Source organism: Polaromonas sp. LjRoot131, assembly GCF_964252805.1.
In the GTDB taxonomy this organism is placed as follows: Bacteria; Pseudomonadota; Gammaproteobacteria; order Burkholderiales; family Burkholderiaceae_C; genus Polaromonas.
On record NZ_CAXUPF020000007.1, the window covers coordinates 1 to 55,475 of the forward strand.

A 55,475-nucleotide genomic window follows, 5' to 3' on the forward strand; every position below is an offset into this window, starting at 1 on the left:
AACGCTGACGACCGCGGGGGTGCTCGGGTTGTCCAGCACGGTGGCGGTGCTGCTGGGCCGTCCGAGTGCGTCATAGGTCTGGACACGTTTGTAGCCATTGTCGGCCTTGGCTTCGCAGAGCTTGCCGACACCTTTGCCGCAGGCGCTGCCGTCAAACTTTTTGTCATAGCTCCACTGGCTGACCAGGTCGGGTTCGGTGCGCTGGATCACGCGGCCCAAGGTGTCATAGGCCATGGTGACGGCCTGGCCCAGGCTGTCGCGTTGCCAGACGAGTTCACCAAAGGCGTTGTAGCGGTACTCCCAGGCACCCATAGCGGGGTCGGCCATGCTGATCTTCTGGCCGCGTTGGTTGTAGGCCATGGTGGTGATGGAGCCGGCGGCGTTGGTTTTCAGCAGCTGGCCAAGCGCGTCGTAGCTGTAGATGACCGTGTTGCCCTGGGTGTCGGCCACCTGGGCGACCTGGCCCTGGGCATTCTTGGTGCTGGTTTTGGTCTGGCCCTTGCTGTTGGTCGTGACCGTGGTCAGGCCGCTGTAGCTAAAGGTGGTGACGGCAATGCCGCCTGTGGCATCGGAGTCGGGCGACTCTTCACGCGTGACGCGGCCCAGGACATCGTAGGTATAGCGGGCCCAGTAGGCGGTTCCGCCTACCAGCTTGTAGACATTGGATTTTCGCGAAACACGGCCCAGGGCATCGTATTCGGTGTCCTGCACCAGGACAGGCGCAGCACCTGCGCCGTCAAAGCCTGCCGTCTGGCTGCGCACGACGCGACCCAGGGTGTCGTAGTAGCTGCGCTTCTCGGGGGTGCTGGCGACCGCATTGGCCGCGTAGCTTTGTTCGATGGCGACCCACTTGGTCACCGCGCCGCCTATCGGGGCTGGGCAGTTGGTGCCGGCTTCCGTGCAGAGTTTGTAGGCCCAACTGGTGTAGGTGCCGTCGGAACGGGTTTCCTTGCTCTTTCGGCCAAAGCCGTCGTATTCCCATTGGGTGGCCAGGCTGTTGGGGCCCACCAGACTCGTAGGCGCACCGAAGCGGGGGTCATACTGCTTGGTTTCGCTTTGGCCCAGGACATTGCTGGTGCTCAAAGGAAAGCGGCCGTCGCTGCCGTAGCTGCTGCTGGCGCTGCGGGGCGTCGCTGCGCTGGCAATCGTATAGCCGGTGGCGCCGGCGCAGGCCGCGGTGGTGACCGAGGTCTTGTTGCCGTAGGCGTCGTAGCTATAGCTGGTCTGCAAGCAGTCGTTGGGGCGATCCGGTTCGACCACCTCCTTGACCAGCAGGCCGCTGGCATCATATTCAAAACTGCTGCTGCGCGTCTGGGTGTCGGCCTGGACCTGGCTGCCCCACAGGCCCAACAGGGCCAGCAGCCACAGGGCTGCAACACGCTTGGTGCTGTGCTGTTTCATCTTTGCTCCCTGCCCTCTGTTTTTTTTGAGTGGATCGGAATTTGCCGTGGATTATTCCGGCCGTGGCAGGGCAGTTCTGGCGCCTTTGTCCGCAGCCGGACATTGATTGCTGGAAAGTGCAAACAATCTTTGCGTTGAGACCCACAACGCCTGCTGGCGTCCCGCGCGCCGGACGCGGGGTGCAGGTGCTGAGGCGTGCTGGAGGGGCAACAGCGGCCTTAAAGTCATGGCCGGCTGAATCGCTAAAAGTAGCGCCAGTCAGGCGCTTGCGTGTAACAGGCACCAAACCAGAGCGACACACGTGTTTACCCCTAGGTTTCCAGGGGCCTACCGTCAAAATGTTGTCAGCTTGCCTTCTATAGTTCTTTATAGAATTTCCTGGCTACAAAGACTCATCCGGACTCACCGCAAAAGCGGGGACTCCGGATGAATTTTTATGCGGATTCCCTTTACCCCGGAGACAACAATGCGCGCATTACTGAAGTTTTCCAATGCGGTGGACTGGCTCAACACACAGATCGGCAAGCATGTCATCTGGTTGATACTGGCGTCCACCGTGATCAGCGGCATCAATGCCATCGTCCGCAAGGTGTTCAACGTGAGTTCCAACGCCTACCTTGAAGTCCAGTGGTACCTGTTTGCCGCGTCCTTCCTGATCGCGGCCGGCTACACCCTGCTGCAGGGCGAGCACGTCAAGATCGACGTGGTCTCCAGCCGGCTGTCCAAGCGCGGGCAGATCTGGGTGGACATCATCGGCTTCACCATTTTCCTGACGCCGGTGTGCGTCGCCCTGCTCTACTACGGCATCCCGTTTTTCCTGCGCGGCCTGCAGTCCGGTGAAGTCTCCGGCAACGCCGGCGGCCTAATCCGCTGGCCTGTCTACGCCATGATCCCGCTCGGCTTCACGCTGCTGCTGCTGCAGGGCTGGTCGGAGCTGATCAAGCGCATTGCATTCCTCAAGGGCCTGATCGAGGACCCGACCGTCAAGAAGGTGGAAAAAACCGCCGAAGAAGAATTGGCCGAAGCCATCCGCAGGCTCGCGGAAACAAAAACCAACGCCGGCTGACCGGGAGACACTTTCATGGAATTTTTTATTCAAAATCTCGCCCCGATCATGTTCCTGGGGCTGATCGTTTTCCTGCTGATGGGTTTTCCGGTGGCGTTCAGCCTGGGCGCCTGCGGACTGTTTTTCGGCTTTGTCGGCGTGGAGCTCGGCGTGCTGCCGGAAGCGCTGTTGCAGGCGCTTCCGCTGCGGGTTTTCGGCATCATGCAGAACGACACGTTGCTGGCGATTCCCTTCTTTACCTTGATGGGATTGATTCTTGAACGCAGCGGCATGGCGGAGGATTTGCTGGACACCATCGGCCAGCTGTTCGGCCCGGTCCGCGGCGGCCTGGCGCTTGCCGTGATCTTCGTGGGCGCCCTGCTGGCCGCGACGACGGGTGTCGTGGCGGCGTCCGTCATCTCCATGGGCCTGATCTCGCTGCCCATCATGCTGCGCTACGGCTACGACAGGCGCATCGCCGCCGGCGTCATCGCCGCCTCGGGCACGCTGGCGCAGATCATTCCGCCGTCGCTGGTGCTCATCGTGCTGGCCGACCAGATGGGCCGCAGCGTGGGTGAAATGTACAAAGGGGCTTTCATCCCCGGTTTCGCGCTGACGGGCATGTATGTGCTGTACGTCGTGGGCCTGGCGATCTTCAAACCGCACTGGGTGCCCGCACTGCCGGCCGAAGCCCGGACCATACGCGAAGACAACGGCAAGAACGGCCTGCCTTCATTGCTGGTCCTGACCGTTGTTTCGACCGCCATCGCATTTTATTTCGGCGAACACTACGCGGCCGTGCAAAGCTGGGTGACGGGTGTGCCGGTCACCACGGTGGCAACGGACGAGACCATCGTCGTGTCCATGTGCGCGGGTGTCATGCTGGCGTTCGTCATCGCCGTGATCAACAAGGTCACGGGCCTGAAACTGCTCTCCCGCATGGCCGAGCGCGTCACCTTCGTCCTGATCCCTCCCCTGCTGCTGATCTTCCTGGTGCTGGGCACGATTTTCCTGGGCATCGCCACCCCGACGGAAGGCGGCGCCATGGGCGCGCTGGGCGCCTTCGTGATGGCCATGGTGCGGCGCCGGCTCAGCTTCTCGCTGCTCAAGCAGGCCCTGGCGACCACGACCAAGCTGTCCTGCTTCGTGGTGTTCATCCTGATCGGCTCCACGATGTTCAGCCTGACCTTCCAGGGCGTAGATGGCCCCAAATGGGTCGAGCACCTGCTCACCGGCCTGCCGGGCGGCCAGACCGGCTTCCTGATCGTGGTCAACCTGCTGATCTTCTTTCTGGCTTTCTTCCTGGACTTCTTCGAGTTGTCCTTCATCGTGGTGCCCTTGCTGGCACCGGTCGCGGAAAAGCTGGGCATCGACCTGATCTGGTTCGGCGTGCTGCTGGCCGTGAACATGCAGACCTCGTTCATGCATCCGCCGTTCGGGTTTGCCCTTTTCTACCTGCGCAGCGTGGCACCCATCAAGGCCTATACCGACAGAATCAGCAAAAAGCTGATCGAGCCGGTGACGACCATGCAAATCTACTGGGGCGCGGTGCCCTTCGTGCTGATCCAGGTCATCATGGTCGGGCTGATCATTGCCTTCCCCGGCATCGTCTCCAGCGGCCTGGACAAAAAGCAGGTCTATGACCTGGACAAGGTGCGCATCGAGATGGAAAACAACATGCCCGCCGTGGAGCCGGCACCGGATCCATTCGCGCCCGCGCCCGAGCCCGGAGCCTCTGACGCCACAAGCGGCATGCCCGTGCCGGAGGCCGCGCCATCCGCCGAGGTCGACCCCATGAAGGCGCTTGAAGAAGCCGCGAAAAAGAAATAGGCGGATTTCCGCTTCTCCAAGCCCCGTCGGTACGGGGCTTTTTTTTGCCCTTTGCATGGACCGGAGGCATGCCGGGCAGGCAGGGAAACCAGGCCAGGCAAAAGCCGGACGCAAAAAAGCCCCGCTTCGCGGGGCTTTTGGGTGGAATGGATCCGATCCTTACATCTTGCGGCTTTGCATGAAGGTATCGAAGCGTGATTCGGCAAAACGGAACCAGAGGATCTGGTCGCGCTGGAACGCACGGTAGTCGCCGTAGATCTTTTTCCAGTCCGGGTTCTTGGCGGCGATCTCTTCGTACAGGTCCATGGAAGCCTTGAAAGAGGCTTCAAGCACCGCGGTGGGGAAAGGCAGCACTTTGGTGCCGGCGGCCACCAGTTGCTTCAGCGCACCGGGATTGCGGGCGTCGTATTTGGCCTGCATGTCGATGTGCGCGTGCGAGGCGGCGGTCTCGACGATGGCCTTGTATTCCGCGGGCAGAGCTTCGAGCGCCTTGTTGTTGATGAAAAAATCAACTTCAGGACCGCCTTCCCACCAGCCGGGGTAATAGTAGAACGGCGCCACCTTGGCGAAACCGAGCTTCTGGTCGTCATAAGGGCCGACCCACTCGGCGGCATCCAGCGTGCCCTTTTCGAGGGCCTGGTAGATTTCGCCGCCGGGCAGGTTTTGTGGAACCACGCCCAGCTTCTCGACCACCTTGCCGGCGAAGCCGCCGATACGGAACTTCAGGCCCTTCAGGTCGGCCACGGTCTTGATTTCCTTGCGGAACCAGCCGCCCATCTGGGTGCCGGTGTTGCCGCCTGGGAGGCTGACCATGTTGTATTTGGCGTAAAACTCGTTCATGAGCTTGCGGCCGTTGCCCTCGTACATCCAGGCGGACATCTGGCGGGAGTTCATGCCGAAGGGAATGGCCGCGCCGATGGCGAAGGCCTCGTTCTTGCCGAAATAGTAATAAGGCACGGTGTGGCACATTTCGACCGTTCCCTGCTGGACGCCGTCGACCACACCGAATGCCGGCATCAATTCACCGGCCGCATGCACGCTGATCTGGAACTTGCCGCCGGTCATCTCGCCGACCTTCTTGGCGAACACTTCGGCGCCGCCGTAAATGGTGTCCAGCGGCTTGGGGAAGCTGGAAGCCAGCCGCCAGCGGATGGTGGCCTGCGCGTGAACTGCGGGGGCGATGCCGGCAGCGAGAACGCCGGCAATGCCGGCGTTTTTGATAAGGGAGCGACGATCCAAAATACTATCTCCTGAAGGGTTGTCGAATGTGCGGGCCCCTCATTCAGGACCCGCCGGACCGCTCAAGCCGGCACGGCCCGTACAGGCGGCGTGCTCAAGCGAAGTCAACCTCGGATTCTGTCAGCTTTCCCTCTCAAAATCACCCCGTTCTTACCCCTAGGTTTCCTGAAATAAAAAAGCCGCCTGTGAGAGGCGGCTTGCAGATTCCTGACGGGGCGCCAAGGCCCCGGGGAATTTACAGTTTCTGGGCTTGCATGAAGCGATCGAAGGTGGCCTCTGTGAAGCGGAACCAGAGGTTCTGCTCGGCGCGGAACTTGGAATAATCGGCGTAGATTTTTTTCCAGTTTTCATTCTTGGCGCTGAGCTCGTCGTACAAGGCCATGGACTCCTTGAAGGCGGCGTTCATCACGTCGGTGGGGAAAGGCCTCAGTTTGGTGCCCGCGCCCACCAGCTGCTTGAGGGCGCCGGGGTTCTTCGCGTCGTACTTGGCCTGCATCTCGCCGTGGGCCTGGGCCGCGGCGGCCTCGACGATGGCCTTGTTCTCGGGCGTGAGCGCATCGAAGGCCTTGTTGTTGATGAAGAAGTCCAGCTGCGGGCCGCCTTCCCACCAGCCGGGGTAGTAGTAGAAAGGCGCGACCTTGTTGAAGCCCAGCTTCAGGTCGTCATAGGGACCCACCCATTCGGCGGCATCGATGGTGCCTTTTTCCAGCGCCTGGTAAATCTCGCCGCCGGGGATGTTCTGCGGCACGCCGCCTATGCGCTCGAGCACCTTGCCGCCGAATCCGCCGATGCGCATCTTCAGGCCCTTGATGTCCTTGAGCGACTTGATTTCCTTGCGGTACCAGCCGCCCATCTGCGAGCCGGTGTTGCCGCCGGGAAAATTGACGATGTTGTATTTGCCGTAGAACTCGCGCATCAGCTTCAGGCCGTTGCCTTCGTACATCCAGGCGCTCATCTGCCGGCTGTTCAGGCCGAAGGGAATAGCGCAACCCAAGGCAAAGGTTTCGTCCTTGCCGAAGAAATAATAAGGCGCGGTATGGCAAGCCTCGACGGTGCCCTGCTGCACGCCGTCGACCACGCCGAAGGCGGGCATCAGTTCGCCGGCCGAATGGACGGAGATTTCGAACTTGCCGCCCGACATGGCCTTGACGGCCTTGGCGAACACCTCGGCGGCGCCGAAGATGGTGTCGAGCGATTTGGGAAAGCTGGAGGCCAGGCGCCATCGGACGGCCGCCTGGGCATGAACGGCAGGCGCCACGCCGGCGGCCAGTACGCCGGCGATGCCGGCATTCTTGATAAGTGAGCGACGATCCATAAAACTCTCTCCTGAAGTTATTGAAGTTTTCCGTTGGGGGTCCGCGGCGGGGCCGGGTACTGCAATAGTTGCAATGACCCGGACACGCCGGCGGAGCATGGACACTTTGTCACTCTTTTCCATAAAACCACCCCGTTCTTACCCGTAGAGAGCAACAGATTTCGCCAAAAAAAAAGCCGCCCGGCAGGGGCGGCTTTTTTCCGGCAAGCGCCGCGTACAGGCGTGCTCAGTCCGGGGGGCCCAGGCGCTTGCCTGGGCGGGGTGCCGGCTTACAGCTTCTGGCTTTGCATGAAGCGGTCGAAGGTGGCTTCGGTGAAACGGAACCACAGGTTCTGGTCGCCGCGGAATTTCGAATAATCCGCATAGACCTTACGCCAGTTCTCGTTCTTCGCCGACAGCTCCTCGTAGAGCTTCATGGATTCCTTGAAAGCCGCATTCATGACGTCCGCGGGGAAGGGGCGCAGCTTGGCGCCGGCGCCCACCAGTTGCTTCAGGGCCGTGGGGTTCTTGGCGTCGTACTTCGCCTGCATGTCGACGTGGGCAGCCGCGCTGGCGGCTTCCACGATGGCCTTGTATTCAGGCGACAGCGCGTCGTAGGCCTTCTGGTTGATGTAGAGGTCCAGCTGCAGGCCGCCCTCCCACCAGCCGGGGTAGTAGTAGTTGGGCGCCACTTTGTTAAAGCCCAGCTTCTGGTCGTCGTAGGGGCCTATCCATTCGGCCGCGTCGATGGTGCCTTTTTCCAGCGCCTGGTAGATTTCGCCGCCGGGGATGTTTTGCGGCACGCCGCCCAGGCGTTCGATGACCTTGCCGGCAAAACCGCCGACGCGGAATTTGAGGCCCTTCATGTCGGCGATGGACTTGATTTCCTTGCGGAACCAGCCGCCCATCTGCGCGCCGGTGTTGCCGCAGGGGAAGCTGATCATGTTGTATTTGGCATAGAACTCGCGCATCAGCTTCAGGCCGTTGCCCTCGAAGGTCCAGGCGCTCATCTGGCGGCTGTTCAGGCCGAAGGGAATCGCACCGCCGATGGCGAAGGTCTCGTCCTTGCCGAAGAAGTAATACGGTGCCGTGTGCGCCGCCTCAATGGTGCCCTGTTGCACGCCGTCAACCACACTGAATGCGGGCATCAACTCCCCGGCCGGATGGACCGAGATTTCAAACTTGCCGCCCGAAATAGCCCTGACATGTTTGGCAAAGGCCTCGGCACCCCCGTAGATCGTGTCCAGCGACTTGGGGAAGCTGGACGCCAGGCGCCAGCGAACGGCGGCCTGTGCATGAACGGCAGGCGCAATGCCTGCAGCCAGAACGCCGGCAACGCCCGCGTGCTTGATGAGTGAACGACGATCCATCAGCTTGACTCCGAAAGTGTGAAAAATGAAAATCCGTGACCGGGCGCATGCACCCGAGCGACTGCTTTTGCAGGTCCTGGGGAATTCTAGAAATGAGGGAGGTGCGGACCGGGCGGGTAAACCCTTGAAGAGCTGACAGCAAGCTGAACATGGCCCCCACGCTCCCCCACTTCGTGTGGGTCGCTGCCCCCCGAGGGGGCCACCCGCCTGCGGCCCGGCAAAGCCGGTTCCGCGGCTCATGCTGGATTGAAGAGACGCGGCGAAGTCTGTGCTTAGGCGACGGACTTGAGCGTTGGTTTGGCGGGCTTGCCGGTTGCCAGCAGCGTGGCGAAGCGCGCCGTGATGGCGGCTTCGATGCCTGCGGCATCCAGCCCTTGCAGTGCCAGGAGTTTGGCCGGGTCACCGTGTTCGATGAACTCGTCTTTGAGGCCCAGGTGCAGCACTTGTTTGGCGACGCCGGCGGCTTGCAGGGCTTCGCTGACGGCGCTGCCGGCGCCGCCCATGATGGCGCCCTCTTCGACGGTGACCAGGGCTTCGTGGCTGGCGGCTATCTTGAGCAGCAGTTCGGTGTCGAGCGGTTTGGCCCAGCGCATGTTGACCACCGTGGCACCGAGTTTTTCGGCGGCTTGCAGGGCCGGGTAGAGCAGCGTGCCGAAAGCCAGGATGGCGACGCCCGTGCCTTCGCGGCGGACTTCAGCCTTGCCGAAGGGCAGTGCCTCGAGCCCGGCTTCGGGCTCCACGCCGGCGCCGGCGCCGCGCGGGTAGCGCACGGCCACCGGATGGTTTTGCTCGAAGGCGGACGACAGCAGCTTGCGGCATTCGCGTTCATCGGCGGGGCAAGCCACGCTCATGTTGGGGATGCAGCGCAGGTAGGGGATGTCGTAAGCGCCCGCATGCGTGGCGCCGTCGGCGCCGACCAGGCCGGCGCGGTCGAGTGCGAACACCACGGGCAGGTTTTGCAGGGCCACGTCGTGCACCAGCTGGTCGTAGCCGCGTTGCAGGAAGGTCGAATAGATCGCGACCACGGGCTTGAGCCCTTCGCAGGCCATGCCGGCGGCAAAGGTCACCGCGTGCTGTTCAGCGATGCCGACGTCGTGGTAGCGCCCGGGAAAGCGTTTGTGGAACTCGACCATGCCGGAGCCTTCGCGCATGGCCGGCGTGATGCCGACCAGGCGGGCGTCGTGTTCGGCCATGTCGCACAGCCACTGGCCGAAGACCTGGGTGAAGGTCTGCTTGGCCGGCGCGCTGGATTTTTGCAGGCCCATGGCGGGGTCGAACTTGCCGGGGCCGTGGTAGGCGATGGGGTCGGCTTCGGCGAGCTTGTAGCCCTGGCCTTTTTTGGTGACCACGTGCAGGAATTGCGGGCCGCCCTGGGTGTCCATCAGGTGCTTGATGTTTTCCAGCGTGGGAACCAGCGACTCGAGGTCGTGGCCGTCGATGGGGCCGATGTAGTTGAAGCCGAAGTTCTCAAACAGCGTGGCCGGCACCACCATGCCCTTGGCATGCGACTCCAGGCGCTTGGCCAGCTCGAGCAGTGGCGGCGCCACGCGCAGCACCTGCTTGCCCATGTGCCTGGCCGATGCGTAAAAGCGCCCGCTCATGAGCTGGGCCAGGTAGCGATTCAGCGCACCCACGGGCGGGCTGATGCTCATGTCGTTGTCGTTGAGCACCACCAGCAGCTTGCAGTGGTCGTGCACCCCTGCATTGTTCAGGGCCTCGAAGGCCATGCCGGCGCTCATGGCGCCGTCGCCGATGATGGCCACCGCATGGCGGTCTTCGCCCTTTTGCTGGGCGGCCAGCGCCATGCCCAGCGCGGCGGAGATCGAGGTCGAGGAATGCGCGGTGCCGAAGGTGTCGTACTCGCTTTCGTCGCGGCGCGGGAAACCCGACAGCCCGCCGAACTGGCGCAGGCTGCCCATGCGCTCGCGCCGGCCGGTCAGGATTTTGTGCGGGTAGGTCTGGTGGCCCACGTCCCAGACCAGGCGGTCTTCGGGCGTGTTGAAAACGTAGTGCAAAGCCACCGTGAGCTCCACGGTGCCGAGGTTGGAACTCAGGTGCCCGCCGGTCTGGGAGACGCTGTCGAGCACGAAGGCGCGCAGTTCGTCGGCCAGGGGTTTCAGGCCGCTGCGCGGCAGCTTGCGCAGGTCGGCGGGGCTTTGGATGGTGTCGAGCAATGGGTACATCGTGTGTCGTTGTTATGGCGAGGCCGGATCCTCTGTCCCTGTCTGTCGTTCTGTCTGTCGTTCAGTCCTGGTCAATGGTGGCGGTTGACCAGCATGTCGGCCAACGCGCGCAAGGCTTCGGTGCGCGCCAGCCCGCTGGCGTCGAGGCCTGCCAGCGCCTTGGCCAGCAACTGCTGCGCATAGGCTTTGGAGGCCTCCAGCCCCATCAGCGAAACAAAGGTGGGTTTGTCCTGGGCGGCGTCCTTGCCGGCGGTCTTGCCCAGCGTGGCGGAGTCGGCGGTGACGTCAAGGATGTCGTCGACCACCTGGAAAGCCAGGCCGACCGCCGCGCCGTAGTCGCGCAGGGCTTGCTGGGCGGCGGGTGTCGCGGCGCCGCAGGCCGCGCCCATCATGACGCTGGCCTCCAGCAGCGCGCCGGTTTTGAGGCGGTGCATTTCGTGCAGCTGCTGCGAGTTCAAGGGCATGCCCACGCTGGCCAGGTCAATCGCCTGGCCGCCGGCCATGCCCTGGAAGCCGGCCGCCTGGGCCAGCATGCGGCACAGCCGCGCCTGCGTGGCGGCGTCGACGGCGCCGCCTTCGGGCGTGAGAAATTCAAAGGCCAGGGCCTGCAGCGCATCGCCGGCCAGCAGCGCCTGGGCCTGGCCGAACTTGACGTGCACTGTCGGCTTGCCGCGGCGCAGCACGTCGTTGTCCATGCAGGGCATGTCGTCGTGCACCAGCGAATAGGCGTGGATCAGCTCGACCGCGCAGGCGGCGCGCAAGGCGGCTTCGGCATTGCCGCCGACGGCTTCGCAGGCGGCCATGACCAGCAGCGGGCGCAGGCGCTTGCCGCCGTCGAGCACGGCATAACGCATGGCGTCGCCCAGGCCCGCGGGCGCGGGGGAATCGGTGGGGCAGGCCACCCAGCGGGACAGGGCTTGTTCGACGGTGGCAAGCTGTCTTGCGCTCCAGTCGCTCAAGGTGAACAGGGGCAGTTTTTCAGGGGCGTTCAATCGGGGTCTCTGGTTGTGTCTGGGTCATCGGGTGTCTGGCAGGCGGCTCGCGCCCCCTACTCCTGCACCCAGGGCTTGAGTTCCGTGCCTTCCAGCACCTTGATCTGGGTTTCCACGGCCTCGAGCTTGTCGCGGCAAAACTTGAGCAGCTGCGCGCCGCGCTGGTAGCCGGTCAGCAACTGGTCCAGCGGCAGCTGGCCGGACTCCAGGCTGTCCACCAGCTCCTCGAGCTCCTGCAGGGCGGCCTCATAGCTGGCGGGCAGCGCCGGGACGGCGGGCGTGGGAGAAGCGGAGGATGAAGCGCTTTTGGCCATGTTTCTTTGGATGAAGGCCTGATTTTAGGCCGTTGCGGAGGGATTGCAGGCCCCGGTATCCAGGGCCTGCAAATGCAATGTTCGCATTATCCGGTGGCGGCGCGCCAAGTCCCCGGATTTACCCCGCACGGGTACAATTGATAACAGTTCTCGATAACAGCGGCATCGCCGCCGCGGGATACCCGGCCTTGTTTTCATCCGTGGGCTGTCGCTCAGCCTGCTTCCCTCGTTTGTCAACTGCCTCCAAGCCTCGCGCGGCGGCATGTTCACCGAAATTTGCATGTCTGATCTCAGCCTTCGTCTCCTGCAGGCCACCAGCCAGCTCCCGATCTCCAGCTACTTTGACGCGGGCCTGTACCAGCGGGAGCAGCAAAAGCTGTTCGCGCGCGGGCCGCGCTACCTGGGCCACGAACTGGCCGTGCCCAACCTGGGCGACTACTACGCCCTGCCGCACGAAGGCGAAGGCCGTGCGCTGGTGCGCAATGCCTCGGGCATAGAGCTGATCTCCAACGTCTGCCGGCACCGCCAGTCGACCATGCTGCAGGGACGCGGCAACACCGGCAGCAACATCGTCTGCCCGCTGCACCGCTGGACCTACAACACCTCGGGCGAGCTCATAGGCGCGCCGCACTTCGAGATCGACCCCTGCCTGAACCTGAACCGCTACAAGACCACCACCTGGAACGGCCTGGTGTTTGAGGACAACGGCCGCGACGTCGCGGCCGAGATGTCGCAGCTGGCCACCTATGCCGACCTCGATTTTTCCGGCTACCAGCTCGACAAGGTGCACCTGCACGAGTGCAACTACAACTGGAAGACTTTCATCGAGGTCTACCTCGAGGACTACCACGTCGGCCCCTTCCACCCCGGGCTGGGCGGCTTCGTCACCACCGACGACCTGCGCTGGCAGCTGGAAGCCGACTATTCGGTGCAGACGGTGGGCGTGTCCGACAAGCTCGGCAAGCCCGGCACCGACACCTACAAAAAATGGCACGACGTGGTGCTGCAGTACCGCAAGGGCGTGCCGCCCAAGTACGGCGCGATCTGGCTGACCTACTACCCGCACGTGATGGTCGAGTGGTACCCGCATGTGCTGGTGGTCAGCACGCTGCATCCGCAGGGCCCGGACAAGACGCTCAACGTGGTGGAGTTTTTCTACCCCGAGGAAATCTGCGCCTTCGAACGCGAGTTCATCGAAGCGCAGCAGGCGGCCTATATGGAAACCTGTGTGGAAGACGACGAGATCGCCCTGCGCATGGACGCCGGCCGCAAGGCCCTGATGCTGCGCGGCGACAACGAGTTCGGCCCCTACCAAAGCCCCATGGAAGACGGCATGCAGCACTTTCACGAGTGGTACCGCCGCGAGATGGGCGCCAGCAAAACCACACAGATGATTTGACCCCGTGCTTGTGCATATGATGGCTGCAGTCCCGCGCGCCCGTGGGGCCGCAGCCATTTTTCATTCCACCCTCCCCTTCCCCTTTCACTGAGCCCACCCCGCCATGCAAGCCGTCTGGATGATTTTTTCCTCGTTCATGTTTGCCACCATGGGGGTCTGCGTCAAGTTCGCATCGGAGCATTTCAACAGCGCCGAGCTGGTGTTCTACCGCGGCATCCTGGGCATCGTCTTCATGGCCGCCTATGCCCGTGCGCGCGGCATCACGCTGGCTACCCGCTACCCGGCCATGCACGCCTGGCGCAGCGTGATCGGCGTGATGTCGCTGTCGGCCTGGTTTTACGCTATCGCCCATTTGCCGCTGGCGACCGCCATGACGCTCAACTACATGAGCAGCGTGTGGATTGCCGCCTTCCTGGTCGGGGGCGCGCTGATGCTGGGCAAGGCCGGCCAGAAAGGCCCCAGCCAGGGGCCCCTGGTGATGGCCATTCTTGCGAGCTTCGCCGGCGTGGTCATGCTGCTGCGCCCGGCCATAGACCAGAACCAGACCTTTGCCGGCCTGGTGGGCCTGATGTCGGGCCTGGGCGCCGCCTTTGCCTATATGCAGGTCATGGCGATCTCGCGCATGGGCGAGCCTGAAACCCGCACCGTGTTTTACTTTGCCGTGGGCACGGCGGTGGCCGGCGCGCTGGGCATGGCCGTCATGGGCGTAACACCCTGGAACTGGCAGCACGCGCTGTGGCTGCCGCCCATCGGCATCCTGGCCTCGCTGGGCCAGCTGGCCATGACCAAGGCCTACTCCATGTCGGAAAACCACGGCGGCACGCTGATGGTGGCCAACCTGCAATATTCGGGGATTGTGTTCGCGGCCCTCTACAGCCTGATCGTGTTTGGCGACAATATTCCCCTGATCGGCTGGGCCGGCATGGCGCTCATCATCGTGAGCGCGATTGCAGCAACGGTTTTACGCGCCCGCGCCGCGCCCAACGCCCCCGCTGAAGAGCATTAAGGAGCATGAGATGAGCTACACCACCCTGATTTCTGCAGAGCAACTGCAAGCCCTGGTCGCCTCGGCCAAACCGCTGCGCATCTTCGACTGCACCTTTGAACTGATGAAGCCGAACATCGGCCATGAGCAGTACCTGGCGTCGCACATTCCCGGCGCCGTGTATGCCAACCTGGACACCGCGCTGAGCGCCAAACACGGCGTACCCGGCGCCCACGGGGTGATCACCGCCAGCGGCGCCGACGCGCCGGCGTCCGGCGGGCGCCACCCGCTGCCCAATCGCGAGAGGTTCACCACCTGGCTTTCCAGCGTCGGATTCGGCAACGAGATGCAGGCCGTTGTCTACGACCGCAACGGCGCCAACTACTGCGGGCGCCTCTGGTGGATGCTCAAGTGGGCCGGCCATGAAAACGTCGCCGTGCTCGACGGAGGGTTGCAGGCCTGGCAGGCAGCGGGCGGCGCGGTGAACAGCGGCGAAGAGCCCGCGCATTTCCAGGCCAGCTTCCTGCTGGCACCGGCCAGGGCTACGCTGGTGTCGGTCGATACCGTGGCAGCGCAACTGGGGCGGCCAGCCCAGACCATCGTCGATGCGCGCGCCACGCCGCGCTTCAAGGGCGAGGTGGAACCGCTGGACCCGGTGGCAGGCCACATCCCCGGCGCGCTGAACCGTCCCTTCAGCAACAACATCGGGCCCGACGGCAAGTTCAAGCCGGCCGCACAGCTCAAGGCCGAGTTTGAAACCCTGCTGGCCGGGCGCGAACCGGCAAGCGTGGTGCACCACTGCGGCAGCGGCGTCAGCGCCGTGCCCAACCTGATCGCGATGGAAGTCGCCGGCCTGGGCAGAACCGGCCTCTACGCCGGCAGCTGGAGCGACTGGTGCAGCGATCCGAAGCGTCCGGTGGCGCAGGGCTAGGGCCTTCTTCCTTCAGGGCGGTCCGTCTGCGCAAAAAAAAAGCCACCTGGTCAGCCGGGTGGCTTTTTTTGAGCCCGCAAGGGACCGGTGGCAACTCGCCTTAGCTTTATTTAGTACTGCCGCTTGCCGGTACACCAGGTGCCGTCGAACCCGAGTTCGAGACAGCCGCGCTGGACTCCGGCGTCGGCATGGGGCTGGTGCTGGACGAGCCCGTCGAACTGCTGCTGGTGGAGGGTGTTGACGATGTAGAGGGCGTGGAAGGCGTGCTGGAGGACGAGGAAGGAGAGGACGAAGACGAAGGCGCGGCGCCGGTGTCCTCAACTTTTTTCCCGCAGGCGCCCAGCGCCAGCAGGGCGGCCAGGGCGACGGCCGTTGCAGCAGCGGGTTTGAATTTGGATGCGTGCATGTTTGTTCCTTTTATGAAAAATGAAAAGTCAAAGGTGAAAGTCAATCTGTCGATCGGCGAATTGGCTGAACGCCAGCCAGACATCAATTTAGCGGCGCCTTGCGGGTATGCCCCATGAGACAGCGTCCCACAGGGCTGTAGGGGTTTTTCGATGGGTCGAGTGCGGGCCGGCCGCCGCGCCCGTGTCTTCAGTGCGCGCGGCCGTGGCCCGTCAGGCGTATGCGCTTGTGCGGGTTGTCCAGCCGCGCACCCGAGGTGGGGCCGGCGCCGCGGCTGCTTCTGGAGCCGTTGTCCGGCCTGTCCCCCACCTGGCCTTTGGAAGGGCTGGGCTCGGGTTTGTGGGCGTGAAGGGTGTTGCTGCTTTTCATGGGGGCCTCCTTGGCTTGCAGGCACCGGCTTTCCGGACGGTCCGCCGCGCCTGCTGTCATGGGAATCCTGAGATCCGTTCAATTCACTTTAAAAGCCGCGCGGCATGGCAGTTGTAGGCAATGCCTGCCCATGACGTAGGAAAAAGCCTACAAAGTCCCGCCGTCCTGGGCGACGAGCCGCACCGGCGAGCGCACATGCTCGGGCCGCACGCCCACGCCGACCGCATAAGCCGGCAGCGCCTGAAGCAGCGGCCAGCGGCGCATCAGCCGCAAAGGCCAGGGCAGCGCCATGGGCGGCGCCTCGGTGCCGCGCGCCGCCAGCACCGGGCTGAGCAGGCGGTTCTGGATAGCCACCTGGGCCGCCTGGGTGAGGCGGGTCGGCAGCAGGCGCCGCTTTTCCACCTGGACCAGGAAAGGCGTCAGGGCCGCCGTGCCCACGCGCGTATCGGCCAGCGGCGCCGCCAGCGCATTGGCCGCCGCCACCGCATCCTGCACCGCCAGGTTGATGCCGACGCCGCCCACCGGCGACATGGCATGGGCCGCGTCGCCTATGCACAGCAGGCCGGGCTTGTGCCAGCGCTCCAGCCGGTCCACCGTCACGCTCAGCAGCTTGACGTCATCCCAGCTCACCAGCGCATCCATGCGGCCCGCGAAGAGCGGCGCCACCTTCACCATGTCGGCCTTGAAGGCCTCCAGCCCGCGTTCGCGCACCACCTCGATGCCGCCCTTGGGAATCACATAGGCGCATTGCCAGTAGCTGCCGCGGTCAATCATGGCCAGGAAGATGCCGGTGGTGATGCGCCCGCCTGTGGTGGAAGGGTCGCCGGGCAGCTTGGGCAGCCGCATCCACAGCACGTCGATGGGCGCGCCGAGGTCGCGCACCACCAGTCCGGCGGCGGCGCGCACCGTCGAGCGCCGGCCGTCCGCGCCTATGACCAGGTCCGCCTGCACTTGCAAGGGGCCGTTCGGCGTCATGACCCGCACACCCGTGACGCTGTCGCCGTCCTCGATCACGCCGGTGACCTCGGCGTTCTGCAGCAGGCGGAAACTCGGGAACAGTTCGGCCTCGTCGCGCACAAAATCGAGGAACTCCCACTGCGGCATCATCGCGATGAACTGGCAGCGTATACGCAGGCGCTTGAAGCTGGCCAGCACCACCTCCGTGCCGCCGACCACCGCGCGCAGCTCGCTGACCTCGTCATGCGGGCGCGCCAGGAATTTGTCCAGCAGGCCCAGTTCGTGGATCACCTGAAGGGTGGACGGGTGCACCGTGTCGCCGCGAAAGTCGCGCAGGAAGTCGGCATGCTTTTCGAGCACCAGCACCTCCACACCGGCACGCGCCAGCAGCAGGCCCAGCATCATGCCGGCCGGGCCGCCGCCGGCAATGCAGCAGCGAACCTTGAGAATGTCGGCCATGGTGTCTCCTGCGGGGAAGAAAAGTCTCCCGACCTTAAACAAGCTTGCCGGCCGGCGCAAGCTTCAGACAGAGGCTAGCCCGGCGGCGGAACCAGGCCCGGGTTCTGGCCTGCGCCGGATGAAATGCCGGGCGGCGCACCGTCATCGTCGTCATGGTTGTGGCCGTCACCCTCGGCGTGGTGGACATGGTGAGGGTGTTTGGGGCTGATCTCGGGAAACGGTTTTACGACGGGCTGGTGCAGCAACTCGGCACCCTCTGGCGCGGTATCGATCGGCATGTCGGTTCTCCCTGGAGCAGTCAAACCCTGCAGGAGGTCCGGAACGGGCCTTGTCGGGGCCCGCCGCGCATGTCCTGCCGCCCCCCAGAGGGAGCCCTATGACATTACACCGGTTTTGATTTCATTGCCGACGGCGCTTTTCCGCCTGTTTCAGCGTCATTGGCATGGGTGTGGTCTGCACTTCGCCCGGGTCCGGCGGCGTGTCCAGGGGCGGCAGCGGCTCGGGCGGGGGAACGTTGGGGTTGGTGGCCACGGCTACTTTTCCTTCTTCCCGGTCTTCCCGGCCTGGCGCGGCAAATCCCGGATCATGGCTTCGCCTTTTGTGTCGCGGCCGTCGGACGGCAGGTCGTCTTCGAGTGTCGGCTCGGGTTCCTCATTGCCCGGGCGCTTGCGGGTGCCGGAACGCGGCTGCGCCGCTTCGGCTTTATCGGTTTTTCCGGCTGGGGCTTTGGTGATCTGCACTGGTTCGGCCGGCAAGGTGTGCGCCGGCTCGTCGGGCGAACCGGCACCCAGCGGAACGCCGCCGTCCGGCGAATGGCTGCGTCGGGCGCTCATCACAGCAAACCCACCACCATGAGCGGGATGTCGTGCGTCGCCAGCGCCGCGGCGGCGGCCATGCTGGCGAAGACAGTGACAAAAAACGCGATGTAGGCGGCGGCACGCGGGCGGCGGACAATCCGCGGCTTGTGCTGCGATGCCTTACGAAGGGGCTCGCCGGTGCCGAAGGCGGTCGACGGGCGGAAGGCACTGGAAACCGTGCTGGGTTCTGAATGGAAGTTCATGGCGGGCCTGCCTTTGCACAATGGAACGGGGCTTTGGGAGGATGCTGAACTCATCTTCCCTCTCCGCCCCGGCCCGCCCTATAGGCCGCCAAGCCCAGACCTTGTCAGGCGCCGTCTGACAGCGGTGCCGCCGGGCTTCAGTGGTGGTGCGCCATCCCGCTGATCAGCGTGACCAGGCCTATCCCTATGCCCAGCCAGGCGATCTGGGCCACGGTTTCGCGGGCGGTCACGCGTTTTTGCAGCTGCGGGATCAAGTCGGCCAGTGCGACGTAGATAAAGCTGCTTGAAGCCATGATCAGGAAAAACGGCAGGTAGTCATACAGCTGGTCGACCAGCGCATAGCCCGCTACACCGCCCAGCGCGGTCACGGCGCCGGCCAGCGAGACCTTGACCAGGGCGGCGCGCCGGTTGTCCGAGGTCTGGCGCAGCACCACCAGGTCGCCCATGTGGTGGGGCACCTCGTGCACCAGCACCGCCAGCGAGGCGACGATGCCCAGCCGCAGGTCGGCCATAAAGGCCGAGGCGATCAGGATGCCGTCGCCGAAGGCATGCACGCTGTCGCCGGCCAGCACGGCCCAGCCGCCGGCTTTTCTCTCGCCATGCTCATGGCCATGGTGGCCGTGGTGGCTGTGCGCGGCATGGACGTGCCCGGTATGGTCGTGCTGCGCATGCGCTGTCACTTCGGGGCCGCGGTGCTCGCCGCCATGGTGCTCATGGCCGTGGTGCCAAAGTTCGGCCTTGTCGAGCAGGAAGAAGAACACCAGCCCCACCAGCAAGGTGGCGAACAGCTCCTTGGCGCCGGCCTGGCTCTCGAAGGCCTCGGGCAGCAGGTGCATGAAAGCCGTGGCCAGCAACGCGCCGGCGGCCAGGCTCAGCATGTGCTGGGTATAGCGGGCCAGCAAGCCAAAGCTCAGCAAAGCCGCCAGCCACACGCTGCCGATGCCGGCGGCCAGGGTTCCCATCAAGATTGCTAGCAAAGTCATAGCTGCTTACGCTCGTATTTATTGGGTTGGAGCCCGAAGTCATTCACAAACACCCATGGAGGTTACACCACAGACGACAAAACCCCGGGCGTGGCATCCAGATGCCTGCGGCCGGGGTTGTTTTTATCTTATCAAGCGTGTCAAGGGGGCATGAAAAAAAGCCGCCGACCCGGGCGGGCATGACGGCTTGGCTTCAACGATGCTGCCCCCTGGTGGCTTTTAAGGGGTTCCAGAAATTCAATTACCGGGATGCAGGGCAAGGCGCCCGGAGCGCAGGAACCGGAATGCACTTGCGGTGCATGAGGATTCCGAGCACCGCGCAACGCCGCCATGCGCCCGGAAATTGGATTTATGGTCCCCTTAGGCGACGCCGTGGGTTTTGAACCATTCCAGTGCGCGCTTGAAGCCGTCGTCCGCGGCATCCTTGCGGTAGCTCGGGCGGTAATCAGCATGGAAGGCGTGGGGTGCCTGCGGGTAGACCACAAATTCAGAGGCGGCTGCGGCCTTGTTGCCCTTGGCGCCGGCTTCGGCGAGTGCGTCCTTCATCTGGTTGACGGTGGTCAGCGGGATGCCGCCGTCCTGGCCGCCGTACAGGCCGAGCACCGGGGCCTTCAGGCCTGCCGCCAGGTCCAGCGGGTGCTTGGGCGTGAGGGCCGAGGGCTGGCCGACCAGGCGGCCGTACCAGGCCACACCGGCCTTGACGTTCTTGCTTTGCTCGGCATACAGCCAGGTGATGCGGCCGCCCCAGCAAAAGCCGGTGATGCCGACCTTTTTGGTGTTTCCGCCGTTGGCGCCTGCCCACTTCACCGCGCCGTCCAGGTCGGCCATGACCTGCGCATCGGGTACCTTGGAGACGACTTCGGCCATGAGCTTGGCCATTTCGTTGTAGGTGCTGGGGTCGCCCTGGCGCGCATAGAGTTCGGGGGCGATGGCCAGGTAGCCGGCCTTGGCGAAGCGCCGCGCGGTGTCGGCGATGTATTCGTGCACGCCGAAGATTTCCTGGATCACCAGCACCACCGGCAGGTTGGTCTTGCCGGCCGGCGCCGCGAAAAACGCGGGCACCTTGAAGCCGTTGACCTCATACGTGGTCTCGCCGGTTTTCAGGCCTTGCGAGGATGTCTTGATCGCGGTCTGCGCCATGATGGGCATGGCGGTGGCGGCATACCCGACCCCCAGTGCCGTCTTGAGCGCGGTGCGGCGGCTGGCGCCGGCTTCGGTGGAGCGCCCGGGCAGCAGCGCGTCGAAGTCTTTTTTCTGGTCGTGTTCAAGCATGGCGGTTTCCTCACAAATAGTTGTTGGGGGTCAAACGGAAAACAGTCGGAGTCTATGCGGCCCCGGAAGTTCTTGCCACCGCGGGGCGATGACACGGTGTTTTCCCTTGCCCCCTCGCCCTCCCCGCCAGTGCCCCGCCCTCAGACGATCTTGACGCTGAGCTCCGGCAGGCCGTCGATGTGGCATTCAATGACGTCGCCCTTGACCACCGGGCCCACGTTCTCGGGTGTGCCTGAATAGATGATGTCGCCGGGAAACAGCTCAAAGGCCTCGGACAGCTTGGAGATCTGCTCGGCCACCGACCAGATCATGTGGTTCAGCGTGGCCTGCTGCTTGACCTGGCCGTTGACCTTGAGCCAGATCGCGCCCTTGGTGTAGTGGCCGGTCTGCGCGACCTTGTGGATGGGGCCTATGGGTGCCGAGCGGTCAAAGCTCTTGCCGATTTCCCAGGGCTTTTTCTGGTCGCCCATGCCGCGCTGCAGGTCGCGCCGCGTCATGTCCAGGCCCAGCGCATAGCCGTAGACGAGGTCCAGTGCCTTGTCCATCGGAATGTTGCGCCCGCCCTTGGCCAGCGCCGCCACCAGTTCCACTTCATAGTGGTAGTTCTTGGTCAGCGTGGGATAGGGATGGTCGGCGACCTTGCCGGGCGGCACCACCTGGATGGCGTCCGTCGGCTTCTGGAAGAAGAATGGCGGCTCGCGGCTCGGGTCGGAGCCCATCTCGATCGCATGGGCCGCGTAGTTGCGGCCTATGCAGTAGATGCGGCGCACCGGGAACATCTCACTGCTGCCCGCGATCGGGATGTAGGTCCCGGCCACACCGAAAGGCGTCGCCGGTGCATTGGCCGCCGTGCCGGGTGTGGCGCAGCCGACGACGGCACCTGTCGCCATCAAGGCGCCTGTCTGCAGAATTCCGCGTTTGCTCATGTCTGGTTTTGTCATGTATGTCTCCTGGGATTGATGAAAGCTGGAGCTTGTTGTGAGCTTTTTTCTCCAACCATCGAGCTTAGGGCGCACAAGGGTCGCGCAGGCAGACGCAATTACGCATTTACCGGACGATTCAATGCAGTGCTGCTGCACCGCAGCAGGCCTCAGGCTGTACCTGATATCTTGGCGCGCACGCTGTCGCGGTAAGCCTTGGGCGTCTGGCCGAAGCGCTGGCGGAAACGCCGCGCAAAATAGGCCTCGTCGGCAAAACCCGAGGCGTGGGCGATGCTCGCGATGCGCTGGCTGCTGTGCGCCAGCTGCTCCTGCGCGAACTCGAGCCGCCGCTCGGTCACCAGGTCGGTGAAGGTCTTGCCGGTTTCCTTCTTTAAAAGGTGCGCGAGGTAGTTGGGCGAGAGGAAGGCCGCCGCCGCCGCGTCGGCCAGCGTGACTTCGCCGGCCAGGTGCTCGCGGATGTAGCGCACCGCCCGCTGCAGGCTGGCGCGCCGGCTGCCCTGCTGGGCCTGGCCGGCCGAAAAGCGCAGCAAATCGGCCTCGTACTTGCGGCAGACCAAGCCTATCAGTTGCAGCATCAGGCCACGGATCATCTCGATGGAACCAAAGCGGCGGTGCGCGTTTTCAAAGGCGAGCTTTTCGAGCAGCACCTCGATCTCCGGGAACTCGTCTTCTGAAAAATAGAAGTCGGCGTATTCCTGGAACAAAAACGGCGCCAGTTCGGGCGCGCGGCTCAAGGGCACGTCTTCCAGGTCCAGCGGGTCCACGTCCAGCCCCGGGCGCAGGAACTGCTGCGACATATTGATGATGACGTAGCGCGAACCCTCGGGATGCGGGATCACGTGCACACGGTAGGGCAGGATAAAACTCAGGTAACCGCGCCGGAAAGGCCGCACCGTGCCGGCCACGTTCTGTTCGGTGTCGCCCTGCAGGCTGATCTGGATCTGGAAATACTCGTGCCGGTGCGGGCGCACCAGCGGCGGCCGCACCAGTTGGGACCGGATGTCGAAGTCCAGGTGGTCGGCCCGCTCGGACATGCCGTAGGTCTTGATGTCTGTCATGGGCCGTATTCTCGGGCCAGCCCTTCCCATCGTTGCTCTTTTCCCTCATCTTAAATTTCTGTCTTGACAGAAATTACAGATAGCATATAGTCGGAGCCATGGAACTCAGCCCCGTCGCCCGCAAATTTGTCGTCCACTGGGGAGAAATGGGCACCGCCTGGGGGGTGAACCGCACCGTCTCCCAAATCCATGCCCTGCTCTTCTTCCATGGCCGCCCGCTGCATGCGGAAGACATCGCCGACACGCTGGCCGTGGCGCGCTCCAATGTCAGCACCAGCCTCAAAGAGCTGCTGAACTGGAACCTGATACGCGCCACCCACGTGCTGGGCGACAGGCGCGACTATTACGAAACCTCGCTTGACGTCTGGGAACTGTTCCGCACCGTGGTGCGTGAGCGCAAAGAGCGCGAATACGACCCGACGGTGCGCATGCTGCGCGAACTCGTGAAAGACCAGGGCTTTGAGGCCGAGCCCGCCGACGCGCAGGACCGCGTGCGCGAAACCCTGAGGCTGATGGAATCGCTGGGCCTGTGGGCCGACGAGATGCTGCGCCTGTCGCCCAACACCCTCGAAAAAGTGCTGCGCATGGGCGCCAGCGTGCAGAAATTCGTGCGCGGCGACAGCGATGCCAAACCCATGGACCCTTCGGAGTTGCTGCCGCCCACCTTCTGAAAGGCCGGTGGCTTTTTTTTGGATATTGATTTCTGTTTGTAATGAAATTTCTAAAGGAGAGAAACATGCCTGCAATTCACGACACCAGCCGCCTGGGCCATACGGGGAATACGGGCACGCCCGGCAACACCCGCTATGACAGTTTCAAGGCCACCATGGACCCGGCCATCTACCCGCTGACCCTGTATTACGAATCGGCCTGCCCGCTGTGCAATGCCGAGATGAGCAACCTGATGCTGCGCAACACCAAAGGCCACCTGCGTTTTGCCGACGTCTCGGCGCCGGATTTTGCCGACCTGCCCGCGGGCGCCACGATGCAGGACCTGCTGGCGCTGATCCATGCGCGCACGGCCGACGGCCGGGTGCTCAAAGGCGTAGAAGTGTTCCGGCTGGCCTACGAGGCCGTCGGCCTGGGATGGGTCAGCGGCGCCATGCGTTTGCCATTGTTGCGCCCGCTGGCCGAATGGGGCTACCCGGTGCTGGCACGCAATCGCCACCGCATCCCGCGCGGCCTGGTGCGGCTGATGTTTGAAGGCGCCGTGCGCCGCGCCGCCGAACGCTCGGCCGCCGCGCGTTGCGATGCCGCCAGCTGCCCACGCTAAGCCATCACGTCAAGCACATCACGTTCAACAAGGAAAGGAACACTGTCATGAATGCCAACCTCGATGCCAACCTGTTTTTTGTCTCGCTGCTGATCGCGCTGGCCGGGCCCATCATCGCCATCAGCTACCTCAAGCCCATACTCCACAAGGTGTTGCGCATGCTGTGCGACGCGGACGGCGGCGCGGAGTTCTGGATACGCTGCGCCTACCTGCTGGCGGTCTCGGGCACCCTGCTGCTGATGCTGAGCTTCGGCGAATTCAGCGACCGCAGCAGCCTGGTCGACGCGGTGCGCCGCTCACTGGGGCTGGTGATGGCGGGCGTATTCCTCACCGTGGCCATCATCTCCCGCAACGTCTGGACGCAGGTACGCCAATGGGTCGCCGCACGGGAACTGGCCGCCCACGTGCAGAGTGCCCGACCCGCCGCGCCGGCTGCGCCGCCTGTCGTCGTCGCCGCCGGCACACCCTGAAGGCGAGCGCACACAAGAACTCAAAGCCATCACACGGGGAGGCCATGCCATGTCTTCGACCAGCAGGGAAAACCGCAACACCGCCGGCGCCAGGCCCCGTCCCACGCAGGTCCGCTGGGACGACCTTGTAGCACTGCGCCCGCGCCAGGTCGCGCTGAACCTGGGCCTTTCCGCCCCCTGGCTGGCCGGCTCGCTGTGGGCCGCGCAGCAAGACCTGTACTGGCTGGCGATGCCGCTGTCGGCGGCATTTTTCCTCACGGCGCTGCGCCAGGCCCATGACAGCTACCACGCCAGCATAGGCGTGCCGCGCCGCTGGCTGGACGCCGTGCTGTCGCTGCTGACCCTGGGCATGCTGTGTTCAACCCACGCCATACGCCACACCCACCTGGCGCACCACCGCAATCCGCTGGGCGAGGGCGACGAGGAAGGCGGCTGGGCACGGCAACCCGCCTGGCGCGCCCTGCTGCTGGGCCCCTTGTTCAGCCTGCGCACCCACGCGCAGGCGCTGCGCGATGGCAGCCGGCGCACGCGGCGCTGGGTGTGGGCGGAGCTGCTGCTGATCGCCATCGTCTGGCTGGCCGCCGTGGTGGCCGAGCAAGCCTGGCTGCGCTACCACGTGGTGGCGATGCTGGGCTCGAATGCCCTGGTCGGATTTTTTGCGGTGTGGAGCGTGCACCACGGCTGCGATGCGGACGGCGTGTTTGCCCGGACCGAAAGGCGCGCCTGGGTCAACCGGCTGACCGTGAACCTGCTCTACCACGTCGAACACCACCTCTACCCCGCCGTGCCGGCCAATCACCTGCCCGCACTTGCACGCCGGTTGGACGCCGTCGCGCCGCAATGGACAGTGGTGCGTGTGCTGGGGTCGACGACAGCTAGCGCGCCGGAACGGCAGGCCCAGCGTGCTGCATGACCACCGCACGCACGCCATCAACGACCTTCGCCATGCGCCGGTAATCCAGCCTGTCCGCCGTGTCCTGCGGCGTGTGATAAGCCTTGTTCCTGTAAAAAGCCGTGTCGGTGACCATCATTCCGACATAGCCCTCATTCCAGTAATTAAGGTGGTCCGAGAAATCGACCCCCACCACAAAACCCGGCGCATTGATGGAGTACACCGGCAGGTCGGAAGCCGATTTCATCGCGGCCTTCACCTGGCGCGCGACGTCGCCGTCCTGGTAGAAGCCCACCAGAGAGATGAAGTTCCCGGTGGTCGGGTAGATGGCATTGAGAAGCCGCACGGGATGGTCCTGGCTTCCCGGCTCGTCACTGAAGTAACCGATGCACTCGAGCGACAACATGAGGGTCGCGCGCTTGCCGGTCTCAGCCAGAGAGCGGGCATGGATGGCGCTGCCCATATAAGGTGTGCGGAAAAACGGAGGCTCTTCATTCGTGTAGACCACCAGTTCCACCCGCTGGCGGAAAGTTTGTCCCTTGAGCAGCCGCGCCAATTCAACGAGGCCCGCCACGCCGCTGGCGTTATCGTCCGCACCGGGCTGCTCGCCCGCCACGTCGTAGTGGGCGCCCACCACCATCACCTCGGGTGTATCGGGGCCCAGCTTCACGACCAGGTTGCGGTAGGGCCTGCCCTCAGCCGTGAAGCGCTGGCTCTCGACCTTGAGGCCCAGCGCGACCAACTGTGACTCCAGATAGACGGCAGCGCCATTCAGGCGTGGGGCGTTGTCAAAAGTGCGGTCCGGGAAATCGGTGGAGAGCTTATGGACCAACTGCTTCAGCCTCACGGCGGATGCGGTTTGCGTTGCCGGGGCCGCCGTTTCGCCGGCCGACACAAAGGGCTGGGTCAGGCGGTACCAGGCATATCCCGCCGCGGCACCCGCCACCAGCAAGGTCAGCACGACGCCGGCGACGAGGATTTTCCAGCCTCTCCTCACCCGCGAACCCACCGCAGGGGGACTGGAGAGCGGCTTAATGGGCCTTGTCCCAGTTGGGGCCAATGCCAATCTCGGCCAGCAGCGGCACTTTCAGGTCCGCCACGCCGGCCATCAGGCGCGGGATCTCGGTGCGCACCCATTCGACTTCCGCCTCGGGCACCTCGAACACCAGTTCGTCGTGCACCTGCATGATCATCTTGGTGGCGCGTTTCTCTTCATCGAGTACCTGCTGCACCTTGTTCATGCTGAGCTTGATCAGGTCGGCCGCCGTGCCCTGCATGGGCGCGTTGATGGCCTGCCGTTCCGCGGCCTTTTTGCGCGGGCCGTTGCCGCCATTGATTTCCGACAGGTAGAGGCGCCGGCCGAAGACGGTTTCGACGTAATGGTGTTGCTGGGCGAACACCACGGTCTGGTCCATGTAGTTCTTGACGCCGGGATAGCGCTGGAAATATTTGTCGATATAGGCCGCAGCGGCCTTGGTTTCTATGCCCAGGTTGCGCGCCAGGCCAAAGCTGCTCATGCCGTAGATCAGGCCGAAGTTGATGACCTTGGCGTAGCGGCGCTGTTCATTACTGACCTGCTCCAGCGCCACGCCGAACACTTCGGCGGCCGTCGCGCGGTGCACGTCCAGGCCGTTGGTGAATGCGCTCAGCAGTGCCTCATCGCCGCTGATGTGGGCCATGATGCGCAGCTCGATCTGTGAATAGTCGGCGCTGGCGATCACGCTGCCGGCGGGCGCTATGAAAGCCTCGCGCACACGCCGGCCTTCCACCGTGCGTATCGGAATGTTCTGCAGGTTGGGGTCGTTGCTCGAAAGCCGCCCAGTCACCGCGACGGCCTGCGCGTAGTGGGTGTGCACGCGGCCCGTGCGGGGCAGCGCCAGTTGCGCGAGCTTGTCGGTGTAGGTGCCCTTGAGTTTGCTGAGCGAGCGGTGCTCAAGCAGCTTGGCGGGCAGCGGATAGTCTTCGGCCAGCTTTTCGAGCACTTCTTCATCGGTGCTGCGCGCGCCGCTGGGGGTTTTCTTGATGACCGGCATGCCGAGCTTGTCGAAAAAGATCTCACCCAGCTGCTTGGGGCTGCCCAGGTTGAAAGGCTGGCCGGCGATCTCGTAGGCCTCGGCTTCCAGCTGGATGATGCGCTGGCCCAGCTCATGGCTTTGCGCGGCCAGGGTGGGCGCGTCGATCATGACGCCGTTGCGCTCGATGCGGTACAGCGTCTCGCTGCTCTGCATTTCCAGCTCATAGATAAACCGCAGCTTCTCATTGGCCTGGATCTGCGGCCACAACACGCGGTGCACGTCCAGCGTCTGGTCGGAGTCTTCGCAGGAATACTCGGCGGCTTTGGCGATGTCGACCTGGTTGAACTTGATCTGGTGCGCGCCCTTGCCGCACAGGTCTTCGTAGTTGATGCCGCTGCGGCCCACATGCCGCTCGGCCAGGCTGGCCAGGCCGTGCGGCTTGGTCACTTCCAGCACATAGCTTTGCAGCATGGTGTCGTGCGCATAACCCTGCACTTCGACGCCGTGGTTGGCGAACACATGGCGGTCGTATTTGACGTGCTGGCCCAGCTTGGGCTTGGCCGGGTTTTCCAGCCAGGGTTTGAGGCGCGCCAGCACTTCGTCGCGCGGCAATTGCGCGGGCGCGTCGGGGTAGTCGTGCGTGAGCGGAATGTAGGCTGCCTCGCCGGGCTTGACGCTGAAGCTCAGGCCGACGATTTCGGCCAGCATTTCGTCGAGCGAGGTGGTTTCGGTGTCCAGCGCGACGAGTTCGGCCGCTTCGATCCTGGCCAGCCAGCGGTCGAAGGCTTCCCAGGTCAGCACCGTGTCGTAGTTCAGGTTGCTGGCGCGCTGGGCCGGCGGGGCCTCGGGTGTGGCCGGCTCATCAAACAAGCCCGGCGAGTCCGACGAAGCCGCAGCTTTGCCGGCCTTGGGGTGCCGTCCTTCGGGCCCGGCGGGCAACTCGGCGGGCATGCTTTCGGTGTCGATCTGCCGGACCAGACCCTTGAAGCCGTATTTTTCATAAAAAGCCTTCAGGGCTTCCGTCTGCTGCCCGCCTATGGCGATGTCGTCCAGGGCCGGCAGGCCGGCGATGTACGCGTCCAGCTCGCAGTCCTTCTTGATGGTCAGCAGCTCACGGCCCTTGGGCAGCCAGTCCAGCGACTGGCGCAGGTTTTCGCCGACCACGCCCTTGATCTCGCCGGCGCGGGCCACCAGCGCGTCCAGAGAGCCGTATTCGAGCAGCCACTTCACAGCAGTCTTCGGGCCGACCTTGGGCACGCCGGGCACATTGTCGACCGCGTCACCCACCAGCGCCTGGTAGTCCACCATCAAACGGGGCGGTACGCCGAACTCCGCCTCGACACCGGCCATGTCGCGGCGGCGGTCGTTCATGGTGTCGATGACGGTGATGTTTTCGTCGACCAGTTGGCTCAAGTCCTTGTCGCCGCTGGAGATGACAACTTCAATGCCCTGGGTGGACGCCAGGCAGGCCAGCGTGCCGATCACGTCGTCGGCCTCCACGCCGGGCACGTCCAGCACCTTCCAGCCCAGGAGGCGCACCACTTCGTGGATGGGCTCGACCTGGCTGCGCAGGTCGTCGGGCATGGGCGAGCGCTGGGCTTTGTACTCGGGGTAAAGGGCGTCGCGGAAGGTCGGCCCCTTGGCGTCGAACACGCAGGCGGCGAAATCGGCGCGCACGTCCTTGCGCAGCTTCTGCATCATGTTGACCATGCCGCGTATGGCCCCCGTGGCCGGGCTGGTCGGGTCGCCCGGGTTGGCGCGCAAGTCGGGCATGGCATGGAAGGCGCGATACAGGTAGCTGGAGCCGTCCACCAGCAGCAGCGTTTTTTTGTCGGTACTCATGGGGCCTGATTGTCGGGGATATCGGCCCACCCCTGCCGAGCCGGTGCAAGCGGCCGGCACCGGCCCGGGCAAGGGCGTTTCGCCTACACGGCCAGCGCCCTAATTACGACAGGCGGGGCTTTGTCGCCCGCCTTCCGCAGGCCTACAATGCAGGCATGAACCACGCTCTCCGCCTCCTTATCGCTGCCGCCGCAGCGCTGCCGCTGGCCGCGGCCATGGCCCAGGCACCCGCGCAAAACGCGGCGCCGCCCGCGAGGATGGAGGCGCCCGCGCCGGCCACGGCGGGCCGGCCCGACCAGGCCATCCAGCGCATACGCACCGAGGATGCCGGCACCCGCATCGACGAGCTGCGCGTGGGCGGCGAAACCCAGCAGATCATCGTGCAGCCCAAAACCGGCGGCGCGGCCTATGAGGTCAAGCCGGCCGAAGGCGCGCGCGGCACCGCACCGGGCTCGACCAGCAACGACACCAACGGCTCGCGCGTGTGGAACGTGCTGAAGTTCTGATTTCCGCTCCTCTTCCAGACACGATTCACAATTCCAAGAATTCCAGGGCTCAGTTTCAGGCATGGCCGTATATACCGAAGTCTCGTTTGACGAGGCTGCAGCGTTCTTGAACGCCCTGAACCTGGGGCAGCTGCAGAACATCAAGGGTGCCGCGGGCGGCATCGAAAACACCAACTACTTTGTGGACACCGACCAGGGCCAGTACGTGCTGACCCTGTTTGAGCGCCTGAGCTTTGAGCAACTGCCGTTCTACCTGCACCTGATGCAGCACCTGGCGGCGCACGGCATCCCGGTGCCCGACCCTGCGGGTGATCCCAAAGGCAACATCCTGCACGAGCTCAAGGGCAAACCCGCTTCGGTTGTTACCAAGTTGCGCGGCCACAGCGAACTCGCGCCCAGCGCCGCGCATTGCGCCGGCGTGGGCGAGGCGCTGGCGCGCATGCACCTGGCGGGCCTGGACTACCCCCGGCGCCAGCCCAACCTGCGCGGCCTGGACTGGTGGAATGAGACGGTGCCGGTGGTGCTGCCTCACCTCACGCCCGAACAAAGCAGCCTGATCCTGGGCGAGCTGGCCTACCAGAACCATGTGGCCGCCTCCTCCGCCTGCCGCAGCCTGCCGCGCGGCGTGGTGCATGCCGACCTGTTCCGCGACAACGTGATGTTCGAGGACGGCAAGCTCACCGGTTTTTTCGACTTTTACTTCGCCGGCTGCGACAGCTTTCTGTTCGACCTCGCGGTCTGCCTCAACGACTGGTGCATAGACCTGGCCACCGGCGCCAAAGACGAGGAACGCTCCGCGGCCTTCGTCGCGGCCTACCAGGCGGTGCGCCCGCTGACCGCGCAGGAACGCCAGTTGCTGCCGGCCATGCAGCGTGCCGGCGCCCTGCGCTTCTGGCTGTCGCGGCTGTGGGATTTGCACCTGCCGCGCGAAGCCGCCGTGCTCAAGGCGCACGACCCCACCCATTTCGAGCGTGTGCTGCGCGAGCGGCTTGCGCAGCCTTACGTTCTTTAGGCCTGCCGGGCCCGGCAGGGCCGGATTTCCAGCCCCGCCGCAGCGCCCGCCGGTTTAAGGCACACTGCCCTTGCAATCCCTGCCGGTTCCAGCGCCGGCCACCCATTCCCCGAAGTCCCGAAGACCATGAAACTCAACATCGTTCCCGCGAGCACCGGCATCACCTGGGTCAAGCTGGGCGTTAAAACCTTTTTGCAGCAGCCGCTGGCCATGTCGGGCCTGTTCTTCCTTTATATGGCGGTGGGGACGCTGCTGTCGCTGTTGCCGGTGCTGGGGCTGATCCTGGCGTTCATGATCGTGCCGGCCGCCACGCTGGGCCTGATGGCCGCCACGCAGGAAGCGGTCAAAGGCAAATTCCCCATGCCCACGGTGCTGCTAAGCGCCTTTCGCGCGGGCCGCCAGAGAATGCGCGCCATGCTGGTCCTGGGCGGACTGTATGCGGCGGCCTGCCTGCTGATCGTGATGGTCGTGCCCTTCCTGGTGGATGCGCCACCGGTGCCGCCTGTTGCGCCCGCAACGGCCGAAGCCGGCCGCGACGCCATGCTGGCGCCGCAATTCCAGCTGACCATGCTGGTCACCATGCTGCTGTACCTGCCCGTCTCGCTGCTGTTCTGGCATGCGCCGGCGCTGGTCCACTGGCATGGTGTTTCGCCGGTCAAGAGCCTGTTTTTCAGTTTTGTCGCCTGCATACGCAACGCCGGCGCCTTCCTGATGTACGGCCTGGGCTGGTTCGGCGTGTTCCTGGGCATGGGCATCGTGCTCAGCATCATCACCGGCCTGACAGGCAGTGCCACCCTCATGGCCGCGGCCATGATGCCGCTGGCCCTGCTCATGGCAGCCATGTTTTCCACCTCGATTTACTTCACGTTTCGTGATAGCTTCGTGGCCACGCCACCCGACGATTCGACGGGGAGCGCTGAGGACGCCGATAACACCGACGAAAAACCCTGACGACCCCACCGTTATCCCAGGAGATTCTTCATGACCCAGCACCAGTTGCAAGGCCGTAGCGAAAAAGAGATTTTGTGGTTCCAGAGGCGTGACACGCTCAAGGCCGCCGCGGCCTGGGTCGCCATGGGCGGGCTGCCCGCCGCCATGGCCCAGCAGCGCAGCAACATCGTCGAACTCCGGGGCGACGCCCTGCTCAACGGCAACCGGCTGCAAAACGGCCAGACCATCATGACCGGGGACCAGATACAGACCGGGCCGGGCTCCAACCTGATGTTCGTCATCGGCAACTCGGCCTTCCAGGTGCGCGAGAACTCGGTGATGACGGTGGAGCGCGGCAGCACGCTCAACACCGTGAGCCTGCTGCGCATGATCACGGGTGCCGTGGTCAGCGTCTGGGGCAAGGGCAGCAACCGCTCCATCATCATGCCCACCCTGACGGCCGGCATACGCGGCACGGGCGTTTACGCCGAGGTCTTCGCCGACCAGGGGAATCGCAGCTACTTCTGCAACTGCTATGGCACGGTCGACATGGAGTCGAACGGCCAGAAAGTCGTCTCGCAGTCCAGTTACCACCAGGCCTTCTGGGGTGAAGTGGCTCCCCGGGACGGCCGCCAGCTGACCCCCGCCAATGCGATCAACCACAGCGACGAGGAACTGGAATTCCTGGCCGGCCTGGTCAACCAGCAGACGGCCTGGCAGATCACCGGGAAAAAGGGCGTCAAGGACGGCCGGGGCTATATGGATCCGCAGCCGGGCCAGATGCACCCGGCGCAGATGCCGATGCTCCCAGCAACCCGGTAAACGCTAGACCACGGTCAATTTAGCCACGCTCAGCGCCAGCCATTTCACGCCGTGCCGCGTGAAATTGATCTGCGCGCGGGCATCGTCGCCGCTGCCTTCGAGCATCATCACCTTGCCCTCCCCGAACTTGGCGTGAAACACCTCCATGCCGGTCTTGAGGCCGTGCGAAGGCGCGCTCTTCTGCGGCGGCACCGGGGGGTTGGCAAAACGCTCTGAGGCGCCGGCCTTGGACGAAAACACGCTGCTGGCCCAGTCCTTGCGCCCGCCGCCCGCATTGCCGCTTCCACCCCAGGCACCCGAGCCCATGCCCGAGGCAAAACCCTGGTTCTTGGGCGTGATCCACTTGAGCGCGGCTTCCGGCAACTCGTCAAAAAATCGGCTCTTGAGGTTGTAGCGCGTCTGCCCGTGCAGCATGCGGGTCTGCGAATGGCTGAGGTAAAGCCGCTTGCGCGCGCGCGTGATGGCGACGTACATCAGGCGGCGCTCCTCCTCGAGCCCATCGCGGTCGCTCATGGAGTTCTCGTGCGGGAAGATGCCGTCTTCCAGGCCGGTGATGAAAACGCAGTCGAACTCCAGCCCTTTGGAAGAATGCACGGTCATGAGCTGCACCGCGTCCTGGCCGGCTTGCGCCTGGTTGTCGCCGGATTCAAGTGCCGCATGCGTCAGGAAGGCCGCCAGCGGCGACAGCGTTTCGCCGGTTTCGGTGTCGGGCGCCAGGGCCTCGGGCAGGGGCTCGTTGAGCTGTGGCGCGGACGCGTCCAGCCCCTGGCTGGCCGGCGACTGCGTGAGCCGGGCGCCCAGTTCGTCGACCGGCAACGCCACCGCATCGCGGCCGAAGCCTTCCTGGCTGACAAAGGACTCGGCGGCGTTGACCAGTTCGGCCAGATTCTCCAGCCGGTCCTGGCCTTCCTTTTCGGTCTTGTAGTGTTCCTCGAGGCCGCTGTGCTGCAGCACCAACTCGATGATCTCGCGCAGCGTCAGGCCTGTGGTCTGTTCGCGCAGCACGTCGATCTTGGCCGCGAAGGCGCTCAGGTTGGCGCCGGCCTTGCCCGGCACGGCGCTCACGCCGTCGTAGAGCGAGCAGCCCGCGGCGCGCGCGGTGTCCTGCAGTTGCTCGATGCTGCGCGCGCCTATGCCGCGCGGCGGGAAGTTGACGACGCGCATGAAGCTGGTGTCGTCGTGCGGGTTCTCCAGCAGGCGCAGGTAAGCCAGCGCATGCTTGATTTCGGCGCGCTCGAAAAAGCGCAAGCCGCCGTAGACGCGGTAGGGCACGCCGGCGTTAAAAAGCGCCGTTTCCATCACCCGGCTTTGCGCATTGCTGCGGTAGAGCAGCGCGATCTCCTTGCGCTCCACGCCGTCGCGCACCAGCTGCTTGACCTCGTCGACAAACCACTGCGCTTCGGCAAAGTCGGTGGCGGATTCATACACCCGCACCGGCTCGCCGGGGCCGGCCTCGGTGCGCAGGTTTTTGCCCAGGCGCTTGCTGTTGTGGCTGATCAGTTCGTTGGCCGAATCGAGGATGTTGCCGAAGCTGCGGTAGTTGCGCTCCAGCTTGATCTGGTGCTGCACCTCGAATTCGCGCACGAAATCGGCCATATTGCCCACACGCGCACCGCGAAAGGCGTAAATGCTCTGGTCGTCGTCACCCACGGCGATCACCGAGCCGCCGGGCATGGCGTTGGCGCCCTGGATTGCGTCCGGGCCCTGCCCCGCCAGCATCTTGATCCAGGCGTATTGCAATTTGTTGGTGTCCTGGAACTCGTCGATCAGGATGTGGCGGAAACGCCGCTGGTAATGTTCGCGCACCGGCGCGTTGTCGCGCAGCAGCTCGTAGCTGCGCAGCATGAGCTCGCCGAAATCGACCACGCCTTCGCGCTGGCACTGCTCTTCATAGAGGGCGTAGATTTCGACTTTCTTGCGCCCTTCCTCGTCGCGCACCTGGACGTCCTTGGCGCGCAGGCCGTCTTCCTTGTTTCCGGCAATGAACCACATCAGCTGTTTGGGCGGAAAACGCTCGTCGTCGACGTTGTGCTGCTTGCACAGGCGCTTGATGGCCGAGAGCTGGTCCTGCGTGTCCAGTATCTGGAAGCTCTGCGGCAGGTTGGCCAGCTTGTAGTGGGCGCGCAAAAAGCGGTTGCACAGGCCGTGGAAGGTGCCTATCCACATGCCGCGCACGTTCACCGGCAGCATGGCCGACAGGCGCGCCAGCATTTCCTTGGCGGCCTTGTTGGTAAAGGTCACGGCCAGGATACCGCCCGGCGAGACCTGGCCGGTCTGCAGCAGCCAGGCGATGCGCGTCGTCAACACGCGGGTCTTGCCGGAGCCGGCCCCCGCGAGAATCAGCGCGTGCGTGGGGGGCAAAGTCACCGCGGCCAGTTGCTCCGGGTTAAGATTTTGTAAGAGTGGGGATGTTGGCGCGACTTCTGAGAACATCCCTCATTGTAGAAAGCCCCGATGAAACCGTTTTCGCACCGCCCTTCAGCCCTGGCATTCATGTCGTTAATGGCGGCCTTTGTCGCGCTGGCCGCCGGCCAGGCCCGGGCCCAGTCCTTTTGCGCCAGCGACGGCCAGCCCAGGCCTGCGCAGCTGCTGGAACGCTTTATCAACGCCAATTGCGAAAGCTGCTGGGCCGATCCGGCCACACCCAAAGCCGCGGCCGGCCAGCTGGCGCTGGACTGGGTGCTGCCCGGCGACAAGGGCGAGGATGCGCCGCTGTCGGCCGTGGCCGCGCGCGAGGCATTGGACCGCCTGGCGGCGCTTCGCCAGGGCCCGCCCGCGCAAACCCTGGCCAGCACGCGGCCGGTCCAGGGACTCAAAGGTGCAAGCCTGCGTGTGGCCCACGGCCTGCCGCTCAGCGGCTACCTGGGCACCTCGATTGAACTCAAGCCCATCCCGGCCGCGGCCAAAGGCCGGCAGTGGACGGCCTGGCTGGCCCTGGTCGAGACCCTGCCGGCGGGCACCGAAGGCTCGCCGGTGGAGCGCAACCTGGTCAGGAATGTGCTGCAAACGCCCTGGGACGGCCGCAAGCCTCTGGCGAAGGGCTCACCCAACCGTTTCTTCGATGCGCGCTCCATGAGCATCGCGCAAGGCGCCAACCCCGAACGCATGCGGGTGCTGGGCTGGGTGGAGGATGACAAAGGCCGGGTGCTGGCCGCCGCTCAATCCCGCTGCACGCCTCAAAAATAATTTGCGCCCTTTAACCCCTTTGCTGCGCGAGCCCCGTTTCAGGGTGCATCGCCAACAACAAGGGGTTTCCATGCCACACGGCTACACCGCACGCATCGCCATCCGTTTTCTCCAGGCCGCCATGGCCGTCTGCCTCAGCCTGCCGGCGCTGGCGCTCAGCCCGGTCGCGCAGCCTCCCCAGGCCCTCAAATTCATGCCGCCGCCCGACTGGCGGCCGCCGGTGATTGCCGTCAACGCCAACACGGGCCAGCCCATCCAACTGCGCGCGGCTTCCATCGAGGTCGACCTCTTCGGCGACCAGGCGCGCACCAGCGTGGAGCTGCGCCTCTTCAATCCCAACCATCGCGTGCTCGAAGGCGAGCTGCAATTCCCGCTGCAGGAGGGCCAGGTGGTGACCGGCTTCGCGCTGGACGTCAATGGCCGGCTGCGCGACGCGGTGCCGGTGCCCAAGGCCAAGGGCCAGGAAATCTTCGAGGACATACGCCGCCGGCGCGTGGACCCGGGGCTGCTGGAAGCCGCGGCCGGCAACCAGTACAAGCTGCGTGTCTACCCGATCCCGGCCATGGGCGAGCGCCGCGTCGTCATCACCTTCACCGAAACCCTGGCGCGCCGGCTGGATGCCGGCGTGCTCAGGGTGCCGCTGGCGTTCGCATCCAGCGTGGGCCAGCTGCAGGTCAAGGTGCGCGCCCACGGCGCCGCCCGCCAGGACCTGCAACTGCTGCAAGCCCCTGCCGGCACCGAACTGGACGCCAACGCCACCGGTATGGAGCTGAGCCTGCAGAAAACCCAGTGGCAGGCACCCCAGGGCCCGTCGGGCTGGCTGCAACTGGCGCTGCGCCGCACGGGCAAGCCGCAGGTTATGGTGGGCGAGACCGGCGGCAAAACGTTTTTTGCCGGGCAGGTCGATGTGCGCGACGAATTGGTGAGGCGGCCCCTCCCCGCACACATTGCACTGGTGTGGGACGCCTCGGCCTCGGCCGCCGCGCAAACCCGCGTGCTGCCGGTGCTGGATGCCTATTTCCGCAAGCTGGGCAAACCCGTCAAGCTCAGCCTGCTGGTGGTACGCAACAAGGTCGAAGCCGTGCGTAGCTTCACGCTGGCGCCGGGGCGCTTTGACGAACTGGCCGATGTATTGCGTGCCGAGCCTTTCGACGGCTCCAGCAATTTCGACGACCTGCCGATTCCCGCCGACGTGGACACCACGCTCATGGTGACCGACGGCCTGATGACGGACGGCAAAAAACTCATTCGCTACAGCCACACGGCGCCGGTGATGGTGATCAACGGCGCCGCTTCCGCCGACATGGCGCGGCTGGCCCGGCTGGCGGACCGCACTGGCGGCGCGCTGGTGGACGCCGCGCTGCAGTCGCCCGACGAAGGCGCGCAGGCCATGCTGATGCACGGCTGGCGCATCGAGAAACTGTCCAGCCTGTCCGCGCGGCAACTCGTGACACCGACGACGCGCGTGAGCCAGGGCCGCATCGCGGTGGCGGGTGAGCTGCTGGACAGCCAGGCCCGCATCGACGTCACGCTGGTCCACCCGGACGGCCACAGGCGCACGCTGGCACTGCAAGTCGATGCCAAACCCGTAAGCGGCCATTGGCCCGGCCAGCAATGGGCCCAGTGGCGCAGCGCCGAGCTGGCCGAGAACGCGAGCCTCAACACCGGCGAACTGCAACGCATTGCGGCGGCGCATGGCATCGTGGGCCCCAACAGCTCGCTGATCGTGCTGGAGCTGGCCTCCGACTATGCGCGCTACAACCTCCCCGCCCCGCCCGAGCTGGCCGATGAAGTGGCCCGGCTGGGCCAGCAACAGCTCGCGCAGGCCACACAGACACGGCAGGCGCACATGGAAACCCTGGTGAGGCAATTTGACGAAACGCAGCGCTGGTGGGACAGGGACTTTCCCAAGAACACGCCCAAACGTGCCGAGCCCAAGGAAGAGAAGCTGATCAGCCAGGGCGGGGTGAGTGCCTTGGGCAGCGTCTCCGATACGGCGCGCTCGCGCGAGCAAGCCCCGGCTGCACCGGCGGTAGCGGCCCGCTCCTTCGCGCCCGCCGCTCCCGCTGCCGCGTCACCTGTGGCCGCCGAGGCGCGCGCCGACGCCATGGACAAGCGCAACGCCAAAGCGATGCCCGCGGCCGCGCCCGCTCCCACCATCGCGCTGCAAGCCTGGGTGCCCGACGCACCCTACATGAAGCGCCTGCAGAACGCGGGCAAGGACGAGCTCTACCGCGTCTACCTCGACGAACGCGCCGCCTGGCTCAGCAGCAGCTCTTTCTACATGGATGCGGCCGGCGTGTTCTTTGACCGCGGCCTGCCCGAACTGGGACTGCGCGTGCTCTCCAACCTGGCCGAGATGAACCTGGAAAATCGCCAGCTGCTGCGCCTTTACGCCTACCGCCTGGTGCAGGCGCGCCGCAACGACCTGGCCGTGCCGGTGTTTGAACGTATCAGCGAACTGGCGCCCAACGAGCCGCAATCCTGGCGCGACCTGGGCCTGGCGCTGGCCGAAAGCGGCCAGCCGCAGCGCGCCGTGAACGCCCTGTGGGAAGTCGTGTCGCAGCCCTGGAACGGCCGCTTCGCCGGCATCAACATGATCGCGCTGGCCGAGCTCAACGCGATTGCCGCGCAGGCCTCTACAAGCACCACCAGCGGCCAGCCGGCGCTGGACCTGGGCCGCGTGGACACACGCCTGCGCCGCAACCTGCCGCTGGCCCTGCGCGTGGTGATGGCCTGGGACAGCGACGACACCGACATCGACATGTGGGTGAGCGACCCCAATGGCGAAAGGGCGAGCTACGCCAACCGCCTGACCTACCAGGGGGGTGCCATGAGCCCGGACGCCAGGGGCGGCTACGGCCCCGAGGCGTTTTCACTCAAGGCGGCCAAGCCCGGCAAGTACGGCGTGGAGGCGCAGTTCTACGGCCACCGCCAGCAGGTGCTGTCGGCCGGCACCACGGTGATGGTGCGCGTGACGACTGGGTTCGGCACGCCGCAGGCACGCGATGAATGGACCACCTTGCGGCTCGCGCGCGGCCAGGAGACCGTGCGCGTGGCCGAGGTCGAGGTGCGCTGACGCCTCGCCTCAAAAAACAAGATGCCACTATGCATATAAAGGCTATACCGCTTTGGCGGGTACCGCCCGCATGAGAGGCGCATAGAATCAATCACCGGGCCCAAGCAATTGCGCCCGGTTTTTTGTTTCAGCCTTGCCCTTGCCGCAAGCGCTCGCAAACAAAGCCGGTCCAGTCCAAGCGCCTTCTGTTCTTCAACAGTTTTTTCAAAGGCTTGGGAATCATGGAAATCTTCGACTACGACAACATCCTGCTGCTGCCGCGCAAATGCCGCGTGGAGAGCCGTTCAGAGTGCGACGCCAGCGCGACGCTGGGCGGGCGCAGCTTCCGCATCCCGGTGGTGCCGGCCAACATGAAGACGGTGGTCAACGAGGAGATCTGCGCCTGGATGGCGAAGAACGGCTACTTCTACGTGATGCACCGCTTCGACCTGGACAACGTCCAGTTCGTGAAAGACATGAAGGCCCGCGGCGCCTACGCGTCCATCTCGCTGGGCGTGAAAAAACCCGACTATGACACGGTGGACCGCCTGGCGGCCGAGGGCCTGGTGCCCGAGTACATCACCATCGACATCGCGCACGGCCACGCCGACACGGTGCAGAAAATGATCGCCTACCTCAAGCAGAAGCTGCCGGCCTCCTTCGTGATCGCCGGCAACGTGGGCACGCCCGAGGCCGTGATAGACCTGGAAAACTGGGGCGCCGACGCGACCAAGGTCGGCATAGGCCCGGGCAAGGTCTGCATCACCAAGATGAAGACCGGCTTCGGCACCGGCGGCTGGCAGCTCTCGGCGCTCAAGTGGTGCGCGCGCGTGGCCACCAAACCCATCATTGCCGACGGCGGCATACGCGAGCATGGCGACATCGCAAAATCGGTGCGCTTCGGCGCGACCATGGTGATGATAGGTTCCATGCTCGCCGGCCTGGAAGAAAGCCCGGGCAAGACCGTCGAGGTCGACGGCAAGCTCTTCAAGGAGTACTACGGCAGCGCCTCGGACTTCAACAAGGGCGAGTACAAACACGTCGAAGGCAAGCGCATCCTGGAGCCCGTCAAGGGCACGCTGGCCGACACGCTGCGCGAGATGGAGGAAGACATCCAGAGCTCCATCAGCTACGCGGGCGGCACCAGGCTGCTGGACATCCGCAAGGTCAACTACGTCACCTTGGGCGGCGACAACGCGGGCGAACACCTGCTGATGTAAGTCCTGCCTAGCTGCGGGTCGCGCCCAGTCCCAGCAGGTCCAACGCCAGGCTGTGCAACCGATGGTCCGTCTCGGCCAGCGCATCCAGCGCGCTGAAATGGTTGCGGCGCAAATGCGATTCACAGACCGGCACGACGCCCTCGCCCCAGGCCTGCTGGATCAGCAGGTTCTGGCGCAGGAATTCCCCGCTTTCATCGGCCCCCGCCACGCTGTAGAGCGTGCCGCGGCGCGGGGCCGGCAGCAGTGCCGGGCTGGCTTTGGCCACCTGCTCGGGCGTGAGCTTGAGCGAGTCCTTGACGAAGGGCGCATGGCGCATCGGCTCCAGGTCGTAAATGCCTGAAATCGACAGCGCATTCTTCACCAGGTCCGACGGCAGGTCGCCCGCATAAGCTTTCCAGTCGCAGAGCAGCAGCATGGCCGCCAGGTGGCCGCCGGCCGAGTGCCCGGCCACCGTGATGCGGCTGGGGTCGCCGCCGTAGCGGGCGATGTGGCGCCAGGTCCAGGCCAGGGCCTTGACCATCTGCATCGTGATGTCGGGAATCGTCACCGCCGGACACAGGGCGTAGTTGGGCACGACCACACAGGCGCCTGCCTCTGTGAAAGGAGGCACGATGAAGGAATGGTCGGATTTATCGAGCGCGCGCCAGTAACCGCCGTGGATGAACACCAGCACCGGGGCGCCCTTTCCCGCTTTGACGCCTTGCGTGCCAAAGCCGCCCGCCGGAAACACATCCAGCGTTTCGCCCGCATGGTTGCCGTAGGGCACATCCACCTGGCAGGGCAGGCGCTTGCGAACCGCTTGTGAATCCTCGGCCCAGCGCGCGAAATAGGCCGGGTGGTCGGGCACCAGCGCGCGGTTGTTGTACATGCGGTCCAGCCAGGCGGGATCAAATGGGTTCATTGTTGTTCTCCTGAAAAGTGGCAAATAGCATTCAGCGGCCGCCATCTTGGCACAGCCGGGCCTGCAGGCCGGCGGCTGCGGGTAAACCCGGAATCCTTTATCGCCCAGATCGGCGTATTCTGTATACAGAGTACAGATATGACTTCCCAACTGATCAAAATCGAATCCACCCCCGACCTGGTCGACCAGGTCTACCGCAACCTGCTGGACGCCATCAGCGAAGGTTCGCTGGCGCCCGGTGCGCGCATCACGCAGGAAGAGATTGCCGCGCAACTGGCGGTCTCGCGCCAGCCGGTGCTGCAGGCCCTGCGCCTGCTCAAGAAAGACGGTTTTGTGCTGGACGCGCCCGGCCGCGGCGTGCTGGTCGCGCCGCTGGACGTGGCCTCGCTGGTGCAGATTTACCAGGTACGCAGCGCGCTCGACGCGCTGGCCGCCCGGCTGGCGGCGCAGGCCCGCGCCCGGCTGGACCCGCAGTTGGTCAGCCAGGGCCGCAAAGCCGCGCGCGGCAGCGACGTCAAAGCCATGATGGCGGCCGACGCGCGCTTTCACGCGGCGATTTATGAAGCCTCGGGCAACCCGCTGATCGCCCAAAGCGCCCAATTGCACTGGCACCACATACGCCGCGCCATGGGCGCCGTGCTGCAGGTGTCGACCATGCGCGAATCGATCTGGGACGAACACGAGGCGATCGCCGAAGCCATCGCCGCCGGCGACGCGGACAAAGCCGAAGCACTGATACGCGAGCACGGCGAAGAAGCCGGCCACAACCTGGCGGCCTTGCTGTCCAGCGCGCTGGGCCGGCCCGCCGCCTCCCCTGCCCCCTGAAGCGCCGAACAACCACCGAAGGAGACACGTGATGAGACTGAGCCCTGAACAACTCGCGCAATTCGACCGCGACGGCTACCTGTTTTTCCCCGGCCTGTTCACGCCGGAAGAAACCCGCGCGCTCAACGAAGCCGTGCCCGAGCTCTACGAGCGGCGCGAGGACTACAACATCCGCGAAAAAGGCAAGGATGCGGTGCGCACCAATTTCGCGGCGCACATGTACAGCGACCCGTTCGCCCGGCTCGCGCGGCACCCGCGCATGATAGAGCCGGTGGAAGACCTGCTGGGCGAGCAGCTCTACATGCACCAGTTCAAGATCAACGGCAAGATGGCCTTTGAAGGCGACGTCTGGCAGTGGCACCAGGACTACGGCACCTGGCTCAACGACGACATGATGCCGACCGAGCGCGCGATGAACGTGGCCATCTTCCTGGACGACGTGACCGAGCACAACGGCCCGCTGATGTTCATCCCCGGCAGCCACAAAAAAGGCGTGGTCGATGCGAAGCACGACCTCACCACCACCAGCTACCCACTCTGGACGGTTGACAACGACCTGATACGCCAGCTGGTGCAACGCGCCGGCGGCAAGCAAGGCGGCATCGTCAGCCCCAAGGGCCCGGCCGGCTCCATGATCCTGTTCCACTCCTGCCTGGTCCATGCTTCGGGCAGCAACCTCTCGCCCTTCAATCGGGTCAGCGTCTACCTGAGCCTGTGCGCCGTCAGCAACCACATCCGCCGCCACAAGCGCCCCGAATACATCGCCCACCGCGACTTCACACCCATCAGCTGCCTGCCCGACGACTGCCTGCTGAAAGACTACCCGGTGGACCTGCCGTGGAAAGACGGCGTGCCGGCTTCGGCGCTGCAGACTTCCATGGAGGAAATCACGCCCGAACGCAAGGCGGCCTGATCTCATGAACCTCTACACAAAGCTCCAGCAACGCGCAGCGGAAAACAAGCCGGTGCGCATCGGCCTGATAGGCGCCGGAAAGTTCGGCTCCATGTACCTCGCGCAAATCCCGCGTACGCCGGGTGTGCACCTGGTCGCCATCGCCGACCTCTCGCCCGACGCGGCACATACAAACCTCGCGCGCGTGGGATGGAAGCCCGAGATGGCCCAGGCCGTTTCGGCGCAGGCGGCGATCAAAGCCGGCACGACCTGGATCACCGACGACTGGCAGGCCGTGGTCACGCATCCGCAGATCGACATCATCGTGGAATGCACCGGCAACCCGATCGCCGCGGTGGAGCATTGCCTGCAGGCCTTTGCGCACGGCAAGCATGTGGTCAACGTCACGGTGGAGGCCGACGCTTTTTGCGGCCCGCTGCTGGCGCGCAAGGCGGCCGAGGCCGGCGTGGTGTATTCGCTGGCCTTTGGCGACCAGCCGGCGCTGATCTGCGACCTGGTGGACTGGGCTCGCACCTGTGGTTTCCCGGTGGTGGCGGCGGGCCGCGGCCACAAATGGCTGCCGCATTTTTGCGAATCCACGCCCGAGACGGTCTGGGGCAACTACGGCCTGACGCCCGAGCAAGCCGCGCGCGGCGGGCTGAACCCGAAAATGTTCAACAGCTTTCTCGACGGGTCCAAGCCCTCCATCGAATCGACCGCCGTGGCCAATGCTACGGGTCTGACGGTGCCCAGCAACGGCCTGCTCTACCCGCCGGCCAGCGTGGAAGACATTCCCTACGTGACACGCCCCATCAGCGAAGGCGGCGTGCTGGAGCGCAAGGGCATGGTGGAGGTCATCTCGTCACTGGAAGCCAACGGCCGCAAGATTCCCTATGACATCCGCATGGGCGTCTGGGTCACCGTCGAGGCGGAGACCGACTACATCAAGAACTGCTTTGAGGAATACAACGCCCACACCGACCCGAGCGGGCGCTACTTCACGCTGTACAAGCGCTGGCACCTGATAGGCCTGGAGGTCGGCGTGTCGGTCGCGAGCGTCGCGCTGCGCGGCGAACCGACGGGCGTGGCGACCTGCTGGAACGCCGACGTGGTGGCCACGGCCAAACGCGACCTGCAACCCGGCGACATGCTGGACGGCGAAGGCGGCTACACCGTCTGGGGCAAGCTGCTGCCGGCCAACACTTCCATGAAGATAGGCGGCCTGCCGCTGGGCCTGGCGCACCAGGTCAAGGTGGTGCGCGCGGTCAAGAAAGGCCAAAGCCTGAGCTGGAACGATGTGGCCATGGACACCTCCACCCCCGCCTACACGGTGCGCCGGGAAATGGAAGCCATGTTCGCACCGGCGCTGAAAAAAGCCGCGTAAAAAAGCGTCCGGAAACGCCGCCTAGAAAGCTCGCTGACAGCCTTCTCGCGCCGCGTGCTTCATGATGGCTGAAAGCCATTTTGAGGACACGAATGACCACCGCCAGCGACACGCCCCTTCCCCGCATTGCCTTCCTGGGCACGGGCATCATGGGGCTTCCCATGGCCAGGCGCCTCGGCGAGGCCGGCTACGCACCGCAGGTGTGGAACCGCACGCCGGCCAAGGCCGGGCCGCTGGCCGCGCTGGGCGCGGTGGTCCATGCACGGGCCGAAGCCGCGGTGGCCGGGGCCGACATCGTCATCAGCATGCTGGAAAGCGGCCCGGTGGTCGAAGCCGTGCTGTTCACGCAGGGCGTGGCCGCCGCGATGAAGCCGGGCGCGCTGTTTCTCGACATGGCGTCCATCCAGCCACGCGAAGCACGCGACCATGCGGCGCGCCTGGGCGCGCTGGGCATTTCCCACCTCGATGCGCCTGTGTCGGGCGGCCCCGGCGGTGCGGAAAGCGGCACGCTGGCCATCATGGCCGGCGGCAAGGCAGAAGACTTCGCGAAGGCCCTGCCGGTGCTGAAGCACTTCGGGCACGCGACCCACGTGGGCCCGCACGGCAGCGGCCAGCTCACCAAGCTGGCCAACCAGATGATTGTGGGCATCACCATAGGCGCGGTGGCCGAGGCGCTGCTGTTCACCTCGCGCGGCGGGGCCGACATGGCAAAAGTCAGGGAAGCCATCACCGGCGGCTTTGCCGACAGCCGCGTGCTGCAGTTGCACGGCCAGCGCATGCTGGAGCGCGACTTCGCGCCGCGCGCCCGCATGGACATCCAGCTCAAGGACATGCGCAACGCGCTGGCGACCGCGCAGGAGATCGGCTTTGAGGCGCCCATCACGGCGCTGTTCGAGCGGCTTTACGCCGAAGGCGTGGAGAACGGCCTGACCGACCTGGACCAGTCGGCGCTCTTTGTCGAACTGGCCAGCCGCAACGGCATGAGCTGAAGGCCTCCGTCGGACAACCCCGTTCAGGAGCCCAGCATGTTGACGCGCACATGCACCAGGTGGCCCACGCAGAGCTCCCTGGCGCGCACCGCATCGCGCTGCTGCAGCGCTTCCACCAGGCTGCGGTGTTCGCGCTGGTAGTCCAGCCGGCGCTCTGGCGTGGCGCTGCGACGCTTGAGCATGCCCCACTCGGCATCGGAGCGCGCCTGGTTCATCATGCGAAAGACGCCGGAGATAAAGCTGTTGTGCGCGGAGTCGGCGATGACCTCATGCAGCAGGCTGTCCCAGCGCTCGAAGTCTTCCAGCGTGGTGGCTGCTTCGGCCTTGGTGCAGCATTCGTGCATGCGCTCGAAGTCGGCTGAGTTGGCATTGCCTATCACCATCTCGATGATGGCCGGCTCCAGCGCCAGCCGGGCGCTCATGAGTTCGGCCGGGCTGGCCGAGCGCACCGGCCCGCCTTCGGCCATGGCGGCCAGCGACTCGGCGATGTGCGCGCTGACATAAGTGCCGCTGCCCACCGTCTGGGTGATCAGGCCCCGCTCCTTCAAACCCGCCAGCACGCGGCGAACGGCCGCGCGGCTCAGGCCGCTTTGCTCGCTGAAGCTGCGCTCGGTCGGAATGCGGTGGCCCGCGCGCCATTTGCGCGACTTCAGGTTGTCGAGGATGGCTTCCTGCAGGGCTGTTGCGCTGTTCATAGGCTGGGTCGAGGTGGTGTGAACAGGGAAATGGGGGATCGGTCCCGATGATAGCGGCCTGTGGGCTAAGGCCGCGTGATTAGCTAAATTGGTTCTGATTGGTTTATTCGTATTTTCCGCTAAATCATCTCTTAAAAGTAGGTGTTTTCCCGAAAAATGACGCCGAACTTGCGCAGCCTGGTTGCATATTGGTATTACTTGGTTCTACGATGGCCAAGATCAAAACGCCGCAACGAGGCCTCAACCGGAGGCCGGTACGGCCCGCCACAGGAGACAAGATTTGCGCATCGCGACTTTCCAATACCAAGGCCGGCGGCACGTCGGCCGCGTTTCGAGTGACGGCCAGAACGTCACGCCGTTTGACCTGGCGCCCGAGCAGGCGCGCACTGGCGCATTGCCGCTCATCATGGCTGGAGGCGACCTCGCGCAAGCCGCCTTGCAAGGCAGCGGAACCATCGCCATCAGCACTGTCAGGCTGGAAGCACCCCTGCCGCTGCCGCGCCGCAATATCTTTTGCGTGGGCCGCAACTACCACGCCCACGCCAAGGAGCTCTCCGCCTCGGTTTTCAAAGACAACAATGCCAATCCCGAATCCTGGCCCATCGTCTTCACCAAGGTGCCGGAATGCGTGGTCGGGCCGCATGACGACGTGGTGTTGCCGATCGGCGTATCGGAGCAGATCGACTATGAATCGGAGCTCGCCGTCGTCATCGGCAAGGGCGGCCGCAACATTTCGCGCGCAGAGGCCATGGGGCATGTGTTCGGCTACACCATCGTCAACGACGTGACCGCGCGCGACGTGCAGATGCGCCACCAGCAATGGGACCTCGGCAAGTCCTTCGACACCTTTTGCCCCATGGGCCCGTGGATCGTCACGGCTGATGAACTCGACGGCAGGCGCACCCGCGTGCGCGGCTGGGTCAACGGCGAACTGCGCCAGGACGGGCAGACCACGGACCTGATCTTCGACATCCCGACGCTGATCGAAACCTGCTCGCGTGGCATCACCCTGTACCCCGGCGACGTGATCGCCACGGGCACACCGGCCGGCGTGGGCATGGGCATGACGCCGCCGCGCTACCTCAAGGCGGGCGACATGGTGCGCGTCGAGATCGACGGCCTAGGCGCGATTGAAAACCGCTTTGTGTAGATGTAGTTTTTGAGCTTGTGTTTTTGAACAAGGCGCCGCGAAGCGCCATAACAGGAGACATTGATGAGCGACGTGAAGGTGACGTGGACGGGCGGCGTGGAACACTGGACCCACAAAAAGACGCCGGAGGGCGACATCAAGCTCTTCCTCTGGGAGAAAAAGGCCTCGCCCAAGGTGCCGCATGCGGGCACGATCTTTTTTGTGCACGGCTCGTCGATGGCCTCGCAGCCGACCTTCGACCTGCACGTGCCGGGCCGGCCGCATTCATCGGCCATGGACTGGTTCGCCGACCATGGCTTTGACACCTGGACCATGGACAACGAGGGCTACGGCCGGTCCGACAAACACCGCGACATCAACTTCGACATCAGCAATGGCGCAGACGACCTGGCCGCCGGCACCGAATATGCGATGAAGGTATCCGGCGCCAAATCGCTGCTGATGTACGGCATTTCATCGGGCGCGCTCAAGGCGGGGCTGTTCACCGAACGGCACCCGGAGCGCATCGCCAAGGTGGCGCTGGACGCTTTTGTGTGGACCGGCGAAGGCAGCCATACGCTGGAGCAGCGCAAGAAAAAACTGCCGGAATTCCTGGCCAAGAACCGGCGTCCGATTGACCGGCCCTTTGTGCACAGCATCTTCCAGCGCGACCATCCCGACACGGTAGAGCAGCGGGTAGTCGAGGCTTTTGCCGATGCCATCCTGACGCTGGACGATTCCATGCCCACAGGCACTTACGTCGACATGTGCTCCAAACTGCCGCTGCTGGACCCGAAAAAACTGACCGTGCCCACCATCATCCTGCGCGGCGAATACGACGGCATCGCCGGCATGGACGACCTGATCGACTACTTCAAGCTGCTGCCCAACATGAACAAGCAGTTCAGCGTGATGCGCGGGATTTCGCACGCGAGCTTCCAGCAGAAGAACTACATGATGGTCTACCAGATCCTGCACAGCTTTTTCACCATGCCCGAGCCTTCCTACAAGGGGTAGCGCCATGAAAATTCTCCACAAATCCGCCTTGCTCGGTGCCGCCTTGTCGCTGGCCATGGGCACGGCGTGGGCGCAGGCTTATCCGAACAAGCCGGTCAAGCTCATCGTCCCGTTCGCGCCCGGCGGTTTCACCGACGTGGTGGCACGCATCCTGGGCCAGAAGCTGTCGGTCGCCATGGGGCAGCAGTTCGTCGTCGAGAACAAGGCCGGCGCGGGTTCCACCATAGGCACGGACTTCGTCGCCAAGGCCGCGCCCGACGGCTACACGCTGGTGATGATCTCCACCACGCACGTGATCAGCCCGTGGATTTACAAAACCATGCCCTATGACCCGATCAAGAGTTTCACGGTGGTCTCCAAGCTGGTCGACTCGCCTTACGTGTTGCTGGTCAACCCCAAGGTGCCGGCCAGCAACGTGAAGGAACTGGTGGCCCTGGCCAAGGCCGCGCCGGAGACGATTCACTATGCGTCGTCGGGCAACGGCAGCTCCCAGCACCTGATGGGCGGGCTGTTTGTGTCGATGACGGGTGCCCCGCTCAAACACGTGCCCTACCGCGGCAGCGGCGGCGCGGCGACCGACCTGGTGGCGGGCGTGGTGGAAACCAGTTTCGCGGGTGTACCCAACGCGCTGTCGCAGGTGCCGCAGGGCCGGCTCAAGGCCTTCGCGGTGACCACGGCCAAACGCATTCCGCAGCTGCCCGATGTGCCGACCATGCAGGAAGCCGGCGTGCCGGGTTACGAGGCTTCGGTCTGGCTGGCCTTGCTGGCCCCTGCGGGCACGCCGAAAGAGATCGTCAACAAGCTCAATTCGGAGATTGCCAAGCTGATGAACACGCCGGACACCAGGAAGGCTTTGTACGATGCGGGCGTGGAGCCCACGCCGTCTACGCCTGAGGCGATGTCCGACTACATGGTCAAGGAAATGGACCGCTGGGGCAAGGTCGTGAAGGACATCGGCATCAAGGTCGAATAGGCGCCGCGCTAAGCGCCCACGGGACCATAAAAAAAGCCGCCGCAGACATTGCCTGCAGCGGCTTTTTGCTTGGCGGTGATTATTTAAAAATCAATCGCGAAAGGGCTTGGAGAACTTGCCGGGTTTCTTGGCCGCATCGCGGGGCACAAACACCTTGCCGGCAGGCTTGGCAAAACCAGGCTTGCGGTTGGCGAAGTCAGGGCGCGGCGCGAAGCCCTCGTTGCGGGGGGCGAAGCCTTCATTGCGCGGGGCAAAATTGCGGTCATCGCGCTGGGCGAAACCGCCGTTGTTGTTGCCGCCGCCGAAGCCGCGGTCGTCCTGGCGACGCGGGCCGCGGTCATTGAAGCCCGAACGGTCTGCGTAGTTGTTGCCGCCTTGCGGTGCGGGAGGACGGCCCTGGAAGGCGCCGCGGTCACCGCGATCGCCACCACGGTCGTCGCGGTTGTTGCCAAAGCCGGCAAAGCCGCCATTGCCAAAACCACCTGCCGGCTTGCGGCCGGCATAGCCGCCACGGTCACCACCGCCGCCGCCGAAGCTGCGGCCGCCGCGGTCACCGCCGAAGTTGCCGCGAGGGCGCTCGGAGGTGGGGGCAAAGCGCTGCTGCGGCTCCAGGCCGGCGATCACGCTGGGCTTGAGGTTTTGCTGCATGTAGTGCTCGATGTCCTGGATCTTGCGGCGGTCGCGGAACTCGGCGATGGTCATGGCCTTGCCTTCGCGGCCTGCACGGCCGGTACGGCCGATGCGGTGCACATAGTCTTCGGCTTTCATCGGCAGGCCGTAGTTGATCACGTGGGTGATGGTGGGAACGTCCAGGCCGCGGGCGGCCACGTCGGTCGCCACCAGTATCTGCACGCGGCCGTCGCGGAAAGCCATCAGGCGGCGGTTGCGCAGGCCTTGGCCCAGCGCGCCGTGCAGCGCCACGGCGCTGAAACCTTCTTGCACTAGGTCGTTGGCAAGGCCGTCGCATTCAACCTGGGTGCTCGCAAACACGATGGCCTGGTTGATGGTGGTGTCGCGCAGCATGTGATCCAGCAGCTTGCGCTTGTGGGTCATGTTGTCGGCCCACAGCAGCGACTGCGTGATGGACGTGTGTTTTTCGTGCGGCGAGTCGATTTCGACGCGCTGCGGCGTGCGCATGACACGGGTGGCCAGTTGCATGATGCGGGGTGCAAACGTGGCGCTGAACATCATGGTCTGCTTGCGCTCGATCGTGAGCTGGTTGACTTCCGTCAGGTCGTCGGCAAAACCGAGGTCCAGCATGCGGTCGGCTTCGTCAACGACGAGGAACTGCACCTGGTCCAGCTTGATCTGCATGCTGCGCTGCAGGTCGAGCAGGCGGCCGGGCGTAGCGACCACGAGGTTGGCGTTCTGCAGCTTGGCGATTTGCAGCTGGTAAGGGATGCCGCCCACGACGTTGGCGATGCGCAGGCCGCGGCAATGGCGGACCAGGTCGATCGCGTCGGCGCAGACCTGCTGGGCCAGCTCGCGCGTGGGGCACAGGATCAGCGCGCCGGGCGTGGCGGCCTTGAAGTTGCGGGGGCTGGTCGGGTCTTTGCGCTTGGGCTTTTTCAGGGGCGCTTCGCCGCGGGCGACGGCCTCTGCGCTCAGGCGCTCAAACTCGGAACGCTCAAAGCGCTCGGCTTCTTCCTGCTGCATGAGCAGGGTGTGCAACACGGGCAACAGGAAAGCGGCGGTCTTGCCGCTGCCGGTCTGGCTGGAAACCAGCAGGTCGGTGAACTTGGTGGCCTTGGGGTCGGCATCCAGGGCCTGCATGGCCTTGGGGATGGTGGCCATCTGCACGGCGGTGGGCTTGGTGAAGCCCATGTCGGCGACGGCCTGCAGCAGTTCCTTGGCCAGGCCAAGCGCTACAAAACCGTTGGGCTCGGCGACGATGGCGTCGAGCGAAGTTGGAGTTGCTTCAAGCGCATCGGAAAAATCCGGAGCGGCGTTGAAACCGGTGTCGTTGTTGTTGTCGGCGGCAATGGCTTCGGGCAAAAAGTCGCCACGTGCCTCAAAAGAGTCAGTCATGTGTTTCTCACTAATCACCTGTCCGCAGCGCTTTTGGCGAGGGAACAGGAAACTTCACCTCCCGCGATGCGGAAGGCTTCGTTCATGGTTAATAAAACATCAACCATCAAACGAATATGCGGCTCAGGCGGCAGAACTGTGCCTGAAGCGGTGACTCCGTTGTGGAGTCCAAAAGTGTGAGGTAGATGTACAAATGCAGCGCACCCTGTGCAACTGCAAGCCCACGATTATAGCGCGCTTTGCGGGTTTCTACCAGTCCTCCGTTGGTTAACGGCCATTGCCGCCTTCCTTCGCTCTCATTTCAGGAGCAGATAGCGTATGCCCAGCCTCACGAAATCGGGAAATGATCGGGAATCACTTCAGGAAATGTTCCCGGTAATGCTCCAGCTCGTCGATGGATTCGTGCACGTCGGCCAGCGCCGTGTGGCTTTGGCGCTTCTTGAAAGCGCTGTAGACCTCGGGCCGCCAGCGCTTGGCCAGCTCCTTGAAGGTGCTGACGTCGACGTTGCGGTAGTGCAGAAAGGCCTCCAGCTTGGGCATGTACTTGACCAGGAAGCGCCTGTCCTGGCTGATGGTGTTGCCGCACAGGGGCGAGCTGCCCTTGGGAACGTACTGGGCCAGAAAGGCCAGGATCTGCGCCTCGGCATCCGCCTCGCTCACGGTGCTGGCCTTGACCTTGTCGATCAGGCCGCTGCGCCCGTGGGTGCCCTTGTTCCAGCTGTCCATCTGGTCCAGCAATTCGTCGGTCTGATGGATCGCCAGCACAGGACCTTCGATACGCGGCGTGAGCTGTGGGCCGGTGACGATCACGGCGATTTCAATAATGCGCTCTTTTTCCGGGTCCAACCCGGTCATTTCGCAGTCCAGCCAGACGAGGTTCTGGTCTGATTTTTTGAGTGTGGTTTCAATTTCGGGCATGCTCCGATTCTCGCTGATCGCCTAAACTGCCCGCTATGACCGACTATTCGCTTGTTTTCACCGGGGTGTTCTCGGCCATGCTGGTGCTGGGCCTGCTGGCCAAGTTCTACCTGGCTTCGCGGCAGATCCGCCACGTGGCGCGCCACCGCGGCGCCGTGCCCGCGGCCTTTGCCAATACCATCTCGCTCGAAGCGCACCAGAAGGCGGCCGACTACACCATCGCCAAGGCGCGCTTCGGCATGCTGGAGATGGCGTTTGGCGCCGCCGTGCTGCTGGGTTGGACCCTGCTGGGCGGCATAGACGCGCTGAACCAGGCGCTGGCCGGCTCCAGCCTGGGCGCTTACGGCACCCTGCTTCCCCAGCTGGCGCTGCTGGCCGCCTTCGGCCTCGTCAGCGGCGTGCTGGATTTGCCCTTCACGCTGTACAGCACCTTCCGCATCGAGGAACGTTTCGGCTTCAACAAGATGACGTTCAAGCTCTGGCTCGCCGACCTTGTGAAATCAACGCTGGTGGGCCTGGTCATAGGCCTGCCCATCGTGGCGCTGATCCTGTGGCTGATGGGCAGCGCGGGCAGCCTGTGGTGGCTCTGGGCCTGGGGCGCCTGGATGGGTTTCAACCTGCTGGTGCTGGTGCTCTACCCCACCGTCATCGCGCCCATGTTCAACAAGTTCAAGCCGCTCGAAGACGAAGCCTTGAAGGCGCGCGTGACGGCCCTGATGCAGCGCTGCGGCTTTGCGGCCAAGGGACTGTTCGTGATGGACGGCAGCAAGCGCTCCGCCCACGCCAACGCCTACTTCACCGGCTTCGGCGCAGCCAAGCGCGTGGTGTTTTACGACACCCTGCTCAAACAGCTGAGCCCCGGCGAGGTCGATGCCGTATTGGCGCATGAGCTGGGCCATTTCAAGCACAAACACATCATCAAGCGCATCGTCTCGATGTTCGCCATGAGCCTGGCGGGCTTCGCGCTGCTGGGCTGGCTGTCGTCGCAGGTGTGGTTTTATACCGGCCTGGGCGTGCGTCCCAACCTGAACGGCGCCAACGACGCACTGGCCTTGCTGCTGTTTTTGCTGGTGGTGCCGCTCTTCAGCTTTTTTATCTCGCCGCTGTTCGCCCAGTTCTCGCGCAAGCATGAGTTCGAGGCCGACGCCTATGCGGTCGCCCAGACCGACGGCAGGGACCTGCAGAGCGCGCTGCTCAAGCTCTACCAGGACAACGCCAGCACACTGACGCCGGACCCGGTGTTCGTGAAGTTCTACTATTCACATCCCCCGGCCTCCGAGCGGCTGGGCCGCATGACCCCTTCCCTTGAAAGCGCCACGACATGAGCAACCCCATCCACCAGAATCGCCGGGCCCTGAGCGCCACCGAAATCGTCACGCAGCTGAGCAAACTCAACGGTGAGCAGGCATTGGGCTGGCGCCTGATCGACGGCTCGCTGGAAAAAACCTACAGCTTCAAAAACTATTACGAGACCATCGCCTTCGTGAACGCGCTGGCCTTCATCGCCAACGCCGAAGACCACCATCCCGACCTCGCGGTGAGCTACGGCAAATGCACGGTGCGCTTCAACACGCACGATGTGGACGGCGTTTCCGTCAGCGACTTCTTCTGCGCGTCGAAGGTAGACGCCCTGCTGGCTTGAGCAAACCATCGCGCCCCGCCGCGGCCCCGATGGCGGGTACGCAGCCGGGGCTGGTGGTGGCCGGTTTCGGCCGCCACGTGCTGGTGGAAACCGAGGCCGGCGAGCGCCTGATCTGCCACCCGCGCGGCAAAAAAAGCCAGGCCGTGGTTGGCGACCGCATCCGCTGGCTGCCTTCGGAAGACGAGGGCACGATCGAAAAAATCGAGGAGCGCCGTAACCTGTTCTACCGGCAGGACGAGATGCGCACCAAGTCCTTCGCGGCCAACCTGGACCAGGTGCTGATCCTGATCGCCGCCGAGCCCGAATTCTCGGAAAGCCAGCTGACCCGCGCCCTGATCGCCGCCGAAGCCGAAGGCATCACGCCCGTCATCGCGCTGAACAAAAGCGACCTGGGTGAGCCCTTTACCCGCGCCTGGGCCAAGCTGGCACCCTACCGGACCATGGGCTACCGCATGCTGTCGCTCGCGATCAAACCCAAAACGGAAGGCTCCAGGCCGGCGAACACCCAGGCGGCGGAATTGCAGGAACTGGTCGAACTGCTGCGCGGCAAAAAAACCCTGGTGCTGGGCCCATCCGGTGCCGGCAAAAGCAGCCTGACCAACCTGCTGGTGCCCGAGGCGCGCGTGCTCACGGCCGAAATCTCGCAGGCCCTCAACTCAGGCAAGCACACCACCACCAGCACGACGCTGTACTGGGTGGACACCGGCGACGGAAACACACGAACCACGGCGCTGATCGACTCGCCGGGCTTCCAGGAATTCGGCCTGCACCACATCGAACCCATGCGCCTGGCCGGCTACATGCCCGACCTGAAAATCCACGCCCAGGACTGCAAGTTCTACAACTGCACGCACCTGCATGAGCCGGGCTGCGGCGTGATTGCCGAGGTCAATGCGAACGACCACCCGAGCAGCATCAGCGCCAACCGCTACCGGCTGTACAGCGAGCTGTTCGCGGAGCTCTCGCAGAGCCGTTATTGAGAGAAGTGTTTGAGCGGCGGGGGCCGCTCAACCGAGCAGGCGGGCCAGCGTCAGCAAGGCCAGCAACACCATCCAGAGCACCACGGAGCGCCACACCAGCCCCACGATGCTGCGCAGGTGCGCGACTTCCGGCTCGCGGCCCGGTGTGGCCTCGGTGGCAATGCCCTCTTCCGCATCAAGACCGCCGGCCTGAAAGCCTTGGGAGCTGTCCGGTGAGAAGGTGGTCTTGAGCGCCTCGCCGCCCAGGCGCACATTGACGGCACCGGAGGTGGCGGCCAGGATGATGCCGTCGTTGCGGTTTTCGGAAGCCGAAGGCGCATTCGCCGGGAAGCGCTGCGTATAGGTGCGCCAGGCATCGATCGCGTCCTCAAAACTGCCGACGACCGCAAAGCCCAGCGAGGTCACACGCGCTGGCACATAGTCGATCACGCCCCAGGCTCGGCTGGCGGCCAACTGCAGCGCCATGCTGGCGCCCTCGCCCGCCGCTGCGGCGGTCTTGCGTTTGTAGGCCCAGTAACGCGAGACGAATTCGCTCATGCGGTACAGCACCGCGCCCGCCGGTCCCAGGCCGAGCGCGGCCAGCACCGAAAACCAGCCCAGCACGCCGAACACGTGGCGATGCGCGGCCAGCACCGAATACTCGATGACGTGGCGGACGATTTCGCTGCGCGGCAGCTCGCTGGCGTCCACCTGGCGCCATTGGGCCAGCAGTTCGCGCGCCGTGGCCTCGTCGCCATCGTCCAGCGCGTCGCGGATGTCGGTGAAGTAGTGGCTGAACTGCCGAAAGCCCAGCGTGACGTACAGGATCGCCACGCTCCAGGCAAAGGCCAGCACGATGTTGATGTTCCAGAGCAGCCAGTGGATCAGCATGGTGACCAGCGCCGGCACCATGACGGCGACCGTCCAGGCGATCCAGCCATGGTGGGGTTTGCCGGCGTCCAGGCTGCGGTTGGTCCAGCGCGCCCAGCCGCGAAAGCCTGCATGAATCCAGTTGCCACGGGCCAGTGGCCGGGCCTGTTCGATGATGAGTGCAAACAAAACGGCAAAAAAGCTCATGCACGAATCATAGCGGCCCCCACGGTCGCGCACTGCGTGTCGCTCCCTGCCCCCCGAGGGGGCCGCCCGCCTGCGGCCCGGCTAAGCCGGTTCCGCGGCTCATGCTGGCTTGAAGAATTCTGTGGGTGCGACCAGCGATGGAGGTATTTCACCAGCGGGGGCCGCGGGTCCGGCTTTGCCGGCCCCAGGCGCCGCCCCCTTGAGGGGGGAACAGGCTACACGCCGTGAGCCTGGACAGGGGTGTGACTATCTAGGCGATCAGGAATCGGTAAAGGTTGCGCAGCATGCCGGCCGTCGCGCCCCAGATATAGCGCTCGCGGGCTTCGCTGCTGT

Annotated in this window: 52 protein-coding genes and 1 pseudogene (1 of these 53 running past the window's edge); 27 read left to right on the forward strand and 26 right to left on the reverse strand. The window is 64.6% G+C overall.

Annotated features, from left to right (window positions below; translation table 11 throughout):
- Window positions 1–1,401: pseudogene (locus tag ACSQ27_RS22890) on the reverse strand (RHS repeat domain-containing protein); the annotation flags it as partial.
- Window positions 1,402–1,867: 466 nt separating this feature from the next.
- Here ACSQ27_RS22890 and ACSQ27_RS22895 point away from each other — a divergent pair.
- Window positions 1,868–2,467, forward strand: coding sequence for a TRAP transporter small permease subunit (locus tag ACSQ27_RS22895; protein WP_436157800.1), 600 nt, complete (start codon window positions 1,868–1,870; stop codon window positions 2,465–2,467).
- Window positions 2,468–2,482: 15 nt separating this feature from the next.
- On the forward strand, window positions 2,483–4,276 hold the full coding sequence (locus ACSQ27_RS22900; protein WP_436157801.1) for a TRAP transporter large permease: 1,794 nt from the start codon (window positions 2,483–2,485) through the stop codon (window positions 4,274–4,276).
- A gap of 159 nt (window positions 4,277–4,435) precedes the next feature.
- Here the strand turns inward: ACSQ27_RS22900 and ACSQ27_RS22905 are convergent, their stop codons facing one another.
- From ACSQ27_RS22905 to ACSQ27_RS22930, 6 genes are all read right to left on the reverse strand, one after another.
- The gene (locus ACSQ27_RS22905) at window positions 4,436–5,515 is read right to left on the reverse strand and encodes a TRAP transporter substrate-binding protein (protein ID WP_436157802.1); all 1,080 of its coding nucleotides are present in this window, start codon (window positions 5,513–5,515) and stop codon (window positions 4,436–4,438) included.
- A 235-nt stretch (window positions 5,516–5,750) separates the two neighbouring features.
- Window positions 5,751–6,830 carry a TRAP transporter substrate-binding protein gene (locus tag ACSQ27_RS22910; protein ID WP_436157803.1) on the reverse strand — a complete coding sequence of 360 codons (1,080 nt, stop codon included), beginning with the start codon at window positions 6,828–6,830 and terminating at the stop codon, window positions 5,751–5,753.
- A gap of 269 nt (window positions 6,831–7,099) precedes the next feature.
- Window positions 7,100–8,179 carry a TRAP transporter substrate-binding protein gene (locus ACSQ27_RS22915; RefSeq protein ID WP_436157804.1) on the reverse strand — a complete coding sequence of 360 codons (1,080 nt, stop codon included), beginning with the start codon at window positions 8,177–8,179 and terminating at the stop codon, window positions 7,100–7,102.
- Between the two features lie 272 nt (window positions 8,180–8,451).
- Window positions 8,452–10,362, reverse strand: coding sequence for a 1-deoxy-D-xylulose-5-phosphate synthase (gene dxs / locus ACSQ27_RS22920; RefSeq protein ID WP_436157805.1), 1,911 nt, complete (start codon window positions 10,360–10,362; stop codon window positions 8,452–8,454).
- Window positions 10,363–10,433: 71 nt separating this feature from the next.
- Window positions 10,434–11,354, reverse strand: coding sequence for a polyprenyl synthetase family protein (locus ACSQ27_RS22925; RefSeq protein ID WP_436157806.1), 921 nt, complete (start codon window positions 11,352–11,354; stop codon window positions 10,434–10,436).
- Window positions 11,355–11,410: 56 nt separating this feature from the next.
- Window positions 11,411–11,668 (reverse strand): exodeoxyribonuclease VII small subunit, encoded by a 258-nt coding sequence (locus ACSQ27_RS22930; RefSeq protein WP_436157807.1) that lies wholly within the window; start codon window positions 11,666–11,668, stop codon window positions 11,411–11,413.
- A 280-nt stretch (window positions 11,669–11,948) separates the two neighbouring features.
- Between ACSQ27_RS22930 and ACSQ27_RS22935 the strand changes: the two genes are divergently transcribed.
- From ACSQ27_RS22935 to ACSQ27_RS22950, 4 genes are all read left to right on the forward strand, one after another.
- A complete protein-coding gene (locus ACSQ27_RS22935; RefSeq protein ID WP_436157808.1) occupies window positions 11,949–13,067 on the forward strand; it encodes an aromatic ring-hydroxylating oxygenase subunit alpha in 1,119 nt (372 codons plus the stop codon).
- 103 nt (window positions 13,068–13,170) lie between these two features.
- The gene (locus ACSQ27_RS22940) at window positions 13,171–14,073 is read left to right on the forward strand and encodes a DMT family transporter (RefSeq protein ID WP_436157809.1); all 903 of its coding nucleotides are present in this window, start codon (window positions 13,171–13,173) and stop codon (window positions 14,071–14,073) included.
- 10 nt (window positions 14,074–14,083) lie between these two features.
- Complete coding sequence (locus tag ACSQ27_RS22945; RefSeq protein WP_436157810.1) at window positions 14,084–14,983, forward strand: sulfurtransferase; 900 nt, start codon at window positions 14,084–14,086, stop codon at window positions 14,981–14,983.
- 188 nt (window positions 14,984–15,171) lie between these two features.
- A complete protein-coding gene (locus tag ACSQ27_RS22950) occupies window positions 15,172–15,507 on the forward strand; it encodes a hypothetical protein (RefSeq protein ID WP_436157811.1) in 336 nt (111 codons plus the stop codon).
- Between the two features lie 70 nt (window positions 15,508–15,577).
- On the opposite strand, the gene ACSQ27_RS22955 is transcribed toward ACSQ27_RS22950, so the two are convergent.
- From ACSQ27_RS22955 to ACSQ27_RS23000, 10 genes are all read right to left on the reverse strand, one after another.
- Entirely contained in the window at window positions 15,578–15,757 is a 180-nt protein-coding gene (locus tag ACSQ27_RS22955; protein WP_436157812.1) for a hypothetical protein, read from the reverse strand.
- Window positions 15,758–15,904: 147 nt separating this feature from the next.
- A complete protein-coding gene (locus tag ACSQ27_RS22960; RefSeq protein WP_436157813.1) occupies window positions 15,905–17,173 on the reverse strand; it encodes an FAD-dependent oxidoreductase in 1,269 nt (422 codons plus the stop codon).
- Between the two features lie 74 nt (window positions 17,174–17,247).
- A complete protein-coding gene (locus ACSQ27_RS22965) occupies window positions 17,248–17,451 on the reverse strand; it encodes a hypothetical protein (RefSeq protein ID WP_436157814.1) in 204 nt (67 codons plus the stop codon).
- A 121-nt stretch (window positions 17,452–17,572) separates the two neighbouring features.
- Window positions 17,573–17,704 (reverse strand): hypothetical protein, encoded by a 132-nt coding sequence (locus ACSQ27_RS22970; protein WP_436157815.1) that lies wholly within the window; start codon window positions 17,702–17,704, stop codon window positions 17,573–17,575.
- A gap of 2 nt (window positions 17,705–17,706) precedes the next feature.
- Window positions 17,707–18,006: a hypothetical protein gene (locus tag ACSQ27_RS22975; RefSeq protein WP_436157816.1), complete on the reverse strand. Its 300-nt coding sequence runs from the start codon at window positions 18,004–18,006 to the stop codon at window positions 17,707–17,709.
- Window positions 18,006–18,233, reverse strand: a complete 228-nt coding sequence (locus ACSQ27_RS22980; protein WP_436157817.1) for a hypothetical protein — start codon at window positions 18,231–18,233, stop codon at window positions 18,006–18,008. Before ACSQ27_RS22980 ends, ACSQ27_RS22975 begins: the two co-directional genes overlap by 1 nt.
- 137 nt (window positions 18,234–18,370) lie before the next feature.
- Entirely contained in the window at window positions 18,371–19,216 is an 846-nt protein-coding gene (locus tag ACSQ27_RS22985; RefSeq protein ID WP_436157818.1) for a ZIP family metal transporter, read from the reverse strand.
- Between the two features lie 360 nt (window positions 19,217–19,576).
- Window positions 19,577–20,488, reverse strand: a complete 912-nt coding sequence (locus ACSQ27_RS22990; RefSeq protein ID WP_436157819.1) for a dienelactone hydrolase family protein — start codon at window positions 20,486–20,488, stop codon at window positions 19,577–19,579.
- Window positions 20,489–20,628: 140 nt separating this feature from the next.
- Entirely contained in the window at window positions 20,629–21,429 is an 801-nt protein-coding gene (locus tag ACSQ27_RS22995; RefSeq protein ID WP_436157820.1) for a fumarylacetoacetate hydrolase family protein, read from the reverse strand.
- 149 nt (window positions 21,430–21,578) lie between these two features.
- Window positions 21,579–22,487: an AraC family transcriptional regulator gene (locus ACSQ27_RS23000; protein ID WP_436157821.1), complete on the reverse strand. Its 909-nt coding sequence runs from the start codon at window positions 22,485–22,487 to the stop codon at window positions 21,579–21,581.
- 98 nt (window positions 22,488–22,585) lie between these two features.
- On the opposite strand from ACSQ27_RS23000, the gene ACSQ27_RS23005 reads away from it, so the two are divergent.
- The 4 genes from ACSQ27_RS23005 to ACSQ27_RS23020 all read left to right on the forward strand — a co-directional run bounded on the left by ACSQ27_RS23005 (window position 22,586) and on the right by ACSQ27_RS23020 (window position 25,143).
- Window positions 22,586–23,158, forward strand: a complete 573-nt coding sequence (locus tag ACSQ27_RS23005) for a GbsR/MarR family transcriptional regulator (RefSeq protein ID WP_007865774.1) — start codon at window positions 22,586–22,588, stop codon at window positions 23,156–23,158.
- Window positions 23,159–23,223: 65 nt separating this feature from the next.
- Complete coding sequence (locus tag ACSQ27_RS23010) at window positions 23,224–23,760, forward strand: thiol-disulfide oxidoreductase DCC family protein (protein ID WP_436157822.1); 537 nt, start codon at window positions 23,224–23,226, stop codon at window positions 23,758–23,760.
- A 47-nt stretch (window positions 23,761–23,807) separates the two neighbouring features.
- Complete coding sequence (locus ACSQ27_RS23015; RefSeq protein WP_436157823.1) at window positions 23,808–24,230, forward strand: hypothetical protein; 423 nt, start codon at window positions 23,808–23,810, stop codon at window positions 24,228–24,230.
- Between the two features lie 49 nt (window positions 24,231–24,279).
- Complete coding sequence (locus ACSQ27_RS23020) at window positions 24,280–25,143, forward strand: fatty acid desaturase family protein (protein WP_436157824.1); 864 nt, start codon at window positions 24,280–24,282, stop codon at window positions 25,141–25,143.
- On the opposite strand, the gene ACSQ27_RS23025 is transcribed toward ACSQ27_RS23020, so the two are convergent.
- Window positions 25,106–26,119 (reverse strand): M28 family peptidase, encoded by a 1,014-nt coding sequence (locus ACSQ27_RS23025; RefSeq protein WP_436157825.1) that lies wholly within the window; start codon window positions 26,117–26,119, stop codon window positions 25,106–25,108. The two genes, ACSQ27_RS23020 and ACSQ27_RS23025, sit on opposite strands and share 38 nt — an antisense overlap.
- 34 nt (window positions 26,120–26,153) lie before the next feature.
- Complete coding sequence (gene polA / locus ACSQ27_RS23030) at window positions 26,154–28,979, reverse strand: DNA polymerase I (protein ID WP_436157826.1); 2,826 nt, start codon at window positions 28,977–28,979, stop codon at window positions 26,154–26,156.
- A 155-nt stretch (window positions 28,980–29,134) separates the two neighbouring features.
- Between polA and ACSQ27_RS23035 the strand changes: the two genes are divergently transcribed.
- The 4 genes from ACSQ27_RS23035 (at window position 29,135) to ACSQ27_RS23050 (ending at window position 32,249) form a co-directional block, all read left to right on the forward strand.
- Window positions 29,135–29,485 carry a hypothetical protein gene (locus ACSQ27_RS23035; protein WP_436157827.1) on the forward strand — a complete coding sequence of 117 codons (351 nt, stop codon included), beginning with the start codon at window positions 29,135–29,137 and terminating at the stop codon, window positions 29,483–29,485.
- Window positions 29,486–29,546: 61 nt separating this feature from the next.
- Window positions 29,547–30,497, forward strand: coding sequence for a homoserine kinase (locus tag ACSQ27_RS23040; protein ID WP_436157828.1), 951 nt, complete (start codon window positions 29,547–29,549; stop codon window positions 30,495–30,497).
- A gap of 126 nt (window positions 30,498–30,623) precedes the next feature.
- Window positions 30,624–31,448 (forward strand): BPSS1780 family membrane protein, encoded by an 825-nt coding sequence (locus tag ACSQ27_RS23045; protein WP_436157829.1) that lies wholly within the window; start codon window positions 30,624–30,626, stop codon window positions 31,446–31,448.
- Window positions 31,449–31,478: 30 nt separating this feature from the next.
- The gene (locus tag ACSQ27_RS23050; RefSeq protein WP_436157830.1) at window positions 31,479–32,249 is read left to right on the forward strand and encodes an iron dicitrate transport regulator FecR; all 771 of its coding nucleotides are present in this window, start codon (window positions 31,479–31,481) and stop codon (window positions 32,247–32,249) included.
- 3 nt (window positions 32,250–32,252) lie between these two features.
- On the opposite strand, the gene ACSQ27_RS23055 is transcribed toward ACSQ27_RS23050, so the two are convergent.
- Entirely contained in the window at window positions 32,253–34,682 is a 2,430-nt protein-coding gene (locus ACSQ27_RS23055; protein ID WP_436157831.1) for a UvrD-helicase domain-containing protein, read from the reverse strand.
- Between the two features lie 60 nt (window positions 34,683–34,742).
- Here ACSQ27_RS23055 and ACSQ27_RS23060 point away from each other — a divergent pair, with 60 nt between their 5' ends.
- From ACSQ27_RS23060 to ACSQ27_RS23070, 3 genes are all read left to right on the forward strand, one after another.
- A complete protein-coding gene (locus ACSQ27_RS23060; protein WP_436157832.1) occupies window positions 34,743–35,435 on the forward strand; it encodes a hypothetical protein in 693 nt (230 codons plus the stop codon).
- 70 nt (window positions 35,436–35,505) lie between these two features.
- The gene (locus tag ACSQ27_RS23065) at window positions 35,506–38,514 is read left to right on the forward strand and encodes a VIT domain-containing protein (RefSeq protein ID WP_436157833.1); all 3,009 of its coding nucleotides are present in this window, start codon (window positions 35,506–35,508) and stop codon (window positions 38,512–38,514) included.
- 221 nt (window positions 38,515–38,735) lie between these two features.
- The gene (locus tag ACSQ27_RS23070; RefSeq protein ID WP_074575624.1) at window positions 38,736–39,713 is read left to right on the forward strand and encodes a GMP reductase; all 978 of its coding nucleotides are present in this window, start codon (window positions 38,736–38,738) and stop codon (window positions 39,711–39,713) included.
- 7 nt (window positions 39,714–39,720) lie between these two features.
- Here ACSQ27_RS23070 and ACSQ27_RS23075 read toward each other — a convergent pair whose 3' ends face one another.
- The gene (locus ACSQ27_RS23075) at window positions 39,721–40,614 is read right to left on the reverse strand and encodes an alpha/beta hydrolase (protein ID WP_436157834.1); all 894 of its coding nucleotides are present in this window, start codon (window positions 40,612–40,614) and stop codon (window positions 39,721–39,723) included.
- Between the two features lie 138 nt (window positions 40,615–40,752).
- On the opposite strand from ACSQ27_RS23075, the gene ACSQ27_RS23080 reads away from it, so the two are divergent.
- From ACSQ27_RS23080 to ACSQ27_RS23095, 4 genes are all read left to right on the forward strand, one after another.
- Complete coding sequence (locus tag ACSQ27_RS23080) at window positions 40,753–41,439, forward strand: GntR family transcriptional regulator (RefSeq protein ID WP_436157835.1); 687 nt, start codon at window positions 40,753–40,755, stop codon at window positions 41,437–41,439.
- A gap of 31 nt (window positions 41,440–41,470) precedes the next feature.
- Window positions 41,471–42,352 (forward strand): phytanoyl-CoA dioxygenase family protein, encoded by an 882-nt coding sequence (locus ACSQ27_RS23085; protein ID WP_436157836.1) that lies wholly within the window; start codon window positions 41,471–41,473, stop codon window positions 42,350–42,352.
- 4 nt (window positions 42,353–42,356) lie between these two features.
- Window positions 42,357–43,715, forward strand: coding sequence for an NAD(P)H-dependent oxidoreductase (locus ACSQ27_RS23090; protein ID WP_436157837.1), 1,359 nt, complete (start codon window positions 42,357–42,359; stop codon window positions 43,713–43,715).
- Window positions 43,716–43,807: 92 nt separating this feature from the next.
- Window positions 43,808–44,704, forward strand: a complete 897-nt coding sequence (locus tag ACSQ27_RS23095; protein ID WP_436157838.1) for an NAD(P)-dependent oxidoreductase — start codon at window positions 43,808–43,810, stop codon at window positions 44,702–44,704.
- Between the two features lie 23 nt (window positions 44,705–44,727).
- Here ACSQ27_RS23095 and ACSQ27_RS23100 read toward each other — a convergent pair whose 3' ends face one another.
- Entirely contained in the window at window positions 44,728–45,399 is a 672-nt protein-coding gene (locus tag ACSQ27_RS23100; RefSeq protein WP_436157839.1) for a FadR/GntR family transcriptional regulator, read from the reverse strand.
- Between the two features lie 280 nt (window positions 45,400–45,679).
- Between ACSQ27_RS23100 and ACSQ27_RS23105 the strand changes: the two genes are divergently transcribed.
- The 3 genes from ACSQ27_RS23105 (at window position 45,680) to ACSQ27_RS23115 (ending at window position 48,518) form a co-directional block, all read left to right on the forward strand.
- On the forward strand, window positions 45,680–46,549 hold the full coding sequence (locus ACSQ27_RS23105; protein WP_436157840.1) for a fumarylacetoacetate hydrolase family protein: 870 nt from the start codon (window positions 45,680–45,682) through the stop codon (window positions 46,547–46,549).
- 63 nt (window positions 46,550–46,612) lie between these two features.
- Window positions 46,613–47,545, forward strand: a complete 933-nt coding sequence (locus ACSQ27_RS23110) for an alpha/beta fold hydrolase (protein WP_436157841.1) — start codon at window positions 46,613–46,615, stop codon at window positions 47,543–47,545.
- A 4-nt stretch (window positions 47,546–47,549) separates the two neighbouring features.
- Window positions 47,550–48,518 (forward strand): Bug family tripartite tricarboxylate transporter substrate binding protein, encoded by a 969-nt coding sequence (locus tag ACSQ27_RS23115; RefSeq protein ID WP_436157842.1) that lies wholly within the window; start codon window positions 47,550–47,552, stop codon window positions 48,516–48,518.
- Between the two features lie 90 nt (window positions 48,519–48,608).
- On the opposite strand, the gene ACSQ27_RS23120 is transcribed toward ACSQ27_RS23115, so the two are convergent.
- Together ACSQ27_RS23120 and orn are read right to left on the reverse strand one after the other, a co-directional pair.
- Window positions 48,609–50,546 (reverse strand): DEAD/DEAH box helicase, encoded by a 1,938-nt coding sequence (locus tag ACSQ27_RS23120; RefSeq protein ID WP_436157843.1) that lies wholly within the window; start codon window positions 50,544–50,546, stop codon window positions 48,609–48,611.
- Window positions 50,547–50,900: 354 nt separating this feature from the next.
- Entirely contained in the window at window positions 50,901–51,464 is a 564-nt protein-coding gene (gene orn, locus ACSQ27_RS23125; protein WP_436157844.1) for an oligoribonuclease, read from the reverse strand.
- A gap of 35 nt (window positions 51,465–51,499) precedes the next feature.
- On the opposite strand from orn, the gene ACSQ27_RS23130 reads away from it, so the two are divergent.
- From ACSQ27_RS23130 to rsgA, 3 genes are read left to right on the forward strand one after another with little or no spacing between them, the layout of a single operon-like run.
- Window positions 51,500–52,789 carry a M48 family metallopeptidase gene (locus tag ACSQ27_RS23130; protein ID WP_436157845.1) on the forward strand — a complete coding sequence of 430 codons (1,290 nt, stop codon included), beginning with the start codon at window positions 51,500–51,502 and terminating at the stop codon, window positions 52,787–52,789.
- The gene (locus ACSQ27_RS23135) at window positions 52,786–53,106 is read left to right on the forward strand and encodes a 4a-hydroxytetrahydrobiopterin dehydratase (protein WP_436157846.1); all 321 of its coding nucleotides are present in this window, start codon (window positions 52,786–52,788) and stop codon (window positions 53,104–53,106) included. Before ACSQ27_RS23130 ends, ACSQ27_RS23135 begins: the two co-directional genes overlap by 4 nt.
- On the forward strand, window positions 53,103–54,086 hold the full coding sequence (rsgA, locus tag ACSQ27_RS23140) for a ribosome small subunit-dependent GTPase A (RefSeq protein WP_436157847.1): 984 nt from the start codon (window positions 53,103–53,105) through the stop codon (window positions 54,084–54,086). Before ACSQ27_RS23135 ends, rsgA begins: the two co-directional genes overlap by 4 nt.
- A 27-nt stretch (window positions 54,087–54,113) precedes the next feature.
- On the opposite strand, the gene ACSQ27_RS23145 is transcribed toward rsgA, so the two are convergent.
- Together ACSQ27_RS23145 and ACSQ27_RS23150 are read right to left on the reverse strand one after the other, a co-directional pair.
- Complete coding sequence (locus ACSQ27_RS23145; RefSeq protein ID WP_436157848.1) at window positions 54,114–55,142, reverse strand: CobD/CbiB family protein; 1,029 nt, start codon at window positions 55,140–55,142, stop codon at window positions 54,114–54,116.
- A gap of 250 nt (window positions 55,143–55,392) precedes the next feature.
- Window positions 55,393–55,475 carry the end of a CoA pyrophosphatase gene (locus ACSQ27_RS23150; RefSeq protein WP_436157849.1) on the reverse strand. The gene runs 625 nt beyond the window's last position, so only the last 83 of its 708 coding nucleotides appear in the window; the start codon falls outside the window, past its right edge; its stop codon occupies window positions 55,393–55,395.

Bases quoted from the DNA above. Each gene is read 5' to 3' on its own strand.
- ACSQ27_RS22895 (WP_436157800.1), top strand. From the start codon at position 1,868: ATGCGCGCATTACTGAAGTTTTCCAATGCGGTGGACTGGCTCAACACA.
- ACSQ27_RS22900 (WP_436157801.1), top strand. From the start codon at position 2,483: ATGGAATTTTTTATTCAAAATCTCGCCCCGATCATGTTCCTGGGGCTG.
- ACSQ27_RS22910 (WP_436157803.1), bottom strand. From the start codon at position 6,830: ATGGATCGTCGCTCACTTATCAAGAATGCCGGCATCGCCGGCGTACTG.
- ACSQ27_RS22915 (WP_436157804.1), bottom strand. From the start codon at position 8,179: ATGGATCGTCGTTCACTCATCAAGCACGCGGGCGTTGCCGGCGTTCTG.
- dxs (WP_436157805.1), bottom strand. From the start codon at position 10,362: ATGTACCCATTGCTCGACACCATCCAAAGCCCCGCCGACCTGCGCAAG.
- ACSQ27_RS22930 (WP_436157807.1), bottom strand. From the start codon at position 11,668: ATGGCCAAAAGCGCTTCATCCTCCGCTTCTCCCACGCCCGCCGTCCCG.
- ACSQ27_RS22935 (WP_436157808.1), top strand. From the start codon at position 11,949: ATGTCTGATCTCAGCCTTCGTCTCCTGCAGGCCACCAGCCAGCTCCCG.
- ACSQ27_RS22940 (WP_436157809.1), top strand. From the start codon at position 13,171: ATGCAAGCCGTCTGGATGATTTTTTCCTCGTTCATGTTTGCCACCATG.
- ACSQ27_RS22945 (WP_436157810.1), top strand. From the start codon at position 14,084: ATGAGCTACACCACCCTGATTTCTGCAGAGCAACTGCAAGCCCTGGTC.
- ACSQ27_RS22950 (WP_436157811.1), top strand. From the start codon at position 15,172: ATGGGGCTGGTGCTGGACGAGCCCGTCGAACTGCTGCTGGTGGAGGGT.
- ACSQ27_RS22955 (WP_436157812.1), bottom strand. From the start codon at position 15,757: ATGAAAAGCAGCAACACCCTTCACGCCCACAAACCCGAGCCCAGCCCT.
- ACSQ27_RS22960 (WP_436157813.1), bottom strand. From the start codon at position 17,173: ATGGCCGACATTCTCAAGGTTCGCTGCTGCATTGCCGGCGGCGGCCCG.
- ACSQ27_RS22965 (WP_436157814.1), bottom strand. From the start codon at position 17,451: ATGCCGATCGATACCGCGCCAGAGGGTGCCGAGTTGCTGCACCAGCCC.
- ACSQ27_RS22975 (WP_436157816.1), bottom strand. From the start codon at position 18,006: ATGAGCGCCCGACGCAGCCATTCGCCGGACGGCGGCGTTCCGCTGGGT.
- ACSQ27_RS22980 (WP_436157817.1), bottom strand. From the start codon at position 18,233: ATGAACTTCCATTCAGAACCCAGCACGGTTTCCAGTGCCTTCCGCCCG.
- ACSQ27_RS22985 (WP_436157818.1), bottom strand. From the start codon at position 19,216: ATGACTTTGCTAGCAATCTTGATGGGAACCCTGGCCGCCGGCATCGGC.
- ACSQ27_RS22990 (WP_436157819.1), bottom strand. From the start codon at position 20,488: ATGCTTGAACACGACCAGAAAAAAGACTTCGACGCGCTGCTGCCCGGG.
- ACSQ27_RS22995 (WP_436157820.1), bottom strand. From the start codon at position 21,429: ATGACAAAACCAGACATGAGCAAACGCGGAATTCTGCAGACAGGCGCC.
- ACSQ27_RS23000 (WP_436157821.1), bottom strand. From the start codon at position 22,487: ATGACAGACATCAAGACCTACGGCATGTCCGAGCGGGCCGACCACCTG.
- ACSQ27_RS23005 (WP_007865774.1), top strand. From the start codon at position 22,586: ATGGAACTCAGCCCCGTCGCCCGCAAATTTGTCGTCCACTGGGGAGAA.
- ACSQ27_RS23010 (WP_436157822.1), top strand. From the start codon at position 23,224: ATGCCTGCAATTCACGACACCAGCCGCCTGGGCCATACGGGGAATACG.
- ACSQ27_RS23015 (WP_436157823.1), top strand. From the start codon at position 23,808: ATGAATGCCAACCTCGATGCCAACCTGTTTTTTGTCTCGCTGCTGATC.
- ACSQ27_RS23020 (WP_436157824.1), top strand. From the start codon at position 24,280: ATGTCTTCGACCAGCAGGGAAAACCGCAACACCGCCGGCGCCAGGCCC.
- polA (WP_436157826.1), bottom strand. From the start codon at position 28,979: ATGAGTACCGACAAAAAAACGCTGCTGCTGGTGGACGGCTCCAGCTAC.
- ACSQ27_RS23035 (WP_436157827.1), top strand. From the start codon at position 29,135: ATGAACCACGCTCTCCGCCTCCTTATCGCTGCCGCCGCAGCGCTGCCG.
- ACSQ27_RS23040 (WP_436157828.1), top strand. From the start codon at position 29,547: ATGGCCGTATATACCGAAGTCTCGTTTGACGAGGCTGCAGCGTTCTTG.
- ACSQ27_RS23045 (WP_436157829.1), top strand. From the start codon at position 30,624: ATGAAACTCAACATCGTTCCCGCGAGCACCGGCATCACCTGGGTCAAG.
- ACSQ27_RS23050 (WP_436157830.1), top strand. From the start codon at position 31,479: ATGACCCAGCACCAGTTGCAAGGCCGTAGCGAAAAAGAGATTTTGTGG.
- ACSQ27_RS23055 (WP_436157831.1), bottom strand. From the start codon at position 34,682: ATGTTCTCAGAAGTCGCGCCAACATCCCCACTCTTACAAAATCTTAAC.
- ACSQ27_RS23060 (WP_436157832.1), top strand. From the start codon at position 34,743: ATGTCGTTAATGGCGGCCTTTGTCGCGCTGGCCGCCGGCCAGGCCCGG.
- ACSQ27_RS23065 (WP_436157833.1), top strand. From the start codon at position 35,506: ATGCCACACGGCTACACCGCACGCATCGCCATCCGTTTTCTCCAGGCC.
- ACSQ27_RS23070 (WP_074575624.1), top strand. From the start codon at position 38,736: ATGGAAATCTTCGACTACGACAACATCCTGCTGCTGCCGCGCAAATGC.
- ACSQ27_RS23075 (WP_436157834.1), bottom strand. From the start codon at position 40,614: ATGAACCCATTTGATCCCGCCTGGCTGGACCGCATGTACAACAACCGC.
- ACSQ27_RS23080 (WP_436157835.1), top strand. From the start codon at position 40,753: ATGACTTCCCAACTGATCAAAATCGAATCCACCCCCGACCTGGTCGAC.
- ACSQ27_RS23085 (WP_436157836.1), top strand. From the start codon at position 41,471: ATGAGACTGAGCCCTGAACAACTCGCGCAATTCGACCGCGACGGCTAC.
- ACSQ27_RS23090 (WP_436157837.1), top strand. From the start codon at position 42,357: ATGAACCTCTACACAAAGCTCCAGCAACGCGCAGCGGAAAACAAGCCG.
- ACSQ27_RS23095 (WP_436157838.1), top strand. From the start codon at position 43,808: ATGACCACCGCCAGCGACACGCCCCTTCCCCGCATTGCCTTCCTGGGC.
- ACSQ27_RS23100 (WP_436157839.1), bottom strand. From the start codon at position 45,399: ATGAACAGCGCAACAGCCCTGCAGGAAGCCATCCTCGACAACCTGAAG.
- ACSQ27_RS23110 (WP_436157841.1), top strand. From the start codon at position 46,613: ATGAGCGACGTGAAGGTGACGTGGACGGGCGGCGTGGAACACTGGACC.
- ACSQ27_RS23115 (WP_436157842.1), top strand. From the start codon at position 47,550: ATGAAAATTCTCCACAAATCCGCCTTGCTCGGTGCCGCCTTGTCGCTG.
- ACSQ27_RS23120 (WP_436157843.1), bottom strand. From the start codon at position 50,546: ATGACTGACTCTTTTGAGGCACGTGGCGACTTTTTGCCCGAAGCCATT.
- orn (WP_436157844.1), bottom strand. From the start codon at position 51,464: ATGCCCGAAATTGAAACCACACTCAAAAAATCAGACCAGAACCTCGTC.
- ACSQ27_RS23130 (WP_436157845.1), top strand. From the start codon at position 51,500: ATGACCGACTATTCGCTTGTTTTCACCGGGGTGTTCTCGGCCATGCTG.
- ACSQ27_RS23135 (WP_436157846.1), top strand. From the start codon at position 52,786: ATGAGCAACCCCATCCACCAGAATCGCCGGGCCCTGAGCGCCACCGAA.
- ACSQ27_RS23145 (WP_436157848.1), bottom strand. From the start codon at position 55,142: ATGAGCTTTTTTGCCGTTTTGTTTGCACTCATCATCGAACAGGCCCGG.